Consider the following 55703-nt stretch of genomic DNA (forward strand, 5'->3'; position numbering starts at 1 on the left):
AAAGAAGCGGGCTACGGTTCCATGCTTCGGACCCTGGCCGCTCCGGAAACAAAAGAAGCGCTCGTATTCCTTCTTTCGTTCCTTAAGGGAATGGGAGCAGGCGCGCCAAAGCCGCAGCCTGTGCCAAAGAAGAAAAAAGGAAAAAAGGGCTGGCTTTTAGCTGCAAGCCTGTCGCTTGCCAGCGTTGTTCTTTTATCAAAGCAATCAGATAAAACAGATTCAGAATCTCTTGAATACGACGTTGTTCACCATCAATAAGAAGAAAAAGCAGTGTGTTTAAGCATACAGATTGAACGCACTGCTTTTTTATTACACATTAGGAGGGCTTCAGATGGCTTATTATCCCCCTAAGAAAATTGCCCAGGCGGCCATAGAAGCAGGCAAAACAAAAACAGAGCTTCCGCTTCCTCAAATGCTTGTATTAGGATTTTTAGGAGGCGCCTTTATTTCAATTGGATACCTGTTAGCGATCCGGGTATCGGCTGATGTTCCGCATGAATGGGGATCGTTCGCTTCTTTTTTAGGCGCAGCCGTTTTTCCGCTTGGCCTTATTTTAATCCTCATTGCCGGAGGGGAGCTGCTGACCGGCAATATGATGGCCGTTCCAATGGCATTTCTGGCCAAAAGAGTGACCATTTCAAGGTTACTGCATAACTGGTTTTGGATTACGATCAGCAACTTTATCGGCGCTCTGTTTGTCGCCTATTTTTTCGGCCACGTAGTTGGACTGACAGAAACCGGTCCGTACCTGGACAAAACCGTTTTAACCGCTCATGCTAAAGTAGACACCGCTTTTTGGCCGGCTTTTATCTCCGGCATCGGCTGCAACTGGCTTGTAGGGCTGGCTGTCTGGCTCGCATACGGCGCAGACGATATCGGCGGAAAAATTTTAGCCATCTGGTTTCCGATTATGGGCTTTGTCGCGATCGGATTTCAGCATATTGTCGCCAACATGTTTGTGATTCCAGCAGCGATTTTTGCCGGAGAGTTAACCTGGATGGACTTTCTGCAAAACTTTGTACCGGTATACCTGGGAAATGCCGTCGGTGGTTTCGTTTTTGTGGCCATGGTATATTGGATTGCTTATGTGTCGAGAAGCTCCGTAGCGACCGATAAATAACCCAAAAAACCACTCGCTTCACAAAGAGAGTGGTTTCAATACTGTTGAAATAGGATGTTATCCAGCTGTATCATCCTCAGAATCCGACTGTTTATGGACATTTTCGGTCTGGCTTGATCCCCTATGTGTGTCCGTTCTTAGTCGAAGCATAGAAAAAGCGGCATTCGCGGGGCTCCGCTTTCCAAGGGGCAGGCGGGTAGTTCAACGTTCGCCCCTGCTGTTAGTACAGCCGCCAGTCCGCAGCCCACTGACGCTGTTTTTTTTAAGAGGAGGCTTTCTGGCAAGCTAAAAAAGAAACATGCTACATATACTTTTTGAAAAAACGAATTTCCTCTTGCCCTTCTTTGTTTTTCAACAAAAAACCACTCTCTTCATAAAGAGAGTGGTTTTTTTAATTAATCAAGCAGTCCAACCATTTTTAACCCGTTTAAAATCCCATCTGCATCAACGTTCGTTGTTACGTGCTTGGCAGCGTTGATTGCTTCGGCGTGTCCATCGCCCATTGCTACACTGTTTACCACGGTCTTTAACATTTCCACGTCATTTAAGCCGTCTCCAAACGCATAAATATTTTGGGGTGAAATGCCAAGTTTATCGATCACTTTTTGAATCCCTTTTGCTTTAGAGCCGCCTGCCGGCACGATATCAACAGAAAGAGGATGCCAGCGGACAAAATCAAACTCCGGGAATTCTTTTTCATATTCTTTATCTTCTGGGTCCTGGCAGAACAAAAGGGACTGATACAGGTCGCGCCCTTCATGGTAGTTCGGATCATGCTCAGGAAAGTAATTGATTTTCAATGTACTAATTCCAGTGGTGACATGCTCGTGTTCAGGCGTGTTGGCTTTCATATCTTCATGATCCATAAACACAACAGGATGCTCTCGTTCGACGGCTACATCCGTTAAGCGGAGCAGAGCTTCTTTATTAAGTGGGTTTTTATAGAGCGGTTCTCCTTTGAAAACAACATACTGACCGTTGTAGCTAACGAATGTTTCAATACCCAGCTCCTTGCGCAGGTCTTCGAACATAAATGGCGCACGCCCTGTGGCAATCGCTACTTCATGGCCACGCTCTTGAAGCTCACGGATAGCCTGCCGGGTAGAAGCCGGCAGCTTTTTGTCATGATCGTACAATGTACCGTCTATATCAAAAAAAATAATTTTTTGGCTCATAAAAATCCCCTTCACGTTTTATTTTCCCTTTATATACTAGCAAATGGAAGCAGATCGAACAAATGAAACATTCGTTATATAATGTGTTGTTTTAAAAAATAGCCTGTATTTAAATGGAGTATTCAGCAAAAAAAGTGGCGCGTGTTTTTCAACGGACTGTTGCTTGATCAAATAGTAATTTGTTTTGGGAAAATAACCATTCTGTTGAAATATGATGTTATTCAGTTGAGTTATCCTCAAAACCTAAATGTGTAGTGACCGTTCTTAGCCGAAGCATAGAAAGGGCGGCATTCGCGGGGCTCCGCTTTCCAGGGGGGCAGGCGGTGAGCTTGCCTTCGTCACTTCGCGGCAAAGTCGATCTCACTCACCTGTCCCGCTAGTCCTTTAGGAGTCTCTGCCCCGCGCCTGCCGCCTTTGTGGGTAGGAAAGAAAGCCAGTGAAACCCAGTGTGTTTCTCCCTCTTTGCTGAAAAAAACAGAAAAACTCTTTCAACTTCTTTATTTTTCAGAAGCATAACGGGCGGAGGGCTGCCAGCTTAGACTTCCGCAGGACGAGCGGACAGGCCGGTTCAGCTTTCGTCCCTGCTGTTAGCGCAGCTGCCAGCCCACAGCCTACTGACGCTGTTTTTCAATACTAAGTTTGTTTTGGGAAGACGACGATGTTTGCGGAGCCTGCAGGGTGCATATAATAAAAGAGTATAGAAATAGGTGTGAAGGAGCGAGGCTTAATGAAAATTTCCGAGATGGAAGCCGGCCTTTATTGCACGCGCTGTCATGATGAAACCATTCACCGGGTTGTGTATGTAAATAATAAAATTCAAAGCATCGAATGTGAGGAATGCCACCGGATGACAGGCATGAAGGTCGATGCGAAAAAAGAATTGTATAAAGAAGTGTACAACCGTGTTTCAACAAAGCCTTCACGAATGACACAGGAATATAAACAGGATTTAAGTAAATTTGTTTCCGGTATGCCGCTGCGGGTCATCAGTAAGCCGTACAGACTAATGAAATACGTAAATGAAACAAGAAAAGTACTTAAGCAGTCCAAGTATTTTTAACGCAGGCGGTATGCTTTTTCAAGCAGCCGCTTTTTTTCGTATTCGAAAAAAGACGGCGCACTTAACTGCGGCCGTCTGGTTCGATATGAATATGGGTAAGGCGGATGTCATGCTCCTGCAGCAGTGCTTCCTCTACATATTCAGTGATGTCGTGGCTTTCAATAACGTTCAAATCCGGATCGACAAGAAGAACGACATCTACCAAGGTAATATTTCCGTGAGAACGTGCTTTAATGCTCGGCACGCCACGGACACCTGGTACTTTTTCGACAGTTTTCTGCATACCTTTTAATTTATCAAGGTCAAATGCATCGGTCAGGGCAAGAGAGGCTTCCGAGAAAATGCTCCAGGCTGTTTTTAAAATAATTAACCCAACCACAAACGCAGTAAGTGTATCAAGCCAGCCAAGGCCCAGGCGTGACCCGATAATCCCAATAAAAGCGCCTATGCTGACAAGAGCATCTGAGCGGTTGTCATGTGCCGCAGCCAAAATGGATTGGCTGTTAATTTTTTTTGCAAGGCGTATATTGTATAAATACACTCCATACATAACAAGCGCGGCGCCCAAAGCTGTCCAGGCCGTGAACATATCAGGCGTTTCATGGTTCGCTTGAAACAGTGATTGTCCGGCTGAAATCAGAACTTGAACCGCCACGGATGCCATAATAAAAGCGGCTAAAAGGGAAGCGACCGTTTCTGCACGGAAGTGTCCGTATCGGTGATTTTCGTCCGGTGGCTTGCGGGCAATTCGCAGGCCAATTAAAATGGCGACAGAAGCAATAATATCTGTTGAGTTATTTAAGCCATCTGCTTTTAGAGCTTCAGAGTTACCGATCCAGCCGACGGTCAATTTTACTGCTGACAGGAATAAATAGGCTGCAATGCTGATCCATGCACCGCGTTCTCCCTTTTTTAAATCTTCATATGCTGTTTCCACCTATGGTTCCTCCAGAAAAGTTAGTGTTTATACTATACCAGCCCCCATTTGGGTGGGTCTACGGCAACATGATTGCCACTGTCTCAACAAGTTGCCTGCGTGCTAAAATTGTTCTTTTTGACAAAAAAGAGAGTCAATTGCAAAATAACAGGGAAAAGAATAAAGAATAATAAATAGGTGGTGAAGACAATGGATACATTCAGCAGCCTGCACCCCGCGCTGCAGGCTTTAGCCGGTGGTATCATCAGCTGGGGTATGACAGCGCTCGGCGCAGCCGTTGTGTTTCTCTTTCGCGACATTAAAGAATCCATCATGAAAATGATGCTTGGCTTCGCGGCTGGCGTAATGATCGCCGCTTCTTTCTGGTCACTGCTGGCACCGGCCATTGAATTCAGTGAAGAAAGCGGACAGATTGCCTGGCTTCCGCCGGTCATTGGCTTTTTGCTGGGCGGCCTTTTTATACGCCTGCTTGATGTGGTTGTGCCTCATGTACATATTGGGCGTGAAAAGGGCGAAGGTCCATCTACAAAACTGAAGAAAACGACGCTTTTATTTTTAGCGATTACGCTGCATAATATTCCGGAGGGACTGGCTATTGGCGTTGCGTTTGGCGCAGCTTCTTTACATATGGATGGCGCGACGATAGCGGCTGCTCTTGCCCTGGCTTTTGGGATCGGAATCCAAAATATGCCGGAAGGCGCAGCAGTATCTGTGCCGCTTCGGGGAGAAGGCATGTCAAGGCTGAAGGCTTTTAACTATGGCCAGGCTTCTGCAATCGTTGAACCGATTTCTGCGGTGATCGGTGCTGCCGCTGTCCTGTTTATTCAACCTATTTTGCCCTATGCACTCGCTTTTGCTGCTGGTGCGATGATTTTTGTTGTAGTGGAAGAATTAATTCCAGAATCACAATCTTCGCGCAATACAGACCTTGCTACAATGGGCGTTATGGTTGGCTTTGCCCTTATGATGGTGCTGGACGTGGCACTTGGATAATGAGGAAATCGGAAGGCATAAAAAAACAGCCTCAATTCTTAATGAAGAACTGGGACTGTTTTTTTTCTTTTCAATTCATAAAAAATAATTAAGTTTAAGCCGGGTAAATAAATAGAAGGTTTTCGTTCCGTATTTTCGTCTGTCAATGGTGATTCCTCCTTGTCCGTCCGAGTTCATACGTTTAGTATGAACAAGCAGAGAAGGATTGTCAGCGAGTCTGTTAGAATTCCTTCCAAACAATTTAAACTGCTTCTTCAGCCGCTTCACTTCGCTTATTCGCCAGCCGCCAGTATAAATGATGGTGTTCATCATGTACGGTAACATGAATCCGAAACTCATTGGGGTCAAGGCGTATACGGTGTTCGCGTGCCCATGCCAAAATAGACCGAAACCCGCTTTTTATCCCGGTCGTTTTTCCCTGAAGCTCAAGCAGCGCATAAGAGCCGGCCGGAATCGTTAAACTCGACATACCAGATGGGATAATATCAATATGGCTCACTTCCATGGCGATGCAGTGCGTATACAGCTGTCCAGCTCGTTTCAAGCAAATATCCATTAAGTATCCGTCTGTTTGGGCTGGAATCTGGCTGGCCGTTTCTAAAAATCGTTTTTTCCATTCTGGGCGCATAGCGGCGATTTCTTCTTCTGTACCGCTCATCTCAAAGCCCACTACTGTGACCGCACGTACATCTACAAGTTTCGGATTCATGATCTCAGCTCCTTTTTCCTCTCCTTTTCCCGCTTTTAAATGTTTTCACACCGTTTCCTTTGGGAATAGCAATTGTAAAAACGATGAACAAACGTTATACAAGGAGGTCCTTGTGAAAACGAATGTGTTTATTTCCGGCGGCGGTGTCTCCGGTCTTCTGCTCGGACTGATGCTTGCGCGAAATGGCATCGATGTAACCGTTGCTGAAAAAGATGCTAAACCGTCAGTCAAGTACAAAGGAGAGCTTCTTCAGCCCAAGAGCTTAGAATTGATGAATCGAATCGGCCTTTTGGAAGAAGTGGAAGCGGCTGGATTCCCGATTCGGACAACTTCTATTACAGAGTATGATGGCAGCCGGGTTCTCCAAAAAATAAAATACCATTACGAAAAGATCGACCATTCTTTTAACAAAGCGCTTATGGTGCCTCATGAAGAGCTGAAAGAAATCATCCGAAGGTGTGCAGAAGCATACCCGTCTTTTCACTTTTTAAATCCGGCAAAATTCAACGGATTCCGCGAAGAAGGTATCCCAAAACGAACTGCCCTCGTTACGCATAAACAGCAGGGAGAACTGGAAATAAAAGCGGATTTTTTTATTGGGGCGGAAGGGAGAGTTTCGCCAGTCCGTAAAAGCCTTGGCATTCAGTTGACCGAAACGGAGTATAACCACTACTTTTTAACCGTTACCTTTCCCCGGCCTGAGAGTATAACAGAAGGCGAAATGATTGTGAGAGGCCATTCTTTCCTTGGTCTTTTTCCTCTTCCAGATTAGAGGGTGCGCACAGTGCTCCTCATTAAAAAAACAGAATACAAGGAAATGAAACGAAGCGGTCTTGATTCCTTTTACCGCTGTTATATCGACTTAAAGCCTGAGCTTGACGGATATGTACAGCACATCAAAACATGGAAAGATATTCAGCTTATGATCCCGTCACGTCACAATGCGGATCGCTACATAGAGGGCAATTGCGCGCTTATAGGTGATGCTGTCCATACGGTTCACCCCATGGCGGGAGAAGGGATGAATCTGGCCATTCAAGATGCTTTTACACTTGGAGAGCTGCTTTCCTACATGTATGGAGCCCGCTGCCTGGATGCTGCCCAGCTGAAGCTGTATGAACAGGTACGTAAGCCTCGTGCTGAATTTTTATCGTCTCTTTCTCATTTGTCCGCCCTTGCTTACTCGTATTGGCAGGGACCATGGCCGCGCGTGCGTTCTCACGTACTGAAAAGAATTGAGCGTATACCTGCTCTTCACTATAAGCATATGCTCAATATTTCAGGACTTGGTGTCTGGAAGGAAACACTTCTAGACCGCTTTATTCAAATTGGGCTTTTGCCGGGAAGTATTCTGCCGAAGGTGAACGGAAAAGAGCATCAATATACAGAACAGGATGATTATCCATGGAAAAAGAGGGGGAACTGGAATGATTGCTGAATATCGAAGCATGTGGGAAGCAAGAAACTGGCTCAAGAAAAATGAACCATTTTTGCCAACGTGGCAGGCTTATGTCGGCTACCGGCTTGATTTATTCCGAAAGCTGGCCAGCGGCGCCACGCTAGAATCGCTTGTAGCTGACTACGGCTATGAAGAAACGCTTCTACGTTCATGGGCCGATACCGGCATGGTGCTTGGTCATTTGAAAAAAGAGGGTGACCGGCTGATCCCTTCGAAAAAAATGCTGAAATTTTTTTCTCAAGGAAGTAATGAGGCGGTTGGCGAGCTGCTGAAGGAATTGTTTGAAATGCATATGCCATCCTTAATGAGTTATCCTAAGATGATGGAGTCCAATCAAAAAGGACAGTTTAACGGAGAAGATTTCGGCAAAACAGTAGCAGCGACTTCGGCTTTAATTCAAAAAAGAGCATTTGGCCACGTTCTGTCAGAAATCAACGCTCAAAAGCCGCAATGGGTACTCGATATCGGATGTGGCACAGGCGGCTACCTGATGAATCTGGCTGAGCGAATGAAGCAGGGAACTTTTGTCGGTGTGGACATCAGCAGGGAATGTGTTGACGAAGCCCGTCAACAAGCCGAAACAAAAGGTCTCGCTGAAAAAGTGAAATTTTATTATGCAGATATTAACACATGGGAAGTGCCAGACCAATTTTTTGATGTCATTATGATGAATAACCTCCTTCATTACTATTCTCCAGATGCGCGTAAAGAGCTGCTTGCACGCGTATCCAGGCTGGTTAATCAAAACGGAACGGTTATTATGATCACGCCGCTTTACCTTGAACGAGGAGGGCAGCGGTTTTCAGCCGCTTTTAATTCATTTATGGAAGCACATGAAAATTTATATCCACTGCCTCGAAAGAAGGAACTAATTCGGGATGCAGCATCAGCAGGCCTTGAGCTAAAGTCCATTAAAACGGTCGTGCGTGAAGGAAGCTGGTATTGTATAAATTTTTCAAAAAAATAAGTATAATAGGAGAAACAACTAAAGCGAGGCGGATAAAATGGCGATTGGATATTTAAACGGACAGGTTATTAACTCTGATGATCCGGTGCTGCCAATTGATGAACGCGGACATCAGTTTGGCGATGGAGTGTATGAATATATTCGTGTTTATGGCGGACGTCCATTTATGATGAAGGAGCATTTGGACCGCTTTTTCCGAAGCGCGGAAGCCATCAAGCTGAACCTGGACCAATCACGGGAAGACATTGAGGCTATTACAAAAGACTTGATCGAGCGAAGCGGGCTGGCAGACTGCGACATCTATATGCAGGCAACACGCGGGATTGCACCGCGCAACCATTTGTTTCCGAACGTGCCGGCATCAATTTCAATGACTGTTAAGCCGTTTCGAATGATGGATGAAACGCTACGTGAAGAAGGGGCCGGCATTAAGCTTATGCCCGATGAACGCTGGCAAAACTGCTGGATTAAAACACTTAATCTTCTGCCCAATCTGCTGGCGAAGCAGGAGGCTTTTGAAGCGGGAGCATTCGAAGCAGTGCTTGTCCGTGATAATGTAGTCACGGAAGGATCAAGTTCAAATCTGTTTCTTGTTAAAGATGGAAAACTCATTACGCCGCCGGCGACAAAGCACATTTTACACGGTATCACACGGATGGCTGTGATCGATATCGCAGCCGAGCTTGACATTCCAGTAGAAGAAAAAGCTTTTTCACCCGACGCTGTTTTCGAAGCAGACGAAGTGTTTTTAACAAGCACAGGCATTGAAATTGTGCCCGTCACCTCTGTTGATCGTCAAACGATAAGCGATGGAAAACCAGGGGAAATAACGAAAAAAATTTATGAAGCATTTATGAAGAGAGTATAAAAAAGTCTCCTTAACGGGAGGCTTTTTTTATTTTTGAATAGAATTTTCTGAAAATAATCTATTCAATTTGAAAAGGATATGCCATAATGAAAAATACGTTTTATTAATTGCGTTATTTTAAAAAATATTTTTGGGAGGTAATGCAATATGAACGATCAAAAATTAAAGATTAATGGTTTGCGTTTACAGAAAACCCTTGAGTCGTTTGCGGATTTCGGCCGGACCGAGCGAAACGGGGTCACGCGGCTGGCTTTATCGGAAGAGGACCGGCGAGCGCGTGACTATTTCCGGTCATGCTGCGAGGAGATCGGTCTTGCTGTATCAGTCGATGACATGGGAAACATGTATGGCATGCTTGCGGGACGGGAAAACAAGCCGCCGGTTGTGATGGGCTCACACCTTGATTCGGTAAAAAAAGGCGGGCGCTTTGACGGGGTGCTGGGTGTGGCCGCAGGGCTTGAAGTGATGCGGACACTGGTAGAAAACGGCGTGGAGTCGATCATGCCCATTGCAGTCATGAATATGACCAATGAAGAAGGCGCCCGATTCGAACCGTCGATGATGGCGTCAGGGGTGCTTTCCGGAAAGTTTAACAAAAAGGAAATGCTCGCAAAAAAGGACGCAGACGGCATTACATTCGAGGAAGCATTGCAATCGTCTGGCTACGAGGGCTCCGTTCAAAACAGGCTGAAGGAAGCCTCGGCTTTCTTGGAATTACATATTGAGCAGGGACCCATCCTCGAAAAAGAAAGCTTGTCGATTGGGATTGTTGAATGTGTGCTCGGTATGGTCTGTTATGAAATTGAAGTGACAGGTGAATCGGATCACGCCGGCACGACGCCGATGTCGATGCGTAACGATGCCCTGTTTGCGGCTGTAGATTTAATGAAGGAAGCCAGAGAAAAACTGGCGGCGCTGGGTGATGACCTCGTATATACGATCGGCCGCGTGAATGTGTCGCCGAATATTCATACGGTCATTCCAAACAAGGTTGTTTTTTCATTGGAAGCACGGCATACATCAGCTGAGGTCATTAAAAAAGTAGAAGAAATCATTCAGGAGATGCAGGAGTCTGAACAAAGAGCAGCATGCGAGGTAACACCCCGAAAATTGTGGAGCCGTGATACGGTTTGGTTTGAGCCGGCACTTTGTGATGCATTTGAACAGTCAGCAGCCTCACTCGGTTTTTCTCATAAAAGGATGGTCAGCGGGGCGGGGCATGATGCACAGTTTATGGCTTCCTACATTCCGTCAGCGATGATTTTTGTGCCAAGCGTAAATGGAAAAAGCCATGATGAGGATGAATTAACGTCGTGGGAAGACTGCGAAAGAGGAGTCAATGTGCTATTGGACACTGTGCTTTCACTTATTTGATGAAAAGGACTCGATCACTTATAGTGATCGAGTCCTTTTTTAAAGATTTCCAGAATGATATCGTGCTGTGTTTTACTCATTACGTGCTGTCGGATTTCGTTCAGCTCGGCGACAAGGCCGGCATCCAAATGCAGGTTAATGGTTTTTCCTCTATCAGCTTGCTGAACATCATAACCGCCTTCACGTTTTTTTACCTGTCCTTCGAGCACCGTGATCAAGTCAAAGGAAACACTGTCAGGCACCTGGATGAGGCTGCCCTCGAAAAAAATTTCCTTGGCATCGCTGGAAAAGGAAATGGTAATGGGATGACCACTGTTACGGTTTTCATCTCGAATGAGCCGGGCTTTTTCCTGGCAAGCCGGCGTATTTGGAACGGCAATTTTGGCTTTCATCTTACACCTCTTCTTTTCGCAAATTGGCTTCTTTTACGCCGGTTTTTATCTCAAATGTTGATTCTATCTGAACGGTATAGCGAAATTCTCCTCGTTTCAGCGACGCATCCATAACCATCGCATACTCCGGCCCAAGAAGCACCCGGTCCAGCACATCAAAAGCAGGAGCTAAATACCCTTTTTCGTACAGGAAGCTGTATACGGCTTCTTTCGGATAAAGGAATCGCTTTTTTCCCTGCTTTGTGCGCAGTGCCGGGAAAGCCTGCTTTTCATCCAGCACCTCACCAAGATAGCCTTCATCTGCCCATCGTTTAATCGTTGACATATTTAATTCGCGGCCGGTTTGCTTTTGGATAAGCTCAATGATTTCCTTGGATGAGACGAACCGTCTGCGTTCTTCTTCTTGTTCAGCGACAGCTGCCAGCTGGATGCGAAGCTGTTCAAGCTCGGATTCGTATTCATGGATTCGCTGCTCCAATTCATTCTTTTTCACATCTGTCACTTCTTCCGTTGGTAGTCTCTTTATCCTACACCAAATGAATATCCTTTGTCAGAAAATATATCAAAAATGATGTGTTCTTTTTTTGTTTGCTGTATAAATATTTTAAGATGCAATCAATAAATGATCAATAGACAGAAAACATGCAAGGGGGAATAAATAATGCACATGAATCGAATGAAGAACCGTTCTATTTCACTGTCGGACCTGTCCCAAAATTTTCAAGAGATCGAACCGGATTTAACTGCCAAGGAAGCAATGGATGAAGCGAACCGCTGCTTGTACTGTTATGATGCGCCTTGTATTACTGCTTGTCCCACCTCTATTAACATCCCATCATTTATTAAAAAAATCGCTTCTGGCAATTTAAAAGGATCGGCGAAAGTCATTATGGAAGCCAATCCAGTCGGTGCAAGCTGTGCGCGTGTTTGTCCGACGGAAGAATTGTGCGAGGGTGCCTGTGTCCTGAATGATGCATCACAGCCAATCATGATCGGCAACCTGCAGCGTCATGCCACGAACTGGGCAATACATAATCGCGCACAGCTGTTTAAGGCGGGAGAAAAAAACGGCAAGTCCGTGGCCATTATTGGCGGTGGGCCGGCGGGACTGTCTTCAGCGCGCGAGCTGGCGCGTCTTGGATTTGAGGTCACTATTTTCGAAGCCAAGGATAAAGCGGGCGGCCTCGATACGCACGGTATTGTTTCATTTCGTCTTCCGCAGCGCGTTTCGATGTGGGAGGTCGAGCAGGTAGAAAGCTTAGGTGTCAAGATTCGCACAAACACAATGGTTGGACGGGATATCAGCCCTGATGAACTGTTAGCCGAATATGACGCGGTAGTCCTTGCGATTGGCATGGCAAATGTTCCGCCTCTCGGCATTGGGGGGGAAGACGCAAAAGAAGTATATGATGCAATCGAATTTGTTGAATCCACCAAAACACCTCCTATGGATACTCATTTAATCGGTAAAAAAGTGGTAATCATCGGCGCTGGCAATACAGCGATCGATGCGGCAACCTGTTCAGTACGGCTTGGTGCTGCCAATGTGAAAATGCTGTACCGCCGAACAGAAGAAGAGATGACGGCGTACGAATTTGAATACGAGTTCGCCAAGCAGGAAGGAGTGGAATTTCGCTGGCTCACACAGCCGGTCGGCATTGTGAAAAATGAAGCAGGTGCAGTAAAAGGGGTAATCTGTCTCCGAATGGAGCTTGGTGCTGCTGATGAATCTGGCCGCCGCCGGCCCACACCAGTCCAGGGGTCCGAATTTACGGTAGAAGCCGATGCCGTTGTTTGTGCTATTGGCCAGACGCGTTACCTTTCTCTTATTGAAGCGTTCGGTTTAACACACAAGTGGGGCACGGTCAAAGTGGACCTCGCTACACTTCAAACGTCTAACCCGAAAGTGTACGCAGCAGGCGATGTGATTTTCGGTGACGGGCAAGGAGACGCCATGGTCGTCACAGCGGCAGAGCAGGGGAAACAAGCTGCTTACTCGATTTACAAACAGCTTATTGGCTTAAGCATGGTGCAAACATCTTAAAGGGGGAGATCCATATGGCAGACTTACACGTAAATTTCGCAGGTATTAAAGCACCAAACCCATTCTGGCTTGCATCCGCGCCGCCGACCAATTCCGGTTACCAGGTTCAGCGGGCATTTGAAGCAGGCTGGGGCGGAGCGGTATGGAAAACACTTGGAGATCCAATTATCAATACGTCTTCCCGGTTTGCGGCAATGCATTTTAACGGCCAGCGGGTAGCCGGCTTTAACAACATTGAATTAATTACCGACCGTCCGCTCGAAGTGAATTTAAAAGAAATTTATGAAACGAAAAAACGATTTCCCAATCATGCAGTGATTGCTTCTCTCATGGTGGAACCGAAACAGGAAAAATGGCATGAAATTGTGAAAAAAGCAGAAGCGGCCGGGGTTGACGGGCTTGAGTTGAACTTTGGCTGTCCGCATGGCATGGCGGAACGGGGAATGGGTGCCGCATCCGGGCAGGTGCCAGATCTGGTTCAAAAGCAGACGACGTGGGCAAAGGAAGCAGCCCGTACGCCGGTTATTGTCAAGCTGACACCGAACATTACCGACATTACCGCTACAGCCTGGGCAGCGGTTCAGGGCGGGGCAGATGCTATCAGCATGATTAATACGATTAACAGCCTGGCTGGTGTGGATCTGGATTCATGGAATACCGTACCGAATGTAGCCGGAAAAGGAGCACATGGTGGCTACTGCGGCCCAGCGGTGAAGCCCATTGCCTTGAACATGGTTGCAGAATGTGCGCGTAATCCTGAAATTAATGTGCCAATCTCAGGCATTGGCGGCATTGGCACGTGGAAGGACGCAGCCGAGTTTCTTTTAATGGGCGCGGGCAGCGTGCAGGTGTGTACAGCGGCGATGCACCACGGATTCAGTATTGTAGAAGATATGATCGACGGCTTGAGCAATTATCTCGACAGCAAAGGGCTTGCTTCTGTTGAAGAATTAATTGGCCGGACTGTCCCGCGCTACTCCGACTGGGGCAATCTTGATTTAAATTACAAGGTAGTAGCCCATATTAACCGGAATACGTGCATCAACTGCAACAAATGCCATATTGCCTGTGAAGACACGGCGCATCAGTGTATTGATATGCTGACGTCTGCTGACGGCAATAAATATTTGCAGGTGCGCGAGGAGGACTGTGTCGGCTGCAATCTTTGCTCGATTGTCTGCCCGGTGGACGGTGCAATCGATATGATCGAAATTCCAAATGGTCCGCCAATGACGTGGAATGAACGCCAGATCGCGATTAAACAGCCGATTGTTTAATGAAAAGGAGTGAATGAAAATGAAAAAAATCATTAAAAATGGTGTGATTGTCACAGCAGCAGATCAATATGAAGCAGATTTGCTTATTGAAAACGGCAAAATTACCAAGATTGGTGCCCGGCTTGATGATGAAGCAGATGAAGTGATCGATGCAAAAGGTGCTTACATTTTCCCTGGCGGTATTGATCCGCACACGCATCTTGATATGCCATTTGGCGGAACGGTTACAGCTGATGATTTCGAAACGGGTACAATCGCCGCGGCATTTGGCGGCACAACGACCGTGATTGACTTCTGCCTGACAAACAAAGGAGAGCCGCTGCAAGAAGCAATCCATACGTGGCATGAGAAATCAAAGGATAAAGCGGTTATCGACTATGGCTTCCACCTCATGATTGGAGAAGTAAACGATGCGGTGCTGGCTGAAATTCCAGAGGTCATTGAAAGGGAAGGCATTACGTCCTTTAAGGTATTTATGGCGTATAAAAATGTTTTCCAGGCGGATGACGCAACACTTTTTCGCACGCTGCTGACAGCAAAAGAACACGGCGCTCTCGTCATGGTGCATGCGGAAAACGGCGACGTGATTGATTATCTTGTGACCGATGCACTGGAAAAAGGACATACCGAGCCCATTTATCATGCGCTCACACGCCCTCCGGAAGTAGAAGGGGAAGCGACCGGGCGGGCAGCCGCGCTGACCGGTCTTGCCAATTCCCAGCTGTATGTTGTCCATGTGTCATGTGCTGAAGCGGCACATAAAATTGCAGAAGCACGCCAAAAAGGCTTCCAAGTCTGGGGCGAAACATGTCCGCAATATTTGCTTCTCGACCAGCATGATTTGGAAAAGCCGGACTTTGAAGGCGCTAAATACGTCTGGTCACCGCCGCTCCGTGAAAAATGGAATCAGGATGTGCTGTGGGACGCATTAAAAAACGGCCAGCTGCAGACGATTGGTTCTGATCAGTGCTCGTTTAACTTTAACGGACAGAAAGATCTCGGCAGGGAGGATTTCACCAAAATTCCAAACGGCGGTCCGATCATCGAAGACCGGTTCAGCCTCCTGTTTTCAGAAGGAGTGAAAAAAGGGCGCATTTCCATCAACCAATTCGTGGATCTCGTTTCGACCCGGTCAGCGAAATTGTTTGGCTTGTTTCCGCAAAAAGGGACGATCGCCATCGGCAGTGACGCAGATATCGTCATTTTTGATCCAAACAAAGAACGGGTCATTTCCGCCCAGACGCATCACATGAATGTAGATTACAGTGCGTTTGAAGGAATGAAGGTAACCGGTGAACCGGTTTCCGTGCTCTCACGCGGCGAGTTTGTAGTCCGGGAAGGCGAGTTTACCGGCAAGCCGGGAAGCGGACAATACATTAAGCGAAGCCGATACAGCAGTACACAGGCACGTCAGGCGGTTACTGCTCCATAATCATCCATTGAAAGAGGAGGAATCACGAATGAAAGAGCCCAGCCGTTATTTGAAATCGCCGGATTTATTGCCAATTGCCCATCAGGACCGCAAAATCGGTACGTTTGGTTTTGCACTGATATGGATTGGGATGGCGGTTGTGTTAGCTGCTTTTGCTATTGGGGGAGCAGCAGTTGAACAAATGCCGCTTTCATGGGTGCTTGCCGCTTCTTTTATCGGCTGTGTGCTGATTGGCTCTTTTATTTCAATTATCGCCGATATTGGTATTGAGCATGGATTGTCTTTCCCCGTTTATATGCGGGCTCCGTTTGGAACAATCGGTACACATATACCGTCAGCGATCCGCGGCATTGCGGCATCTATGTGGTTTGGAATCAACACTTATTTTGGGGCGCTGGCGATCAACGGCATTTTAAATGTCCTGTTTGGCTTTGATAACTGGTTCATCTGCTTTTTAGCGTTTGTCGCGGTGCAGGTGGCCAATACGATTATCGGCATCAAATCGATTGAGAAATTTGCAGATTTGGCAGCACCGGTTATCATTTTAATTTCGATTTGGATGTACATTACACTCTCCGACCAGGCAGCTGCAGCGGATAAAAACGTTTGGTCCTGGGTGGAGAATCCGCTCAGCGGCGGCCTGCTGTTTAATGCGTTTATGGTCGTTATTCTGGCCAATATGGGATACTGGTCCACGCTTGCTGCTGATATCTCATCGATTTCCCGCTTTATTCAAGCGCCACAGTTTGAACAAAACTGGTTTAAGCGCAACAAAAGTGTTCTTGTCGGCAGTTTAATTGCCATGCCGATTACACAAACATTCGTCGTTGCTATCGGGGGCGTAGCATTTATTGCAGTCGGCAACTACGATCCGGTGGCCGCTTTGCAGGAAGCATCAAGTGGAATTGTGCTGGCTATTCTTCTGCTACTGATCGTATTTGCCCAGTGGTCTACAAACACAGCGGCCAATCTTGTACCAGCGGCCACCGTTTTTTCAAACATAGGCGGGCCGAAAGTACCTTTTTATGCAGGGGTGCTCGCAGCTGGAATCATTGGCATGGTGACACAGCCGTGGAATTTATTCAACATACTTATGCCATTTCTGCTCATTATGGGCGGTGTGCTTTCCGCCATTGTCGGCATTTTGTTTGCTGACTACTACTTAATCCGTAAGCGCCGCGTGAATGTACCGGACTTATTTGAAATGGATGGGCAGTACCGGTACCATTACGGTGTTAACTGGGCTGGGATTATTTCCTGGATAATAGGCGGGGCACTTGCGATTATATTTTCCACGTATTCGTTTTTTATTGGCTTTGCAGTCGGCGCCGCCGCTTATTATGTATTAGCGAAGTTTTGGTGGTTCCAAACCTACAAGCAGGCTGAACTCGAAGATCCGAGTGATGAGAAATATCTTGGTGTAACAGTTGGTCGTGATTGGGTTATTCTTCCAGAAAGGGAGGCAGCGGCCGATGAAATGGTGCCTGCTGCCAATGAAAAATTGTAAAAGAGGTGGGAGACGATGTCTGATTATAAAGAATTTGTAAAAGAAAAGGAAGCCATCGACGCCCTCATTGACGACGGCTACCGGATCATTGCAGTAAAGGAAACGTTAGAAGGAGATTTTACTGAATTTGAACGGCATCTGGAACGAAAGGAACTACACCTTTTAACAGCAGAAGCGCGTAAATATATAGGGACACTCATTGTGGAAGCGAAAAGGAGGAAGCATATTGATTCGTACGGAGGAACATACGAGCAAGCTGGTACAGCAGGATCGTGACCATCTTTGGCACGCGATGGCGAAATTTAGTGAGGAAACAGCTCCTTTACTGGCTGTCATCGGTGATGGAGCCTGGTTTCAAGCCGCAGATGGAAACCGGTATATGGATGGTGTTTCGGGTCTCTGGTGCTTGAATCTTGGCCATGGCCGACAAGAAATTGCCCAGGCTGTGTATGATCAGTTAATGAACGTTTCGTATTTTCCGCTCACAATGAGCCATGAGCCGGCTGTAGAGCTGGCCGCGAAATTGAGCGGCTTGCTTGGCGCACCGTACACAACGTTTTTTACATGCAGCGGTTCTGAAGCGAATGAGGCGGCTTTTAAAATTGCCCGGCAGTACCATGCTCAAACCGGTCATCCGGAAAAAACGAAAATTATTTCCCGCTACCGGGCGTATCATGGTTCAACACTGGGTGCGCTGAGCGCCACAGCCCAGGCAAATCGAAAGTTGAAATACGGAGCGGGGGCACCAGGGTTTCTTCATATACCACCACCGTATTCTTACCGCCCGTCGTTTCCGGATGACATCGCTGCAGCAGATCACCTGGAAAAAGTGATCGAATGGGAAGGTGCTGATACCATTGCCGCTGTAATTATGGAGCCGTTTGTTTCTGGAGGCGGCGTATTGATTCCATCGCCAGCGTATTTACAGCGGGTCGCCGATATTTGCCAGAAGCATAAGGTGCTGCTTATTGCCGATGAAGTAGTATCCGGTTTTGGCCGCACCGGGAAAATGTTCGGGTTTATGCATTCAAAAGGCGTACAGCCGGATATTGTGACCATGGCAAAAGGCTTAACGGCTGGCTGTATGCCGCTTGGGGCAACGGCGGTTCGAGCTCATCTTTATGATGCATTTAAAGGAGCAGAAGGCGGTACGCATTTCCGGCATGTCTCCACATTTGGAGGACATCCCGCTTCCTGTGCTGCGGCATTGAAAACGATTGAGATTTTGGAAGAGGAACACATTCCAAAGCGTGTCGCCAGGCTAAGTGATGGGATCATGAAAGAACTGTACAAGCTGGAGTCCTGTCCGATCGTCGGAGAGGTGCGCGGGATTGGTTTTCTGTATGGCATTGAAATCGTACAGGATCAGCACACGAAGGAGCCGGCATCAGAGGAAACGATGGTGGCGATCGCCAGCGCATGCAAAGCAAAAGGGCTGATTATTGGCCGGAACGGTGATACGGTACCCGGCTTTCAAAACATTCTCATTATCGCACCACCTCTTTCTTCAACAGAAGAAGATTTACGTTTCTTAATGAATACGGTCAAAACAGCTGTAGAAGAAAGAGTCTCATAATGCCTATTTTTTAAAGCAATAAGCAAGTGCTGTTGTAAATTCATTATCACTGAAAAGTTTGCTGGCTGAGTGCCTTAGTGAATGTGGCTAAGTGCATAGTCCGCAAACTTTTTTTGTAAAGAAACCCATCTATTTTTCAAAGGAAAAATAAAGCATGCAGTGTAACCAGCCCGGCAGTTCCGACAGCGGGAACAATTTTCAACGCCATCAAGCCGCCTTTTACGGAAACAATTGAATCGAGCGGATCTTTTGCAGGTGAGGCCAGAAGATGAATAAAGCGATTCCAGCGTGTTGTTTTTATTGGGAAATCCGGAACGTCTACATCATATTCATCCAGTTTGGAACGCAGATAAGGCTCCTCTTTTAATGGGTCATGATCCATCGAAATCTCCCTCCAATTCTTTTTTTAATTGCCGTATCGCTCTGTGTAGGCGGGATTTAACAGTACCTGCCGGAATATCAAGAATCCGCGCGATTTCCTTTTGGGGCATGTCATGATAATAAAATAGCAACACGACAGCGCGCTCGATGTCGGGCAGTTTTGCTACAGCGTCTCTTACGGTCATCCGATTAATGTGCTGGGATTCCTCTTTTGCCCGCGGCACGAGAAAAGGCAGCAGGCTTTGGAATTTTTTACGACGGTTTAATTTAGTCACCATCAGCCGGTAGGCAATTTGAAAAAGATACGATTTCAGCTTTCCCTTTTCGGGGGCGTAGTTCTGTTTATGATCCTGCAATTTCATAAATGTATCCTGCACGATATCAATGCTTAGCTGCTCATCTCTTGTATAACGGAAAATGAACGAATACAGTGGTTGTTTCAAACGTCCATATAGTTTTTCAAGCGCTTCTTTGTCGCCTTTTTGGTAAGCGGCCATCCATTCTTCTTCATGGTTGTTCAATGTCATCTCCCCAGCGCTCTTTAATTGCCTTCAACGTAATAGATACTCTGCTGATCAAATAAAGGATCGTAACAATCGACCAGGCCTGCGATTGATTTGTGAAAAATTGGACGTACACATTTTCAACTGTTTTACCGCTGGAGATTAAAAAATTTAAAGCCTGGACGCAAATAATCGTATAAACAGCCAGACAAAGCGTCAAGGTATCAAATACATTCCATCTTACATATAAAGTCGTTTTCTTATAATTGATTTTACCATTTTCCCGGACGACGTACTTCCGGTCCATTGGAATCGCAATAGCTAAAATAATTGCCATCAAAACACCTGCCACAATCAGTGAAACAATCCAACCTATATCCATTTTTAACACTCCCTGTTTTTAGTTGTTACTTACTATACAACTGAAGGACCAGTAAGGTTCATTTAAATGTAACTATTTTTTAAATTCAGTTGATCCAATCCATTTTGTGTGAGATTTCCTTCCAGTATTTGAAAAGAAAAAGGGTGAATGTGATAAGCTGAAACCAATTTTACGTGGTGGTATGTGTCTGCTGGAGAAATGAATAGGGAAATGGAGGCTGAGAGAATGAAAAGAAGGGGATATCGCGGAGTGAGCTTTGAGGAAGCGGAGCGTGCAGTAGCTAATCAGCGCTATGAGCGGATGGAAAAGCGGCAGTTCGCCGGCGGCATTCAGGCGCGTTCCATTTTTGGGCCCGGACTTTATTTGATCAGCGACGCGGAGCTAGCCGCCCAGTATGCTTTTTGCCATGCGGAGGTGGACGGAAGCGGACGTGCGGCAGTGCTGAGACAGGATGTCCAGCTTGAGCGCCCATTTTTTATCAACTGCCGGTACAGCGAAATACAGCTTCGGCAAGACGCGCTTGAATGGAAATACAGAGGGCTGGCTCTGCCAAATGTGCGTCCGGCATACATTCACACATGGCTCGGCCGCGTGACAAAAGATTATCTTCTTGCTCACTCGTTTGACAGCATTGTGTATCATGTAGATGATACGGTGATTTATTACGTAGCGTATTTTCAAGAAAAGCAAATCGAGCGTATTTATTTAGAATTTGCTTTTACAATGAATGGTGTGTAAAACAGTTTGTTCAAGCGTAAAAGTCCATTCTTTTGATACAATAAGAAAAAGAATGGGTAAAGGAAGTGGCGCGTATGATCAGACGGACTTTGCTGTTGTTCTTTTTTCTTATCGGCAGTATCGCCGGGCCTGGACAGGCGGCGGCCTTGAATTATGTGGCAATTGGAGATTCCCTTGCTGCCGGTCAAACCCCAAAACGGGAAATCGGTGCAGGATACACCGATATGATTGCACTTGCTATCCGACCGGATGCTTATTCAAAAGCACTGTCTGTTCCCGGCTACACAGTGAGTCAGGTGATCAGCCAGGTAGAGAGTGAGGCAGGAAAAAAAGCGATTCGATCCGCTGATTTAATTACCATCTCAGCCGGTGCAAACGATTTGCTGCCGCTTATTCAAAACGATCCAAAGCGAGGTCTGCTTACTTTTAATGCCGTAACAGCAGCTTTTGCCCTGAACGGAGTAAGAGAAAATTACGCTGTACTGCTTGAAAAAATCAAGGCGCTCAATCCGGATGCAAAGGTATATGCAATGGGTTATTATTTTCCATATCCTCATGTGTTTGACCAGCATAAGCCGGCGGTCAATAAACAGCTGGATATACTCAACCAGATTATCGAGCAGGAAGCAGAGGAGGCCGGAGCGGTGTTCGTTCCCGTAGCCGATCGCTTTGGGCTGGATGGCGTGCAATATTTGCCGAATCCGGGAGATGTGCATCCAAATGGAGCCGGCTATCTTCAAATGGCAAATGCCTTTTTGGATATTTATGCTCCGGGAACAAAGCTGCCTGTCTCAATTTTGGAGAAGCTGCCCGAGCCCGTTTCGCTGGCGGACTTGATAAAACAGCGGCAAAAAGCAAGCGAGCGTGAATCAAAGGCCAGACAGGAAGAAAAAGAAGCAACCGGTCAAACAGCAGCAGTAAAAGGGTGTACGAAGGAAGAAGTGTACGCTGCCATGCTGTAATGATCAGAAAATAGCATAAAAAAACAAAAGCGTTCACGAATATGCGTATTCGTAAACGCTTTTGTTCATTATATTTGTAATTGGCTCATTGTATAAACGAATACGATTGCGATCGTAATGGGCACAATCCAGCGCATCAGTGGAAGCCAGTACGTGTAAGTAGAACCAAGGCGTCCTGCATTTAGCTCGTATTGCTCCTTTACAATAGACCGATCCATCCGCCAGGCAATAAACAGCGCAATCAGCAGGTTCCCAAGCGGCAGCAGAATATTACTGACAAGATAGTCGGTCATGTCAAAAATGTTGCGTCCGAAGTAAGAAATGTCACCGAGTGTACTGAAAGAAAGCGCCGCAGGAATACCTGCCAGAAAAACAATAATACCGGCCAGGAGTGAGGCTTTTTTCCGCGATGCTGCCTCGCCTTTTGTAAAAGCGGCCGTGATAATTTCAAGCAAGCTGAAGGAAGAAGTAAGCGTCGCAAACAAAAACAGCAGTAAAAACATAAATAAAAACAATTCGCCAAAAGGCATTTGTGAAAAAACAGCCGGCAGTACAACGAATAGGAGTCCCGGTCCTTCCGCTGGCTCCAGGCCGAATGCGAAAACGGCCGGGAAGATCGCGAGCCCTGCTAAAATAGAAACAAAAATATTCATAATGGCTACGGAACCAGCAGATGAAGGGATGCTGATGTCTTTGCCCAGGTAAGAGCTGTAAGTGACCATACAAGAGAATCCGACAGCCAGCGAGAAAAACGAATGGCCGAGCGCATACAGCACAGCTTCTGCGTTAATCTTTGAAAAATCCGGCTGCAGAAAAAAGGAAATACCCTCCATCGCCCCGTCCAAAGTCAGGGAACGAATGACTAAAATAATAAAGAAAATAAACAAAAGGGGCATCATATATTTGCTGGCAAACTCGATCCCTTTTTGAACACCTGCAGCAATGACAATTATATTCAACAGCATAAAAAGGGCATGGCCGCCAATCGTCAGCCAGCCATTTTCGGTCATGGCACCAAATAGGGCCCCGGGTTCACCACTGCCAATTACGCCGCCGTAGAGGGCACGAACCGTATAAATGAGCACCCAGCCGCCAACCACACTGTAAAACGACAGCAATAAAAAGCAGCCGACAACACCCATTTTACCTGTAAGTGTCCAAAAAGAAGCTGGTGCCAATTTTTTATATGCACCAACCGCTTCCCGACCGGAACCGCGTCCAATAATAAATTCTGAAATTAACATGGGCAGTCCGATCACAAGCGTAAAAAGAATGAATAAAAGCAAAAAAGCGCCACCGCCGCTTTGGCCGGTTACGTAAGGGAATTTCCAGATTGCGCCTAGTCCGATTGCCGCACCGGCTGAGGACAAAATAAAGCCGATTTTCGACGACCATTGTTCCTGTTTTTCCAATTGTTTTGCCTCCAATAACAAGTCAGTTTGTTATTTTACTATAGCACGAAACAGCGTTAACAGCTGAATATATTTTCAAAGCGGATGGAATCGTTTATAATGAGGAAATTAAATCGAAAAACTGGAGTGTACATAATGACTGCAAACATACATTCACCCGAAAGAATGCCAAATGGACAAAGCCGTCCTGACAATCGGGGCCGTCTTCTTGTAAAATGTCCGGACGGACCGGGAATTGTCGCGGCACTGTCCAAGTTTTTATTTGAGCAGGGTGCAAATATTATTGAATCGAGCCAGTATACAAGCGATCCGGAAGGTGGCACGTTTTTTATTCGTCTGGAATTTGACTGTGAGGGATTGTTCGAAAAAAGGGAAGCGATGGAAAAAGAATTCTCCGTCCTGGCAAATGGGTTCAATATGGAATTCCGCTTTGCATACGGAAGCGAACGCAAGAAAACAGCGATTTTTGTTTCAAAAGAACCGCATGCCCTGCTGGAGCTTTTATGGGAATGGCAAAGTGGTGATCTGCCGACCGACATCGCTTTTGTGGCAGGAAATCACGAAGAAGCACGAGGAATGGTCGAGTCACTTGGAATCCCATTTCATTACATTCCGGCAAACAAAGAGATTCGCCGGCAGGTAGAAGAGGAACAATCACGTTTGATCGAAGAGTATAATGTGGATGTGATCGTTCTGGCACGCTACATGCAGATTTTAACACCGGAATTCGTCGAAAAGTATCCGAACAAAATTATCAATATTCATCACTCGTTTCTTCCGGCGTTTATTGGCGCACGTCCATACGAACGGGCATACAACCGCGGCGTGAAGCTAATCGGTGCAACATCTCACTATGTAACCAATGATTTGGATGAAGGCCCAATCATTGAACAGGACATCGAACGTGTAGACCACCGTGATCACGTGGCAGATCTGAAAAAGATCGGCCGCTCGATTGAACGCCGTGTGCTTGCGCGGGCAGTGAAGTGGCATTTAGAAGACCGAATTATCGTCCACGGCAACAAAACGATTGTGTTCCAATAGGAAAAAAGCTGTCCAATAGGGCAGCTTTTTTACATTTTACCCATCAGTTTTTTTGCTACCCACTCAAAGTGATCGGGGTTTAAGCCGGGTGCGAATTCTTCTGGAAGATCATCTAAGTCAGGAATCGGTGCGCCTTTTGGTGCTCCTTCAATGACCTTCAGCGGCTCATTGTTTTCAGGGTTTGTACCCTTCCAAATTTGGCGGATGCCTTCGTACTCACCGGTATTGTTCCACGTATAAAGAACATTGTTCAGTCCCTGCTCCTCAAACTTTCGTGTTGTATCGAATTTTGAATTCGGAACGTGAGGAATCGGGATCATTTTAGTTACGTCCGCTCCGGTAATCATCTCGATGGCTTTTGCATAAGCCAGAATGTGCGTGCCGCCCCGAACAAGCAGGTAGCCGATCATTTCCCTGGCCGTCGGATGATCTGTCATCTCGTACACGCGCATTTTATGCGTGCGCGCACCGGCTTCAAGGAAAAAGTTGTGCAGCAGGTCCAGCGTCAGATTGCCGCTCGAAAATACATACGTCCCGTTCCATGGCATACCCATAGAATCAACCGGCAGTGATGCCTGGGCACTGGCAATAAAATGCTGTGTATTCCGTTTATTCAAACCGTTTTGAAGCGGTGTACAGTCCGGATCAGCATTAAAGGTCGTGTTTTTCATGAGAAGGTTGATCGTTGTTGAAACAAGTTCTACGTGGCCGACTTCTTCAGCCGTAATACTGGCAACAAGATCATAAAAAGGCTTCAGCTTCTTTTTTTGCCGGAAGTTAAAGGACTGAAACAGATAGTTGTTTAACGTCGACATTTCTCCGAATTTGCCTCCAAGCAATTCCTGTACAGCAGCGGCAGAATTGGCGCAGCCGTATTCTGGAATCGGCAGCTCGACGGCAAGACGGTTCATACGCTTAAACATAAAAAGCCCTCCTTTTTCTTCACCTGTTTACTATATGAAAGGAAAATAGGAAAGGTGCCTATTTCGAAAAAATATTTAGAAGCTATTTTCACGCTGATAGGGCCAATAGAAATGAAAGCGCAGACAGTTTTTCAAACGTGAAATTTGGGAACAAACACGGTAGTATGGACAAAAGAATGAAAAGAAAGGGAGATGTGATGTTTGATTCTTTGCTATTTTATTTAATGATTACACTTGTTGTTGGCATCGCGTCTCAATGGATAGCCTGGCGCTATAGACTTCCTGCGATTGTGGTAATGTCTGTAGCGGGGCTTTTAATCGGCCCGCTGATTGGCTGGTTTAATCCAAAGGATGTGTTTGGCGACCTGTTTGGCCCTATTATCTCTGCTGCAGTTGCAATTATTTTATTTGAAGGCAGCTTAAATCTTGATTTCCGGGAAGTAAAAACGGTTCGACAGCCAATTCGCCGGATTGTGACGCTGGGTGCTTTTATTGCCTGGATCGCCGGCTCTCTGGCTGCCCACTACGTAGCAGGATTGTCTCTGGCCGTTTCATTTGTTATTGGCGGGTTGTTTATTGTAACAGGACCAACTGTCATTCTTCCGCTTCTGCGCCAGGCCAAGCTAAAGCCGCGTACTGCCGCGATTTTAAAATGGGAAGGTATTGTGGTAGACCCATTTGGTGCTCTTCTTGCGCTTTTCGCATTTGAACTGATTAAATTTTTCACTGGAGAAGAAAGCGTATCTACGTTTATTAATTTCTTGTTTGGCTCTGCTTTTGCGGTGATACTTGGCATTGTATTCGGTCTCGGTCTTGGAAAAGCGCTTGAAAAAGGGCGTGTGCCGGAGTACTTAAAGTCGCCAGCCGTATTCGTCGTTGTGATTGCCTGCTTCACCATTGCTGACGAGGCCATGCATGAAACAGGGCTGCTCGCGGTAACAGCAATGGGAATGGTAATGGCGAACATGCATATTTCTTCGATAAGAGACATGCGCCATTTCAAGGAAAATATTTCCATACTATTGATCTCAACCATTTTTATTATGCTGACGGCATCTCTAACAAGAGAAACATTAATGCAAATTTTTGACTTTCGCATTATCGCCTTCGTCCTAATTATGCTGCTTGTTGTCCGTCCGCTATCGATCTGGCTTTCTACAATCGGCACGGACATGACAAGAGGAGAAAAAACGCTTGTTGGCTGGATTGCACCACGCGGGATTGTCGCCCTAACGGTGTCCGGCTATTTTGCCCAGTCGCTTTTTGAGGCCGGATATGAGGATGCGGCCGTCCTGACACCACTTACGTTTGCGCTTGTGTTTTCAACAGTTGTAGCACATGGCTTTTCGATCGGCTGGCTGGCGAGAAAGCTTCATTTAGCTTCGACCGATAGGCCTGGTGTGCTGCTCGTCGGCGGTAATACATTCACAGCCAGGCTCGGTAAAACCCTGCAGGATTTGGATATTCCCGTGCTGGTAGCGGATGACTCCTGGCAGCGGCTCCACGCAGCGCGCCAGGCCAATCTGCCGGTTTATCACGGTGAAATCTTATCGGAAAGTACAGAGTATCACCTGGAGTTAACACCATATGAGTATATGATTGCTGCCACAAGCGATGAAGCATATAATGCACTTGTCTGCTCCACCTTTGTACCAGAAATGGGGCGCGTGAATTTGTATCAAATCGCGGCTGGACCGGAGCGGATAGAAACAGCAAAAGAATTCAACAAAACGGTTGGCGGAAAAGTGCTGTTTGATTCATCTGCCCACTATCAGGCTTTAACAGCCAGGGCCGCCGATTACGTTTTTCGGAAAACAGAGCTGACTGAACGGTTTGGGTATGACAGCTATTTAAAAGAGCTGGATGAAAACTCGCTGCTTTTGTTTTTGGTGAAGCCTTCCGGGAAGTTGGCTTTTTACACACGTGACGCCTCGCCCCGCGGGGAAGCAGGTGACATCGTCGTGAGCTTAATGCCGCCCGTCAAGGAAATGGCCAAAGCAAAAGAAAAAATTGCGGAGCAGCGCCGCAGCCAATAAAATGAAAAAAGCGGCCCTTATCAAGGCCGCTTTTTTCTGACAGTAAATCAGAGAGAGTATGGAATTGTATTTTATACGTTGGCCGCTTGAGGCGGCTTTATGCCTATAATTATAATAAAATTTGAAAGTGCTTTCACCACAAAGAACATAAAACCGTATTTTTTTGACACAAAGCAGCAAATTTTTAACGTGAAGTAGAATTTTTAAAAAGGAGAGAAAATGGGTCATTTTAGCGTAAGAATGAGCTGTATTTGTCCCGCCTGTAACGAAAAGAAGAGCTGCGTTCAAACAGCTCTCCTCGAGGAAAAATATATAGTTAACGTCATGCCGCTTTTTAAGAACATCGTTTTGAGATAGGAGTCTGAAATTTATTTTCCAAAGCGGCTGGACAGACGTTACGAAAGAGAAAGAGAATCTTGTTCGAGCATGGAACCGGTCTGAGCGAGGCGTGTGTGCCAGGATAGGGCTTTTTCAAGCACATGCGGTGTCTGGCCGCCGCGTGACACTGCTTCCCTATAATAGCGTCTCAATTGCTCTTTGTACGCCGGGTGGGCACAATTTTCGATCATAACGATTGCCCGTTCACGCGGGGCAAGGCCGCGCAGGTCGGCGTAGCCTTGCTCCGTCACAATCACATCCACATCATGTTCTGTATGATCAACGTGTGAAACAAACGGAACGATACTGGAAACCGCTCCGTTTTTCGCGGTTGATTTTGTTACAAAAATGGCGGTCCGGCAGTTGCGGGCAAAGTCGCCCGACCCTCCAATGCCATTCATCATCTTTGTACCGGCTACGTGAGTGGAATTGATATTGCCGTAAATGTCGGCTTCTAGCGCTGTATTGATTGACAATAAACCAAGCCGGCGGATCAGTTCTGGGTGGTTAGAGATTTCCTGGGGCCGCAGCAGGAGCTTGTCACGGTATTTTTCCAGATTTGAGTAAACGTCTGTCATTTTTTCTTCTGAAAGTGTAATCGAACAGCCGGAAGCAAAGCGTATTTTTCCATGGTCAAACAAATCGAAAACAGCGTCCTGCAGTACTTCAGAATATACTTCCAGGTTTTCGAATTCCGAGTCAATCAGTCCGTGCATGACGGCATTGGCAACCGAGCCGATACCGGATTGAAGCGGAGCAAGTTCATTCGTGAGCCGTCCTGCTTTTACTTCTTCTCGGAGGAAGGCGATTAAGTGATCCGCCATTTGCGCCGTCTCTGCGTCTGGCGGAACGATAGTAGAGGGGGAATCGAGCGCGTGCGTCAAGACGATTCCTTTTATTTTTGCCGGATCGACCCGAATGCCTATTTCCCCAATGCGTTCATTTACGGACATCAGCCCGATTGGTCCGCGCTTTCCTGGATTGTCCGGATTGAAAATATCATGAAGGCCTTCGAGTTCTGCCGGATGGGCGGTGTTCAGCTCAACAATCACATTTTCCGCCCTTTCAACAAATATAGAGGAGTTACCGACAGAGGTTGCAGGGATAATCAGCCCCTCTTCCGTAATGGCGACCGCTTCTACAATCGCATAGTCAACCTCTCCGAGTACACCGGTGCGAAGACATTCCGCTGTATGGGATAAATGCTGGTCCACAAAAAGCAGGCTTCCTTCATTTATTTCTTTTCGCATGACGGGATCTGCTTGAAAGGGAAGGCGTTTATGAATGATCCCCGCTTCTGCCATCATTTTATCTAAATCAAAGCCGAGAGAAGCGCCGGTAAAAATGTTTACTTTAAATGATTCGGCCCTGGACCGTTCTACGAGGGACATCGGCACCGCCTTTGCATCCCCGGCTCTTGTAAAGCCGCTTAACCCCAATGTCATCCCATCTTCAATCCACGATGCCGCTTCGTCTGCGCTTACAATCCTGCTTCTTAATTTCTCCATGCGAATACGTTCATTCATTATGGTTCGACCCCCCGGTTCGTTTTGATAAGTGTATCAATTGTTGAAAGGGCTTTCATTTTGTTTGTAACGAAAAACCACAAAAAAGACGCGAAGAACAAATTTCGCGTCATGAAGCAAGTTTGTTAATAATTGAGCGATTTACGGAATGCGCTGGTGTACGTCTGAGTCACAGGAATTTTCGTCCGGTCTTTCATAATCAGCAGAAAAGTTGAATGGGAATCAGGCTGGATTTCCTGAATAAAGTTGACGTTCACGATATAGGAGCGATGCACACGGATAAAAGCATCGTCCGGCAGCATAAATTCAATCTCGGTTAAATTTAATTTATGATAGCCGGTGCCTGTCCGGGCCTGCACGCGGGTTTTACGTCCTTCCGACTCTAGATACATCACATCTGAATACGGAATTGGGTACCAGCGGTCTTCCGATTTGATTGTTAACAGGTTGCGGGAAATAGGCGATGGTTTAGCCGGGTGTATCGTTGTAATGGCCCCGGTCAGCACATGGTTATTAAAAATCGGTACACTCATAGCGTAATAAGGAATGCCGTATACATCGCTGTCGATATACGTAGATACCTGATGTTTTTCTTCAATAGCCTGCTGGGTCACACTGCCAGGTTTGATCGGATCACCTGCTCGTATATGCAAATCTATCAGACGGCTCGGCTGATAATAAATAAATTTTTCGTGATTTGATACGGCAACAGACGTATTCGGCGGAAAAAATTCTTTCATCACTTCCATTAATCCGGAAACAGTCAGCTGGTCCATTTGCTCCACCTCTTTATCAAGACTGTAGTACAATAAGTGTACCATAGAAAAAGGAGGAAGCACGGTGGCAAAAGGAAAAACAAATGCGATGCGGCTGCTGGATGCAGCAGATGTTGAGTATCAAATGCATGAGTACGATAATAAAGATGGAAAAATAGATGGAGTATCCGTTGCCCAGAAGATTGGTATAGAATCAGAACGTGTATTTAAAACACTGGTGACGCATGGAGCAGGGGGCCTGTTTGTGTTTGTTGTGCCGGTTGAAGCGGAGCTGGATTTAAAGTCGGCAGCCCGTGCAGCAGGTGAGAAAAAGGTAGATATGCTGCCTGTAAAAGATATTCAAAAATATACCGGCTACATTCGAGGAGGCTGTTCACCGATCGGCATGAAAAAGCTGTACCCAACTTTTATTGACGAGCGGGCAAAAGCCTTTACTTCCATTGTGGTGAGTGCCGGAAGAATTGGGGCACAGATAGAATTGTCTCCTCATAAACTAGCAGAAATCGTAAGCGCTTCCTTTTGTGAAGTTGTGAACAAATCGTGAAAAAAATGTGACCGAATTGTATAGATGAAGATTTTTGTGAGAATGCCGGTTCTTTTTTGAAAAAAAACATCGTATACTAGTCCCATCAAATGAAACAGGAGTTGACCCATAACCATGATGGTCGTTGAAAATCTTCTTGATGTGAAAAGCTATTTTGCCGAAGAAATAAAAGAGAACTATGTTGTACAGTATGAGAAAATGGCCAAGTCAGGCGCATTTTTCGAAGCAGGCGGATGGCATGAACTTGAAGAAGAAATGGCAGAATGTGTAAAAGTGTTATGCCAGACAGGAGACGCGTGCTCCGTTACCCGAATTAAGGAATATCCCGTAAACGCTGAATCCACTGTGGATGCCGTGTTAGCACGTATCCGTGAATCTCACAGCGATATTTTTAAAGGATAATATAAATAAAATTGACCGGCTTCCCTCGTTAGGGAAGCCGGTTTTTTAAAAAAAGCAATATTGATCCCTGCTTATTGATAATGAAAAAAAGCACCGATTTTCTCATCGACCAAAGGGGTTTCATGCAGGCCGCTGTGATTAATGGTTTTATCGTACAAAACGTCGAGCTGATACTGGTTTTCGGGCACAATGGCCTTTAAGCTGAGTGCGCTTTGAAGCAGGGTGACCTGATCACCGGTCCCGGCAATATTTAACACTTGTGTTTCCTTTGGAAATTGAGCATGGTTGGCAGTGATTTGAGCCAGAGCCGGCGAACCGGGCATAAGGTCGTATACTGCTTCACCTTTGTTTTGCTTAAACCATCGGCCGCCGGCTACGCCATTAAAAGGGCTGCCAATCGTAACTAATTGGTCAACGGCCGGATGAAGCGTCGGATCATATAAATCCTGCAGAAACTTTACCGATACAATGCCGCCCATTGAATGGCCGACTACTTTGATATGTTCAATACCGTATTCCTTCCTCATCACCTGCATAGCCGCAGCTACTGCACGTGATGTGTCCTCAAAGGAAGCCCGGTTGTTTTCTATAATTAATTGAATAAGCGCAGGCCGTTCTGTAGAAAAAGGACTTTCCCGGACGAGAAGTCTGCCGGTACGTGTAACATTCATCGTCAATGCCCGTTCTCCCCAGCCTCTTTCTTCAAACCGCGAGATCATGGTATTGAAGGAACGAGCTGTTCCTTTAAAGCCGTGAACAAACAAGACAGGCTCTGTAAACTGGGTGTTGGATATGGCGTGATCACTTTTTTCAAGTGTTAAAAAGCTGACATAAATCAAAAGAGCCGCTGCTAAAAAAAGTCCATATTTCCGCATAAACGGTCACTTCGCTTCCATCAAAAGTAGTACTTTTTATTATATATAATTTCGACAAAAAGATACATAGCGGGATATAATGGAATTAAAAGGGGGAGATGGTCCTGAGAGAATGGGTTGGTCAATGCAGTATATGCGGCAAGGATATTTATTGCCTGGATGGATTTTTAAACGGTGTAAAAGAACAGGGAGATCTGCTTTGCTTTGACTGCGAAGAGCAGGACGAATAAGGAATTATTCGCCCTTTTTGCTTTTTAGATGGTGCTGAAAATGCTCTTCTGCTTCGGCGGCATCATATGTGCTGAAAAGGCGATAATCCTCGGCGTCAAGAACCCGGTAGTGTCCGCTGATGACGTTTTGCTGCAGGCGAATGCCGCTCTGGCTGTCCAGCTCATGCCACCAGAGCCGTCCTCCCATCGTTTTTTCCCGAGCGTTGGGACGTGAGATCGTTTCATGGGCAGCCAGCTCCGCTATTTCAACAGGATCGCCGCCAAGTGCCGATTGAAGAATATCACTGTCCCGGAACAAGGCACAAATAGCGGCAGCTGTTGTCCAGCCGGCAGCAGACCGCTCTTTTTCAATTTGGACAAGTGTTTTTTTAGATAAGCCTATCACTTCAGCCATTTTATCCTGTGTGTAGCCGCGTTCTGTACGGATCAGTTTCAATTTAGCTGAAACGATAGCAGTTATCGCTTCTTTGTTCACCGAACATCACTCCTTATGTGTAATTTTACCCTTGATTCATCTGGATGTAAAAAAAGAAAACCCCTTTTATATCAAAAGAGGTTCAAAGTGTAGACAAAGTCTTTCTCTTTCAAAAAAAAGAGTCGATAAGCGAAGCCTGCCGGACTTCGCGCACCTTAGGGCAGTGCGGAAGCTTCCTCGCCTGCGCCTGCGGGGTCTCCCGACTCACTGTACTTCCCGCAGAAGTCTTCGTCCGGCAGGCTTCACTAAGTGGTATTAAAGATCAATAAATATGGAATAAACATTTTCTCTTTTTTAAACAGAAAGATACGACCTTATTCGCTCTACACCATCTTGTCGCAAGCCACTTGGCGGAGTCCGGTAAGCGCAGACTCCTATGGGACTAGCGGGCAAGTTGAGAACGGTGGAGCCGCTAGGCGTAACTGGCTCAACGCCCGCCCCATGGAAAGCGGAGCTGCCTGGACGCCGGTCTATCCCATTCATGTGCACGGTTATCAATCACTTGTCTACAGTTTGAAAACCTCTTTTGTATCAAAAGAGGTTTTCGTTTTATTCATGGCGTAAAGAGTCTATTGGATCAAGCTTTGCGGCTTTGTTAGCCGGCAGCATGCCGAAGATAACACCAATCGCCATTGAAAAAAGCACCGCCCCGACGACTACCTGCCAGGAAATAAGTGAAGGCCAGCCGGCAAAAGCAGAGACAGCAGATGAAGCACCAGCTCCAAGCAGAATGCCGATAATGCCGCCAATCAGGGTAAGCATCAATGCTTCAATTAAAAACTGCGTTAAAATCTGACGCTGTGTAGCGCCGAGTGCTTTTCGGATACCGATTTCGCGTGTTCGCTCTGTAACGGACACAAGCATAATATTCATAACGCCGATCCCGCCGACCAGCAGAGAAATACCCGCAATGGACCCGATAATCGTTGTCATAATAGAGGTAATCTGGCCGATCCCTTCAGCCATTTCCTCCAGATTCATGACTTTATAAGAATCCTCTGTATCATGAAGATCGTTGAGGAGGGCTGTTGCTTCTTCACCGACCGCCTGAAGGCTGTCTGCATCTACTGCCTGTACATCCACTGACGTATAATCAAGCGCACCGAAGCTATTGCGGTACGTACCTGCTGGAATATAAACATCCATTGTGCCGAACGCAAAAAGGCCGGTTGGTGTTTCGGCAACGCCGATTACTTCAATGGGCTGCCCATTCAGCCAGATGACCTGCCCAACCGCTGAGTTTTTGCCGAACATTTCTTTATTTAATTCTGCACTGATCACGCCGGCACGTGCACCAGACATAAAATCCGTACGCGAGAAGGAACGCCCTTGATCAACATCCAGTTTATTCACATCCAAATAGGCTTCGTTAATGCCGTATACTGTAGTGTCAAAAGTATCTTCCCGGTGCCGGGTGGTCATCGAAGTCATCGTCGAAGCGACAACATTTTTTACATCCGGCAGCCGTTCCAACTGCTCGATGTCCTGCTCATTAAAAAAAGATTCCATATAAATATTCGGATTTCTTTGGATCTCCTCTTCGGTCGGTTCATAGTACACATTAATTGTATTATCGGAGCCGGTCAGCTGGGACTTGAGCATCTGCTCGCCGCCCTGGCCAATCGCCACGACTGTAATAACAGCCGCTACCCCGATGATGATACCGAGCATCGTCAAAATGGACCGCAGTTTATGGGCAAGAACGGATGAGAGCGCCATCCGGATATTTTCTTGTAACGTCATCGAATCGCCTCCTCTGTAATGGAGCCGTCCCGGACAGTGACGACCCTTGATGTGTATTGGGCGATTTCCGGTTCGTGTGTGATGACGACGATTGTAGAACCGCTCTCATGGAGGGCCGTTAATTCTTCCATAATTGAGATACTTGTTTTGGTATCCAGCGCACCGGTCGGTTCGTCCGCTAAAATAAGGGAAGGATTATTGACGATGGCACGGGCAATCGCCACACGCTGCTTCTGCCCGCCAGACAGAGCATTTGGCAGGTGGTGCATTCGCTCTTTTAACCCCACTTTTTCGAGTGCTGCTTCCGCCCGCTCGATCCGCTCACGCTTTGAAATACCTGCGTAAACCATCGGCAATGCGACATTTTCAAGCGCATCCAGCCGGGGAAGAAGCTGGAATTGCTGAAACACAAATCCGATCTGCTTATTGCGAACCTGAGCGAGTTCGTCATTAGAGTAAGTGGAAATCTCTTGTCCATTTAATTCATAAGAGCCGGCTGTCGGCTTATCGAGGCAGCCGATAATGTTCATGAGCGTTGATTTTCCAGAACCGGACGGGCCCATAATGGAGGTGAATTCACCGTCTTCAATGTTTAAATCAATGTTTTTTAAAATAGGAACCGTTTCTTTGCCGAGTGTATAGCTTTTTTCGATGTTACGGAGGCGGATCATTCGACCGTCACATCCATCCCATCCGAAAGGGTATCATCCGGATTTAAAATCACACGGTCCTTTCCGGTTAAACCGCCGGTTACTTCTATTCGGTTACCGGTTTGTATGCCCGTTTTGACGGTTTTCTCGATTGCCTGTCCGTCTTGTACGACAAACACAATGGATTTGTTTTCTTCCTGCCGCACAGCTTCAGCGGGAAGGGAATGGGCGGTTTTTTTATTCGTTTCAATCTCCAGCAGCAGCTTAAAGCCCGGCTTGATCGCAGAAATGCCAGCATCATTTACTTTGATTTCAACCGGATATTGATTAGCAGCATTTCCATCTCCAGCAGCTGCCTGCTCAGGAAGCAAGTCCACTTTTGTTACACTGCCGGCCCAATTTTTATCAGGGATCACATCAGATGTAATGGTGACAGCCTGTCCGGGCTTAACATTTAGCGCGTCATATTCGGACAAAACACCTTTTGCCATAAAAGATCCGGTCTGTCCGACGTGGACGATCGGCTCTGTCGTTTCACTGCCAGCTGGCTGCAGGTCTTTTTGGACACTCAGCACCGTTCCATTGATCTTGCTTGTGACTGTTAAACCTTCTCGCTGCTTCTCCAATGATGTCACTTCCAGATTGTTTCGCTTTCGTTCAAGCTTTGCTGTATCAAGATCTAAATTCAACTGGTCACGTTCAGTACGGATCTGTTCCTCTGCCGCTTTTTTTCCGACTTCTTTTTCTAAATCATCCTGTTTACTGCCAAGCCGGTTCAGCTGTTTGTTTAAGGATTCAATTTGCAGATTCGTTGACTGTCGGGTCAGTTCTGCCTGTTCTTCTTCTAGTGCAATGGTATCGCTTGAATAAGTAACAAGCGGCGCGCCGGCTTTGACTGTATCGCCTTCTTTTACGTGAACCGTTTCTACCTCGCCTTTTTCCGGCTCGCTGTACACTTTTTGTTCGTCTGCAAGTGACAGGGAGCCCGGGATCATCACCGTTGTTTTTAATTCTTCTTCTTTTATTTGGCCCGTTTTTACGATGATTTCGTTTTTTGCCTGTGATCGGTACACACTGGCACCGATAAAAAGGACCAGAAGCACAATGACAAGAGGAATGATGACTTTCTTTTTTTTCAGCATCTTAATAAACCGACCCTGTTACAATGGCTGTTCCGAGCGTGAGAAGGAAAAGCACACCTGCAATAATCCAGCCCGCCCGCTTCGACATGCCTGTTACGATCGGAAGCCCGATTCCTGTCAGAATCACAGACCAGATTGTGAAAATTTCAAAAGCACTCAGGATGCCCCCGGCTGTTCCTTCAAGCCCCAATAGGCCATTTAAGCTGGTTACATTTGGGTCTGTTCCAGCCGCCACAGCAACGCCTAAATTAATGATCTGGCCAATTGTGGTAATGAACATAATGAATAGGGAAAAAGTGACCATTCGTTTGAATGTCGTTTCTCCGCCCGCTAATTTAACAAGTAAAAGCGAGATACCGGCACTGATGATGACCGTAAGAGGAAAAATAAAAATGCTTGATACTGCAGTTGTAATCATCGCAATATTTTGTGCTTGTTCAGCCGAAAGCCCGCTCGATTCCAGAGCACCTACCGATTCCGGGAGAAGGGCGGTCAGCATTGTAGCTGCCGTGAAAAAAAGAAAAACAATTAATCCGGGAATCCAAATCACCGGCCGCTCTCTCATTCTTTTAAATTGTTCAACGGGACCCGTAATAAAACGAAAGAGAGAGGGCTTTGGGCCGGTTGGAACGACAGTTTTTTCAGTCATTGCTTTTAACTCCTTTTACAATAAAATTATGTACAAAGACTCATACGTATTATTTTGCAAAAGGTTTCATATTTTCTATAAAAATGGTAAATAAAAACTGCCCCAAAAGGAGGCAGTTTTATCATTCTGTTAAAATATAATGTTGTCCAACTACATCATTCTCAAAACCTACATGTTTAGTGACCGTTCTTGGCCGAAGCATAGAAGAAGCGGCATTCGCGGGGGCTCCGCTTTCCAAGGGGCAGGCGGTGAGCTCGTCTTCGCCACCTCGCGGCAAAGCCGATCTCACCTGTCCCGCTAGTCCCTTAGGAGTCTACGCCCCGCGCCTGCTGCCTTAGTGGGGAAGAAAGGAAGACAGAGAAACCCAGTGTGTTTCCCTTTCTTTGCTGGAAAGAACAGAAAAAACCTTTCAACCTCTCTTTTTTTCAGAAGCGCAACGGGCGAAGGACTGCCGGCGCAGACTCCCGCGGGACGAGCGGACAGGGTGAAACAGGCAGCGCGAAACGATGGCTGGTTCAGCGTTCGCCCCTGCTGTTAGCGCAGCCGCCAGTCCGGGGACCACCGGCGATGTTTTTCAAAAGGGGAAGGCTTTCGGACAAGCTAAAAAAGAAACATGCTATATACACTTTTGAAAAAATGAAATTCCTCTTAACTCTGTGTTTTTCAACACTAGGAAAAAACTGCCCCAAAAGAAGGCAGTTTTGTCTGTTAATCAATATCTTTTCCCGCAGCTTCACGGATTTCTGTTCGTTTTTGATAAAGGTTAGAAAGAATGGTTTTCACTACGCCGTAAAACGGAATAGCAAGAATAACGCCCCAAATGCCGGCGATATTTCCAGCAGCCAAAATAACAGTAATCACGGTAAGCGGATGGACATCGAGCGCTTTGCCCATGACGTTTGGCGAAATAAAGTTGCTTTCAACCTGCTGGGCAATCAGCATAATAATCGCTACATACAGGGCCATTTGCGGCTCCTGCAGGAGGGCAATAAACATAGCTGGCACAACCGCCAGGTAAGGGCCAAGAAACGGAATGACATTTGTAATCATACCGAAAAGCGCCAATAACAGAGCGTAATCCAGGCCAATAATTAAGTAGCCAATCAACAGCATTATACCAACAAGAAAGCTGACCAAAAGCTGTCCTTGAATATAAGAACGAAGAGTTACGTCCAGATCATGCAGTGTTTTACGAACCCATGTTCTGCGCTCTCCACTAAAAAAGCCGGCTACGAACGGCGCGAATTTTTCGTGATCCTTCAACATGTAAACCAGGAAAAAAGGTGCCAATACAAGAAGAAATAGTCCCTGGAAAAAGTTTTGAAGAAACGTCAGCAGCCAGGAGCCGAAGCCCACAGTCCAATCATTTAAATTGTTAGAAACATTGCTGATCGCACTTTCAACAGATTCCTGCGCTTGAGGTGGAAGGTCATCCCGATGGTTGAGCAGGTAATCCACCCATTTTTCACCTTCCTCAATCATTTGCGGTGTGTTTTTGGCTAAAGAGCCGGCTTGTTCGCTGATTACAGGCGCGATCATCGCATAAATAAGCCAGAATACGGCTACAACCACAACAAGCACAAATGTAATGGAAGCCCAGCGCGGCAGCCCTTTTTTCTCAAGAAAATGAAGAAGCGGCCGTGTTAAGTAAAAAAGCACCCCGCCAATTAAAAGAGGCAGGAAAATCGTGCTGGCGATAATAATAAGAGGGTTAAAGACTTCATGAATTTGCTGAAACATAAAGATAATCAGCATCGCCAGTAAAATACCAATTCCTGTTTGAAACCAAAGTTTGTTTGTCAAAAAAAAGACACTTCCTTTCTAGGCAACATATATCATTACCCGATTATACGAAAAAAAAGCCGGTAGGTTCCGGCTTTTTAAAAATAAAGATGGGCAACTCCTGCAATAATCGGCAAAGAGATCAACGTGCGGATGATAAAAATAAGAAACAAGTCTTTAAAAGAAACGGGAATTTTTGTTCCGAGAAGTAGTCCGCCTACTTCTGACATATAAATAAGCTGCGAGACTGATAAAGCCGCAATTACGAACCGTGTCAGCTCGCTTTGAATGCTTTCACCTAAAATCGCCGGTAGAAACATATCCGCAAACCCGATCATAATCGTTTCAGATGCTTCTTTTGCGAATGGAATGTTTAAAAGCTCAAGCAGCGGAACAAACGGTAGGCCAAGCCATTGAAAAATCGGCGTGGATTCCGCAATCACCAGAGCTGTTGTGCCGATAGCCATGACAATCGGGATAACACCGAGCCACATATCGAGCACATTTTTTACACCGTCGGCAGCTGTTTCGGACAGCTTGTTTTGGCCGGCCCGCTTCACAGCCTGTTCGTATCCGTATGAAAGCGGCGTGTATCCGTCTGGAATCGATTCATCGTCCGCATGACGGGGAGTTTCGTCAATAAAGGTATCGGGCTTTCTGGAGAGCGGCGGAATCCGCGGCATAATGAGTGCACAGGCAATTCCTGCTAAAACAACCGTTAAGTAAAACGGAATAAAATACTCATCCAGGCCGACCTGGCCAAGAACAACAAGACAAAAGGTAATAGAAACGACTGAAAACATCGTTCCGATAATAGCTGCTTCTTTTTTTGTATAAAAACCTTCCTCATACTGCTTACTTGTCAGCAAAACCCCAATCGTTCCATCTCCAAGCCATGAAGCGAGTGCGTCTACCGAAGAGCGGCCCGGCAGTAAAAAAAGCGGGCGCATCACCTTTGTTAAGGAATAACCGACAAATTCAAGCAAGCCAAAATTAAGCAGGAGAGGCAGAAGAAACCCGGCAAATAAAAAGACTGCAAAAAGAACAGGCAGCAGGCTGAACAGAAGTGTACCGCCCGTTGCATCAGACCAAACGGCCTTCGGACCAAGGTGGAAATAAGACATAACCGCAAAAACGGCACCTGCCAGGCGGACAATCAGCCAAAATGGCGAAAGATTAAAAAGAGCCGCTGCAAAAGCAGAACGGTGTAAAAACGCCGGACGAATGAGCTTCACAATAAGTGTTAACAAAGCAGACAGCACGATCAGTCCCATCACAATAGTGGGAATCGCATCTCCAAGGACTTCTTGAAGCCAGGCTGATAAAACCGCGATCGGAATCGTCATACCATCTTCCATCGGCACAGGGGTTATAAACAATAAAATCCCGATTGCAGATGGAATGATAAACTGCAAAAGGGAACCAGGTTTACGCATATATAAATCCTTTCTTTGTATAAAAATTCATTATATGCACATTTTAATTCATTCCTTTTAAAAAATCTATGCTTCAGCACATATTCGTAAAATACAGAATTTTGATTGCGCTTACATGTGCTGTGCAGCTTGAACCCAGTGTTTTTACGGATTCCGAACTATTTTCATGTTAAAATAGGGGGGAATGAAATTAAAACAAGAAGGTGACACGAATGATTACGAGCATCGCAACAGATATGGATGGAACGTTACTAAACGGCAAAATGGAAGTGAGCGAAGAAAACCGTGCTGCTTTGAAAAAAGCGCAGGAGCTTGGGATCGAAGTCATTGTGGCAACAGGGCGCTCTTTCAAAGAAGCCCGTTTTGCCCTAGAAGGAACCGGGATTGAATGTCCAATTATTGCAGTAAACGGTGCGGAAATTCGTGACGCAAAAGGCGAAATTATTCAATTCACAGCGATTGAAGACGATCTGGCGTATGACTTGTACCGGCGTTTAAAAGATGTAGGTGTGTACTTTGAAGTGTACACCAATCAAGCAACCTACACAGACAATGCAGAAAAAGCAGTAGAGCTGTTGGTTGATATTGTTCTGTCTGCACACCCGGAAACGAACGTAGAAGAAATCCGTGAGCAGGCTAAGCTTCGTATTGAGCATGGTCTTGTGAAGCTAGTGAATGATTACGAAGAAATTATTCGTGATACAAGCCAGCACATTTATAAATTTTTTGTGTTTTCAACAGATCACAAGCTGCTTCAGCGAGCAGCAAACCGGCTTGATGGCATCAACGGCGTAGCGGTCAGCTCATCGGGTAATGAAAATCTAGAAATTACGAATGATCAGGCACAAAAAGGCATTACGCTTGAAAAGTACCTTGCCGATAAAGGACTTTCTATGAAAGATGCACTGGCTGTTGGTGATAACTACAATGACCTGTCCATGCTTGAAAAAGCTGGATACTCTTACGCTATGGGCAACGCAGATGCCAATATTAAAAAAGTAGCTCGTTTTGAGACGTCCCGTAATGAAGAAAGTGGAGTGGCAAAGGCGATTGAAGATGCACTAGAAAGAACTGCGGTCAAATGATAAAATAATTCATACAATTCGCAATAAGAAGGAGAATTCGCCTTGTCTAAAGTATCAATAGAGGAAATCGTCGTGGCGAACCAGGTTTTAAAAGACGTGGTCACCAAAACGCCGCTTCAAAAAAATGAACTTTTATCAGCCCGTTACGGCTGTAATGTGTATTTAAAGCGTGAAGATTTACAGATTGTTCGCTCCTTTAAACTGCGCGGTGCGTATAACTTTATCCGGAGTCTGACGGAAGAGGAGCGGGCAAAAGGTGTAGTATGCGCAAGTGCCGGCAACCATGCGCAGGGTGTGGCGTATTCCTGCTTTGCTCTCGGCATCGAAGGAAAGATTTTTATGCCGTCCACGACGCCGCGTCAAAAAGTATCGCAGGTAAAACGGTTCGGCGGCGATAACGTGTCGGTTGTTTTAACAGGAGATACATTCGACGATTCTTACACAGCGGCCATGGCTTATTGTACGGAAGAAGAAAAAATGTTTGTTCATCCGTTCGATGATTACCGGACAATTGCCGGACAGGGAACAGTCGCAGTTGAAATCTTGAACGATATGCAGGAACCCATTGATTATATGTTTTGTTCCATCGGCGGCGGCGGCCTTGCAGCAGGCGTCGGCTCTTACTTAAAGGGGATCAGCCCGTCTACAAAGCTAATCGGTGTTGAACCTGAAGGAGCTGCCGGCATGAAAGCTTCCTTGAACAGCGGACAGGTAACCCGTCTAGAAACGATCGATCCGTTTGTCGACGGTGCAGCCGTTAAACAAGTTGGTGATTTGACAATGGATATTTGCATGGACGTACTTGATGGCATATCCGTTGTTCCAGAAGGCAAAGTATGCACGACGATTCTGCAGCTGTACAACGAAAATGCGGTCGTAGCAGAGCCGGCAGGGGCACTTTCCGTAGCCGCACTTGATTTTTATAAAGATGAGATCAAAGGGAAAAACGTGGTTTGTGTGATTAGCGGCGGCAACAATGATATTGAGCGGATGCAGGAAATCAAAGAACGCTCGCTCATTTATGAAGGATTAAAGCATTACTTTATCGTTACGTTCCCGCAGCGCGCCGGAGCGCTGCGCAAGTTTATGGCTCAGGTGCTAGGTGAGCACGATGACATTACCCGCTTTGAATACACAAAGCGCACCAATCGTGATGAAGGACCGGTTCTGGTCGGCATTGAGCTAAAGCATAAAGAAGACTATGCGCCGCTTGTAAAGCGCATGGAAGAAAACGGCTTCCCGTACATGGAAATCAACAGTGATCCACTGCTGTTTAACCTGCTTATTTAAACGGGCATTAAAAAAGCTGATCTGCAAACGCAGATCAGCTTTTTATGTCGGTTACTTTGTCTTTGTCATCGAATGTATAGGTCCAGAAATACTCATAGTTAAACCGGTCGTGCAGCTCGCTTCCTTCTTCCGCGACACTTGCTTCAAGGTCTTTTAGCATCCAGATCGTCTGCGAAATGTGAGCTTTCATGGCCTCCAGCTTTTTATCATACACGTGTCGGATATCATAGTGAATATCCGCTGCGCCAATTTCCTCTAATGTGTTATTCGCAAACGCTACACAGTGAAGCTTTGGACGCTTGCTCTCTTCAATCGCCCGTACTGCTCGTACAACGGCTCGTGCTGTTGCTTCATGATCTGGATGAACAGAGTAGCCCGGATAAAAAGTGATAATGAGTGAAGGGTCCAGCTCATTGATCAAATCTGTTACAAGGTTCATCATTTTTTGATCGTCTTCAAACTCTAGTGTTTTATCGCGAAGACCCATCATGCGTAAATCCTGAATGCCGATGGCTTCGGCAGCTTTTTGCAGCTCGGCTTTGCGGATATCCGGCAGGGACTCGCGCGTAGCGAATGGAGGATTACCGAGGTTACGGCCCATTTCACCGAGCGTTAAGCAGGCATAGGTAACCGGCGTTTTACGACCGGTATGAATGGCGATTGTTCCCGATACTCCAAATGCCTCATCATCCGGGTGAGGAAAGATGACAAGCACGTGGCGCTCTTGTTCAATTTCCATTGTTTCTGTCATCGTCTTCAGTCCTTTCGTTACTTAAAAGGCGTCGTGCCCAGCTGAAGGGCGACTGCCAGTTTTCCATCAAAATCATGTCCAGCCATCAACAAATGTCCGCTTTCATCAAATCCGTAATGAGTGAGTCCCTCTGCATAGACCCAGCCAATTGCAAGCTTCAGCCCAACACGAAAAGGACCATCGCCTACAATTTTGCCGTGTTCATATGTAAGCTTTGCATTGCGGATATAAGCACCTGCAGAGAAAAACTTTTCGTTAAAATGTGATGCGTAAGCGCCGTTTGTCGTTTCCATATGAAGGTATACTTCCTGGCCGGCAAACTTATTAATAAGCTCCTGTACCTTTTCAGGTAAAATCGGTTCCATGCCCGTTGACCTCCCGTCGAATTTCGTTCTTGCCCTATTGTACTAAAAAATAGTTCGAATGGCGAAAATCCCGCTTTTTCAGTATGATAAAGAAGAAATCTATTAAGTAGGGGTGGTACATATGATTAAAAACATTATTCAAGAACGCCGTTCCATTAAAAAGTTTAATGGCAAGCCTGTAGCGCTGGCCGATGTAACGGCTGTGTTAGAAGCTGCTGTATGGGCACCGAATCATGGCTGCCGTGAGCCGTGGCGCTTTGTTGTTGCGGCGGAAGAAGGGCTCGAGGCCATCCGGAATACATTAAAAGAATGCACGATTCCTAAATGGAACACGCTTTCGGAGGAAGAGCTCAAGAAAAAAACAGCGGGCTTTGCACTTCCAGGAGCTTTTGTTTTTGTGATTGTGCCGGAAGATCCACGCCAAAAAGAACGGCTGGAAGATTTCTCGGCTGCGAGTGCGCTTATTCAAAATGCCCAGCTGCTGGCCTGGGAGCAGGGTATCGGTACATGCTGGAAAACACCGGCCTGGCTGGACGCGCCAAAGTTTCGTGAAGCGCTTGGTGTAAAGCCAGGAGAGCGAATTTTAGCACTGCTTCAGTTCGGTTATTACGATGAGCTGCCACCGGCAAAAGAGCGAACGCCGATTCAGGAAAAAATCACATATTTTAAATAAAAAATCCCGTCCATCTGGACGGGATTTTTTTGTTATTTTTGATTGTAGGCGCCGTGCATCACTGGGCCAACGTACTCGTTTAGCTTCCAGCCGTGTTTGATTGCCGCATTTACGAAATCTTTCGCATTGTGGACGGCTGTTTTGACATCCTGTCCATTTGCCAGGTTTGCTGTAATGGCAGCCGCAAATGTACAGCCTGCTCCGTGGTTGTAAGGCGTTTGGTGTTTTTCGCCTTCTAGCAGCTCAAATTCGTTCCCATCATAGAAGAGGTCAATCGCTTTTTCGCTTTCAAGCTGCTTGCCGCCTTTGACTACAACGTTTTTTGCCCCTAGTGAGTAAATTTTCTGTGCCGCTTCCTTCATCTCGTCAATTGTACGGATCGGGCCGACGCCGGACAGTTGCCATGCTTCAAATAAGTTTGGTGTTACCACCGTTGCAAGCGGAAGAAGAGAGTCACGTGTTGCTTCGGCTGCTTCAGGATTTAATACTTCGTCCTCACCCTTGCAGACCATAACCGGATCGATCACTACTTTTTGGATATTATTCGCTTTAATAGAAGCTGCAGCGGTTTCGATAATTTCAGGAGTAGCAAGCATTCCGGTTTTCAGCGCGTCAATACCGGTTGACATCGCCGTTTTTAATTGAGCTTCGAGTGCATCAATAGCCAGCGGAAATACACCGTGGCTCCAGCCATTTTCAGGGTCCATCGTTACAATCGTTGTCAGGGCAGTCATGCCATAGGTGCCGTGCTCCTGGAAAGTCTTTAAGTCGGCTTGAATTCCGGCACCACCGCTTGTATCTGACCCTGCAATCGTTAATGTCTTTTTCATGATGAAATTCCTCCTTTTTTACACTTCCTTTAGTTTAAGAAACAATGGGCAAATGTACAAGAAAAAACGCCCTTTTTTAAAGGGCGCTGTCATCGTTAGAATCAGCCGTGCTTCGTTGTTCTGTATGTTGATCGGTCGCAACCACTACAATAAGGCCCCGGTCAAGCTGTTCTTCGTACTCGGCTGCTTCGGATTCACCCAGGCCGAGGCTGTGGAGCTTTGCACGTAGCTCATCTCCGCGTTTTTTGAATACGTTGCTGACCGTCCCGGACAAGCCCTGCTCTTTTAAGCCGATTTCACCGCTGTTGGTTGCATCGGTTAACTGCTTGGACTCTTTTTTATCGTAAGCAAACACATAAATGTTTTCTTTAGACAGCCCGTCCTGTGAAAAAGCTGTTACAATACTGGCCGCTTCTGTATGATTTCGAACAATTTTCGCGGTATACAAAGAAAAACCTCCTCGTATTTTCCCGTTTGCTCTTTTATACCCGCCCGCTTTATTTTTAAACAGCCGCTTCTTCCTTTATAATGAAGGAGGAGGTGAGCCGCATGAGTAAAAAAATCTTAACAAATGACTGGGCGCCGCTTCTTGAAGGTGAGTTCGATAAGCCTTATTATCAAGAATTGCGGTCATTTTTAAAGGAAGAATACCGTACACAGGTGATTCATCCAGATATGGACGATATTTTTAATGCACTTCATTTTACACCGTACGAGCATGTAAAAGTGGTGATCCTGGGCCAGGATCCGTATCATGGGCCGAACCAGGCGCACGGCTTGAGCTTTTCAGTTCAGCCAGGCATTAAACCACCGCCATCCTTGAAAAACATGTACAAGGAACTTAAGGAAGATGTTGGATGCGACATACCGAATCATGGGTATTTGAAACAGTGGGCAGATGAAGGTGTTTTGCTGTTAAACACCGTTTTAACAGTTCGAGATGGAAAAGCTCATTCACATCGCAACAAAGGTTGGGAGACGTTTACTGATCAGGTGATCAAGCTGATCAGTGAACGAGAAAAGCCGGTTGTGTTTTTATTGTGGGGAAAACCTGCTCAAAGCAAAAAAGCACTGATCGATACAAGCCGGCATGTAATCATCGAATCGCCCCATCCAAGCCCTTTGTCTGCCTCGCGCGGTTTTTTTGGCAGCCGGCCATTTTCCAAAGCGAATGATGCACTGGCGTCTATGGGGGAGAGCCCCATCAACTGGTGTTTAAACAAACAGGTTTGATTGTAACGTGTAAAAAAGCAAGCCAGCTGACGTTTCACGTGAAACGAAAAGCAGGGAAGGGGCGTGTTGAAAGCGGAACCGAATTGTATGAAATGCCGGCATTTTTTTGTCACGTGGGATGCGCAGGCACCCCGTGGCTGCCGTGCATATGGATTTAAAACGAAACAGCTGCCGTCCGTGGTCGTTAAACGGTCATCGGGCCATCCATGTTTTCAATTTTCGTCGAAAGCAGGTGATAAAAAATGAATGTATCTCATGAGAAAGTGCTGCAGAAAATGGAGCAGGAAATAGCTGCTGCAAGAAATGCCGGCCCGGGAGGAATGGAACGGCACATTTACGTTATTAAGTCGATGTGCGATTTGCTTATCGGTGCCGGGGTGGACATGCCCGCACCTGTACAGGCTGCCACACCAGCTGTCATGATGCCGCCGGCCCAGCCGCCTGTGCAGGTAGCAGGGCAGAAGGAGCGGATTGCCACAGAAGACGGCTCAAACGGAGATTCAATTTTTGATTTTTAAAGGAGTAGAATCATGAAATTATTTATTATTTTAGGGGCTATTCATGCTTTTCTGGCCGTTGCCCTTGGTGCGTTCGGCTCGCATGGGTTAGAAGGACGGGTGGAAGCAAAGTATTTAGACATCTGGAAAACAGCCGTTCAATACCAGATGTTTCATGCGCTCGGCTTACTAATTGTTGGCTTTTTAATCGGTCAGTTTTCAGGCAGCTCTATCCTTAATTGGTCCGGCTGGCTTATGTTCGCGGGCATTATCCTGTTTTCAGGCAGCTTGTTTGTTTTAGTGCTGACCGGTATTGGTAAGCTTGGTGCGATTACACCAATCGGCGGGCTGGCTTTTCTGGCAGCCTGGGTGCTGCTTATTGTGGCAGCCGTTAAAAATATGTAGTGGAAAGAGCGGCTTTCTTGCCGCTCTTTTTTAACCGTTATACGGATAGTCGTATGCAATTTCGCCGTCAAAGGTAGCATAATCCAGGTAAAGAAGTGGAATTAAGTAGCGTTGTCCGCCTGATGGATGGCTTAGGATCAAGTGGTCACGTCCAGCCGCTTCAATTCGGCCGCGGAATACTTTCGCATTCCATTCTTTGTTGTTCTCAAAAGTTGTATACACAGTCACCATTTTACCGCGGTTTAAACGGAAAATATTTTCAATATAAGATTCCTCTACTTGCGGAACGCCAGGACCAGGAGTTACGCTAGGAGGCATTCCCTGCCCCATGCCAGGAGGCATTCCCTGTGGACCGCCCTGGCCCATATTTCCCGGATTCATGCTTCCCTGGTTCATATTTCCTTGAGCTGGCATGTATTGAAATGGATTCATGCAAAAAACGCCTCCTTTTTAGTAAACCGATGGACAAACGGAACGAAGCGGACTAAAAAAGCAATGGGATTTAAATCGGCCGGTGTTCGGCTGGTTATACCACTGAGTCGGGCATCCGCCGGCTGGCTCAAAAAACCAAAGAGCATTGGAAGCTGGATGATAGCGGCCGCCTCTTAATACTTTTCGTGCCAGGTCGATGTCTTGCTGGCGGGCCCCCTGATAAAAATAGCTTTTCTGTGTAGCTTCAAAGCCGCCAGGAGACTGAAAAACCATTTGACGAATCGTACGGATATCCCTGAAATCAAGACAGTCAGCCCGTGTCCGATTTACGCCGACATTGCCAACCATCAGCATACCAAGCGAGCCTTCGCCTTCGGCCTCTGCGCGCATAAGGCGCGCCAAAAGCCTTACATCTTCTTCCGTATGAGCGACAACAGCCACTTCAACACCTCCCGATTTACTTTATGCAAAATGTCCAAAGTCGGTGCAAGGTCCGCACCCGAATGGGATGCTCCTCACAAAACATACCGTACGAGAATGACAGATGTGTCGACAAAAATGGCATACAAAAAACGATGCCTAAAAGACATCGTTTCGGACTGTAGACAAATGATTGATAACGGTCACATGAATCGAATAAATTAGCGGCGTCCGGGCAGCTCCGCTTTCCATGGGGCAGACGCCGAGCCCGACTGCGCCTGGCGACTTCACCGGTCTCGGCTGTCCGCTCGTCCCATAGGAGTCTGCACTGCCCTCCCGCCGCCAAGTGGCTTGCATCAAGAATGTATAGAGCTAAAAAGGTCATATTTTTTCTTTTAAAAGAGAGAAAATATCTATCCAGTCCTTAGCTCTTTGATCTTCAACACTACTTATCGCCTCTTGTTTTTGAAAGAGAAAGACATCGCTTTAAAGGGTTAATTTACATGCATCATTTGAGTGAATTTTTCGTCTGTCAGCAAATGACCGACAAAGAAAGAACCGAATTCACCATAGCGGGCGCTTACTTCATCAAAGCGCATTTCATAAATCAGCTTTTTAAACTGGAGCACGTCATCCGCATAAAGAGTAACGCCCCATTCGTAATCATCAAATCCGACTGAACCGGTAATGATCTGTTTCACAAGCCCGGCATACTGGCGGCCGATCATGCCGTGGCTGCGCATTAAGTTGCCGCGATCCTTCATCGGCAGCATGTACCAGTTGTCCTCGCCCTGGCGGCGCTTATCCATTGGATAGAAGCATACATAATCCGTTTTCGGAAGCTCTGGATACAGGCGCGCACGAATTTGCGGATTTTCATATGGATTTTCATCAGATGACAAGTAATTGCTTAGTTCAACGACCGATACATAGGAATAAGCTGGAATTGTAAATTCAGCGATTTTCAGCTTATTAAATTCTGTTTCAATCACATTTAATTCTGCCATTGTCGGACGCAAAATCATCAGCATAAAATCAGCTTTCTGGCCAATGATACTGTAAAAGGAATGGCTACCGGATTTTAATTCCTGTGTTTCTTCCAGCTTATACAAAAATTTACGGAACTCAGCCAGAGCACCCTCCCGTTCGTTGCTCGACAATGTTTTCCAGGATGCCCAGTCAATCGAGCGGAAATCATGGAGGCAATACCAGCCATCAAGCGTTTTTGCTGCTTCACTCATGTTCTTCATCTCCTATGTAGTGTAGTCCCATTTACTATATCATAAAAAGCTTGAACGACTCTCGCCGGAAGGCTACAGTAAAAGAAGAACATTTTGTGAAGGAGAATCGTTATGGATCAATCAGAATCACTTCTGCGCCGGCCGTTATGGCGGTTTATCGATCAGTCCGCCTATGGGCCTGGATTCAACCCTATTCATTCATTTGCCACGGATGACGCGCTGGCAACAGCAATCGGCGCTGGACAAAGTCCGTCAACGGTACGCGCCTGGGTACACCATGATACAGTTGTGCTTGGCATTCAGGATACAAAGCTTCCTTACTTAAAAGAAGGGGTGCGGGTATTAGAGGATGAAGGGTACCGGGTCATTGTCCGTAACTCCGGGGGACTTGCAGTGCTTTTGGATGAAGGGATATTGAACTTGTCGCTCGTGATGCCGGACACGGAAAAAGGCATTGATATTGACCGAGGCTATGAAGCGATGTATGCGCTCGTTCGCCACATGTTTCCGGAAGCTGATATTGACGCTTATGAAATTGTCGGCTCCTATTGCCCCGGAAGCTATGATCTTAGCATTGGCGGCCGAAAATTTGCCGGTATTTCACAGCGCCGCTTGAAAAAAGGGGTAGCTGTTCAAATCTATTTATGCGTAAACGGCAGCGGGTCGGAGCGTGCCGCAGCCATTCGTGCTTTTTACGAAACGGCTAAAAGGGGAGAAAAAACAAAATGGGCCTACCCGGATATTCAGCCTGAAGTGATGGCCTCACTTGCCGAGCTGACGGGAAGACCGCTTTCGATCCAAGATGTTATTATTCGCTTTTTGACCTCACTGAAAGAAATCGGCGGTCCTCTTGAGAGCGGTTCAATGACTGCGCTTGAAGCCGATATTTTTGATGGTTATTTGCAGCGTGTAATAGAGCGAAACGACCGGGCGCTTGCGTAGTATTACTCAGCTACTTTTTCGAGATTTCCGTTTTGTTCCATTTTAAATGTTACTGCAGAACCTTCTTCGTCATCAAGAGCAACGAATTTGCGGGCACGGTTCATAATCTTCATCAGTGTTTCATAGTCTTCCTGCATCATTTCGGATGATTGCTCAATCTTATCAAGACGGTATTGAAGTTGTTCATTCTCACTGCGAAGCCGTTCATTTTCGGCTTTCACGGCATCAATAGAATCGAGGCTTTGCAGATAGCCGATCACATCCGTCATTGTGATCGTTACACGGCCTTCAGCCGGTGGAGCATACAGCGCTTTTTTCTCGATCGTACGGCTGCGCTGTTTACGCTGCTTTTTGGCCAGGCTGAGTGCTTTTTCATACTGAGTGCGGACAACCGCATTCCAGCGAAAGCCACAAGCAGCGGACGTGCGGTTGAGCAAGTCGCCTACTTCTTCAAATGCGTTTAATTGTGTACTTCCTTCACGTACGTGACGAAGAACCGTTTCAGCGAGCAGCAAATCATTTTCTTCTGACCAGGCATCTTGACGAACTTTCATCTTATCATCTCTCCTTATGAAAATAGTGTCTATGAACAGGTTTGCCAGATATAATGTGTTTTATACGCGGCAAGCTTGCAAACATACTTTTTTCCATGTAAAATATCGGGATGAATAAACGGAAAGGAAGAGTTAATATGGCGAATGAATTTCGCGTATGCGATGATTGCCAGGCAGTCAATCTGAAAACATTGATTCCAAAGCTCGAAAAATTGGATCCAGATGCATCCATTGATGTAAAATGCCAATCTTATTGTGGTCCTGGCCGAAAAAAAACGTTTGCTTTCGTTAATAATCGTCCAGTGGCGGCATTAACTGAAGATGAATTGATGGATAAAATTCAAAAAAAGTTAAAATCATAATGTGAATCACCTTTTCTCTTGAAAAAAGGTGATTTTTTTCTATGTGCTAGCAGTATATGCATTTGTCAATGCGAATTTTCCCATAATAATTGATTTTTCCGTTATAATGAACAAAAAAAGAGATGGGGAGGCGCGCATGTGAGCTACGCAAAGCAGAAATTAAAAGAAGAGAAAGTGTTTAAAGACCCGGTCCATCGCTATGTTCACGTGCGGGATGTAGTCATTTGGGACTTGATTGGCACAAAAGAGTTTCAGCGGCTGCGCCGCATCCGCCAGCTTGGTACAACATACTTTACGTTTCACGGAGCGGAGCACAGCCGGTTTAACCACTCTCTCGGTGTCTATGAAATTGTCCGCCGGATTGTCGATGACGTTTTTCGGAGCAGGCCGGACTGGAATCCGGAGGAACGACTGGTCAGCCTTTGTGCAGCGCTTTTGCATGATGTTGGACATGGGCCGTTTTCCCATTCGTTTGAAAAAGTGTTTGGCCTTGACCACGAAGAATACACAAAACGCATCGTACTCGGAGATACAGATATTAATCGAGTGCTGCTGCGGGTTAGTGAGGACTTTCCGGAAAAAGTAGCCGCAGTCATCAACAAAACGTATCCAAATAAACTTGTAGTCAGCTTGATTTCAAGCCAGATCGACGCGGACCGGATGGATTATCTTCAGCGTGATGCCTACTATACAGGGGTGAGCTACGGGCACTTTGATATGGAGCGTATCCTGCGGGTGATTCGTCCGCGCGAGGAGCAGGCAGTTTTTAAATTAAGCGGTATGCATGCGGTAGAGGATTATATTATGAGCCGCTACCAGATGTACTGGCAGATTTATTTTCACCCGGTTACACGCAGTGCCGAGGTGCTTCTGTCTAAAACTCTACAGCGGGCCAAGCAGCTGTTCAAAGAAGGGTATGCGTTCCGTCAAAAGCCTGTTCATTTTAGTTCTTTGTTTGACGGAGACTGCTCGCTTGACGAATATGTAAATTTAGATGAATCGGTGATTATGTTTTATTTCCACGTCTGGCAGGATGAAGACGATGCCATTTTACAGGATTTGTGCAGCCGGTTTATGAATCGAAATTTATTTAAATACGTAGAATTTGATCCGGAAGCCGAGCAGGAAAAATATGCGGAGTTAGAAGAGCTGTTTCAAAAAGCGGGCATTGATCCGGAGTATTATCTTGTTCATGATTCATCCTCCGACCTGCCGTACGATTTTTATCGGCCGGGCATTGAAACAGAACGGCAGCCGATTTATTTATTGATGAAGGATGATCAAACCCTTCAGGAGTTATCAGGGCGTTCTGATATTGTTGAAGCTATTTCCGGCAAGCGCCGTACGGATCACAAGCTTTACTTCCCGATAGACCTACTGCGTGATGAATCATCTAACCGAACGGCTAAACGAAAGATCAAAAGTATATTAGAATTATATCGAAAGTAAAGGGGATACGTATTTGGATCAATTTCTAGCATTTCAACTCGAACAGCTGCCGTTCGTCATTATTACGCTGCTTGTTGCGTTCACTGTGCATGAATTTGCTCATGCGTATACGGCGTACAAGTTTGGAGATGATACGGCCAAAAATCAAGGACGCCTTACATTAAATCCGGTTCACCATTTAGATCCAATCGGGACCATTTTTATTTTGATCGCTGGGTTCGGCTGGGCACGGCCGGTGCCGGTGAACCGCCGCAATTTTAAAAATCCGAAGCTGGCGGGTGTGCTCGTCTCGCTTGCGGGACCGCTCAGTAACTTTTTAGTTGCGTTTATCGCGACAGGCCTTTTATACGGGATTGGCGCCAATGCAAATAACTTTGCTTTTCAGCTATTGTATATGATGATGTACTTGAATGTACTTTTGTTTGTGTTTAATCTGCTCCCGTTTCCGCCGCTTGATGGCTATCGGATTTTAGAGGATCTGGCACCGCCTAATTTGCGGGTAAAACTGACACAGTATGAACAGTACGGTGTACTGCTGTTTTTAATTTTAGTGATCACGCCACTTGGTGATTACACAGTCCGACCATTTTTAAATGGAGTGACCTCTGCCGTGTTAGCGGGCTTTAATACCATTTTCAGTGCATTTTTGTAAGGAGGAATAGAACCGATGGAGCAAAAAAAGAAAGTCGGCTTTAATATTATCAAAAATGACCCGACTGACGGGCATAAGGGCTTTGGAAAAGGCGCACTTAGCTTAGAACAGGTGTCGCCAGTCATCATCGACGTGGAAGACGATTCCGCTCATATTGACATTGGTGCGATGCACGCTCGCAGCGCAGTGGAAAAAGGCATTAAATTTTTAAAAACGAAGGAAGAAGTACCTGATGCAAAGCCATACTGGCTCGTCTGGGTCACAGTGGACCGGAAAGAAGAAGGGCCTTATTATGCAGGGGTGACTGCTTGCGAAATGACGGTCAATCGTGATATACGCCGCGGATACAAGTCGCTTCCGGAGCACGTAAACCGGATGGACAAATCACTTAAGCGCCATATTATCGTGGATGTAATGGATGACCGATCCAAAGCCATTTTACGTGATTTTCTCGTCAGCCATAACGAAGATATGTGGAATCTTTCTTCGGATGAGCTGAAGAATGGGTTAGCCGTATCAGAAGCGTAAACAAAATAAAATTCATAAAAAAAGCCCGGGGAAATCCCCGGGCTTTTGCGTTACCGAAACCAGTCAGGCAGCTCAGGATAAAGCATATCCTCTGTATGTTCTTCGTCCTGAGGGCATTTTGTTGTTGGTTCGGTTCCGCGCTCAAACAGCAGCTTGTGGCCGCCGCTGCAGGCCGTTCCTGTTTTAACATCTACTTCTGCTTCGACCAGTCCGCTCGGCCACTCAAATTCCTGCGGGCGCCGTCCCTGGTGCGCCTCTTCCATAAACTGTGCCCAAATTACTTTCGCACGTGAACGGTCCTCGGTTTTCGTAATTTCGGCTCCATTGTCATAACCGGTCCACACAACAGAAACAAGAGAAGGAGTAAAGCCCGCCATCCAGTAGTCGTAAGGCGTAGAGCCGGATTTGCCGGCATACGTTCGCGTAAGAGAAGAAGCCATCACAGCGCCGGTCGGTGTGGCATAATCACTCATCTTTTTATCAAACATACCCATCATCAGCCTTGTCAGTATGGCTATTTTTTTTTCATCAAATCGCTGCTCCGGCTGCTTTTTATATTGATAGAGCACCTTTCCATCCATATCCTCTACCCTTGTAATAAATACGGGCTTTGCAAATGAGCCACCGGACGCAATCGTTGCATAAGCGTTGCCTGTTTCAAGAACGGTCATGCCTGACGTGCCAAGGGCAAGAGAAGGAACTGCTTCGAGCTTAGAGGTAACGCCAAACTGCTTCATCGTTTGAACGAGCGTTTCAGGCTCAAGCAGCAGATTCGTTTTTACCGCATAAATATTATCGGAAACAGCAAGTGCTTCCGCCATTGTAACAGCCCGCTCTGCATACTGGCTGTTGAAATTTTTCGGTGAATAATCCCCTTCGAAAGTAGTCCGTTCACTTTTTCTTTTCGATACTGGCGTTAATCCGTGCCCGAGTGCTTCATAATACAAAAAAGGCTTCATTAAAGACCCGGGCTGTCTGTAAGCCTGCACAGCGCGGTTAAATGGACTTTCACGATAGTTGCGCCCGCCGGAGAGAGCGGTCACATAGTGCGTAGCCGGATCAATAGAAACAAGGGCTGATTGAATGGCAGCACCGCTCACAATCCCGTCTGCAATGGCTTTGTCCGCTGCCTTCTGATGCCGCGGCTGAAGTGTAGTGTAGACCTTCAAGCCGCTTTGCTCCCGAAAGCCGAGTGCTTCAAGCTCTCCCCGTACCGCATCAATAAAGTAGGGCGCACTGTTTTCGTCGTCCGCAAAAGCGCCGGTAATACTTGGAGCGTCTGCGACTGCTTTTTCGTATTCATGTTTAGACAAATGCATTTCGGACAAAATAAGCCGGCGGCGCTGTTCGGATTTTTCTCGCGAAACAAGCGGAGAGTAAATCGACGGCCCTTTTGGGATACCGACTAAAAGGGCTGCTTCCGAAGCAGTTAAGGAGGCAGATGATTTTCCGTAGTAAAATTGGGAGGCGGCTTCAATACCATATGCCCCGTGGCCAAAATAAACGGTGTTCAGGTAGCCTTCTAAAATTTCATCCTTCGAATAAAACGCTTCAAGCCGAAGCGCCTGCCACGCTTCTTTCGCTTTGCGTGTCCATGTTTTGTCATGCGTTAAAAAAACATTCCGCGCATATTGCTGTGTAATCGTGCTGGCCCCCTGCACCTTTGCTCCTGCTTTGATATCCGCTAAAGCGGCACCGGCAATCCGTTTTGGGTCCAGGCCAAAGTGATGATAAAATTGTTTGTCTTCAATAGAAACAACTGCATCAATAACGAGGGGAGAGATATCTTCAAGCTTTATCCAGTACCGTTTTTCTCCTGCATGTGTTTCGGCTGCTTTTGTTCCATCAGCCGCATAAAAAAGGGTCGAACGCGGAACTGTGACATCCGGGGGGCCGGCTGCATACAACGCATAAAAAAATACAATAACAGCCCCGATGATCGAAACAAGTATCGCTATGAGCCACTTTTTCATGCTGCACCACCTCTTTTTTCCTTTAGTATGAAAAAAATGGCGAATTTTTAAACGTCTTCATATAAATTCACTATGCTTTTTCGTCAAATTGTTCTATACTTTTTTTTTGGGGCCTGCAGGATGCAGGTCACAAGGGCGCTGC

At 46.3% G+C, this 55703-nt stretch carries 64 protein-coding genes (1 of these 64 only partly in view); 34 read left to right on the plus strand and 30 right to left on the minus strand.

Translation table 11 applies throughout. From position 1 onward, the window contains the following. Together VP97_RS03935 and VP97_RS03940 are read left to right on the plus strand one after the other, a co-directional pair. Positions 1–258, plus strand: partial view of a helical membrane plugin domain-containing protein gene (locus tag VP97_RS03935; protein ID WP_050180375.1) — the final stretch only. The gene continues 360 nt to the left of window position 1, outside the view; only the last 258 of its 618 coding nucleotides appear in the window; its start codon lies beyond the left edge, outside the window; it ends in the stop codon at positions 256–258. Between the two features lie 73 nt (positions 259–331). Then, the gene (locus VP97_RS03940; RefSeq protein WP_050180376.1) at positions 332–1120 is read left to right on the plus strand and encodes a formate/nitrite transporter family protein; all 789 of its coding nucleotides are present in this window, start codon (positions 332–334) and stop codon (positions 1118–1120) included. 395 nt (positions 1121–1515) lie between these two features. On the opposite strand, the gene VP97_RS03945 is transcribed toward VP97_RS03940, so the two are convergent. Next, the gene (locus tag VP97_RS03945) at positions 1516–2295 is read right to left on the minus strand and encodes a Cof-type HAD-IIB family hydrolase (RefSeq protein WP_050180377.1); all 780 of its coding nucleotides are present in this window, start codon (positions 2293–2295) and stop codon (positions 1516–1518) included. Positions 2296–3022: 727 nt separating this feature from the next. Between VP97_RS03945 and VP97_RS03950 the strand changes: the two genes are divergently transcribed. Next, complete coding sequence (locus tag VP97_RS03950; RefSeq protein WP_050180378.1) at positions 3023–3355, plus strand: hypothetical protein; 333 nt, start codon at positions 3023–3025, stop codon at positions 3353–3355. A 61-nt stretch (positions 3356–3416) separates the two neighbouring features. Here VP97_RS03950 and VP97_RS03955 read toward each other — a convergent pair whose 3' ends face one another. After that, complete coding sequence (locus tag VP97_RS03955) at positions 3417–4292, minus strand: cation diffusion facilitator family transporter (RefSeq protein ID WP_050180379.1); 876 nt, start codon at positions 4290–4292, stop codon at positions 3417–3419. A gap of 189 nt (positions 4293–4481) precedes the next feature. Between VP97_RS03955 and VP97_RS03960 the strand changes: the two genes are divergently transcribed. Continuing rightward, entirely contained in the window at positions 4482–5285 is an 804-nt protein-coding gene (locus VP97_RS03960; RefSeq protein ID WP_050180380.1) for a ZIP family metal transporter, read from the plus strand. A gap of 241 nt (positions 5286–5526) precedes the next feature. On the opposite strand, the gene VP97_RS03965 is transcribed toward VP97_RS03960, so the two are convergent. Then, on the minus strand, positions 5527–5994 hold the full coding sequence (locus VP97_RS03965) for a GyrI-like domain-containing protein (RefSeq protein ID WP_050180381.1): 468 nt from the start codon (positions 5992–5994) through the stop codon (positions 5527–5529). Between the two features lie 112 nt (positions 5995–6106). On the opposite strand from VP97_RS03965, the gene VP97_RS24435 reads away from it, so the two are divergent. The 5 genes from VP97_RS24435 (at position 6107) to VP97_RS03990 (ending at position 10662) form a co-directional block, all read left to right on the plus strand. Beyond that, positions 6107–6766 (plus strand): FAD-dependent oxidoreductase, encoded by a 660-nt coding sequence (locus VP97_RS24435; protein WP_050180382.1) that lies wholly within the window; start codon positions 6107–6109, stop codon positions 6764–6766. 12 nt (positions 6767–6778) lie between these two features. Next, positions 6779–7432 (plus strand): FAD-dependent oxidoreductase, encoded by a 654-nt coding sequence (locus VP97_RS24440; RefSeq protein ID WP_050180383.1) that lies wholly within the window; start codon positions 6779–6781, stop codon positions 7430–7432. Then, the gene (locus tag VP97_RS03980) at positions 7422–8420 is read left to right on the plus strand and encodes a class I SAM-dependent methyltransferase (protein ID WP_050180384.1); all 999 of its coding nucleotides are present in this window, start codon (positions 7422–7424) and stop codon (positions 8418–8420) included. The genes VP97_RS24440 and VP97_RS03980 overlap by 11 nt, the downstream gene beginning before the upstream one ends. A 37-nt stretch (positions 8421–8457) precedes the next feature. After that, complete coding sequence (gene dat, locus VP97_RS03985) at positions 8458–9288, plus strand: D-amino-acid transaminase (protein WP_050180385.1); 831 nt, start codon at positions 8458–8460, stop codon at positions 9286–9288. Positions 9289–9435: 147 nt separating this feature from the next. After that, complete coding sequence (locus VP97_RS03990) at positions 9436–10662, plus strand: Zn-dependent hydrolase (RefSeq protein ID WP_050180386.1); 1227 nt, start codon at positions 9436–9438, stop codon at positions 10660–10662. A 14-nt stretch (positions 10663–10676) separates the two neighbouring features. On the opposite strand, the gene VP97_RS03995 is transcribed toward VP97_RS03990, so the two are convergent. Both VP97_RS03995 and VP97_RS04000 read right to left on the minus strand, forming a co-directional pair. Then, positions 10677–11054, minus strand: coding sequence for a hypothetical protein (locus tag VP97_RS03995; RefSeq protein WP_050180387.1), 378 nt, complete (start codon positions 11052–11054; stop codon positions 10677–10679). 1 nt (position 11055) lies between these two features. After that, a complete protein-coding gene (locus tag VP97_RS04000) occupies positions 11056–11547 on the minus strand; it encodes a hypothetical protein (protein WP_050180388.1) in 492 nt (163 codons plus the stop codon). Between the two features lie 174 nt (positions 11548–11721). Between VP97_RS04000 and VP97_RS04005 the strand changes: the two genes are divergently transcribed. The 6 genes from VP97_RS04005 to VP97_RS04030 are packed head-to-tail and all read left to right on the plus strand — an operon-like array spanning position 11722 to position 18890. Beyond that, a complete protein-coding gene (locus VP97_RS04005) occupies positions 11722–13098 on the plus strand; it encodes an NAD(P)-dependent oxidoreductase (RefSeq protein WP_050180454.1) in 1377 nt (458 codons plus the stop codon). 14 nt (positions 13099–13112) lie between these two features. Further along, the gene (preA, locus tag VP97_RS04010) at positions 13113–14375 is read left to right on the plus strand and encodes an NAD-dependent dihydropyrimidine dehydrogenase subunit PreA (RefSeq protein WP_050180389.1); all 1263 of its coding nucleotides are present in this window, start codon (positions 13113–13115) and stop codon (positions 14373–14375) included. Between the two features lie 19 nt (positions 14376–14394). Then, the gene (hydA, locus tag VP97_RS04015) at positions 14395–15807 is read left to right on the plus strand and encodes a dihydropyrimidinase (RefSeq protein WP_050180390.1); all 1413 of its coding nucleotides are present in this window, start codon (positions 14395–14397) and stop codon (positions 15805–15807) included. 28 nt (positions 15808–15835) lie between these two features. Further along, positions 15836–17314, plus strand: a complete 1479-nt coding sequence (locus VP97_RS04020) for an NCS1 family transporter (RefSeq protein ID WP_050180391.1) — start codon at positions 15836–15838, stop codon at positions 17312–17314. A 15-nt stretch (positions 17315–17329) separates the two neighbouring features. Continuing rightward, positions 17330–17590 carry a hypothetical protein gene (locus VP97_RS04025; protein ID WP_050180392.1) on the plus strand — a complete coding sequence of 87 codons (261 nt, stop codon included), beginning with the start codon at positions 17330–17332 and terminating at the stop codon, positions 17588–17590. After that, the gene (locus tag VP97_RS04030) at positions 17544–18890 is read left to right on the plus strand and encodes an aminotransferase (protein WP_050180455.1); all 1347 of its coding nucleotides are present in this window, start codon (positions 17544–17546) and stop codon (positions 18888–18890) included. The genes VP97_RS04025 and VP97_RS04030 overlap by 47 nt, the downstream gene beginning before the upstream one ends. A gap of 136 nt (positions 18891–19026) precedes the next feature. Here the strand turns inward: VP97_RS04030 and VP97_RS04035 are convergent, their stop codons facing one another. The 3 genes from VP97_RS04035 to VP97_RS04045 are packed head-to-tail and all read right to left on the minus strand — an operon-like array spanning position 19027 to position 20156. Next, positions 19027–19272 carry a hypothetical protein gene (locus tag VP97_RS04035; RefSeq protein ID WP_050180393.1) on the minus strand — a complete coding sequence of 82 codons (246 nt, stop codon included), beginning with the start codon at positions 19270–19272 and terminating at the stop codon, positions 19027–19029. Continuing rightward, the gene (locus VP97_RS04040; protein ID WP_156153406.1) at positions 19262–19768 is read right to left on the minus strand and encodes an RNA polymerase sigma factor; all 507 of its coding nucleotides are present in this window, start codon (positions 19766–19768) and stop codon (positions 19262–19264) included. The genes VP97_RS04035 and VP97_RS04040 overlap by 11 nt, the downstream gene beginning before the upstream one ends. A gap of 10 nt (positions 19769–19778) precedes the next feature. After that, complete coding sequence (locus VP97_RS04045) at positions 19779–20156, minus strand: hypothetical protein (protein WP_050180395.1); 378 nt, start codon at positions 20154–20156, stop codon at positions 19779–19781. Between the two features lie 225 nt (positions 20157–20381). Between VP97_RS04045 and VP97_RS04050 the strand changes: the two genes are divergently transcribed. Both VP97_RS04050 and VP97_RS04055 read left to right on the plus strand, forming a co-directional pair. Then, on the plus strand, positions 20382–20894 hold the full coding sequence (locus tag VP97_RS04050; protein WP_050180396.1) for a hypothetical protein: 513 nt from the start codon (positions 20382–20384) through the stop codon (positions 20892–20894). Positions 20895–20968: 74 nt separating this feature from the next. Continuing rightward, positions 20969–21856, plus strand: a complete 888-nt coding sequence (locus tag VP97_RS04055) for an SGNH/GDSL hydrolase family protein (RefSeq protein ID WP_050180397.1) — start codon at positions 20969–20971, stop codon at positions 21854–21856. 68 nt (positions 21857–21924) lie between these two features. On the opposite strand, the gene VP97_RS04060 is transcribed toward VP97_RS04055, so the two are convergent. Continuing rightward, complete coding sequence (locus VP97_RS04060) at positions 21925–23268, minus strand: sodium-dependent transporter (protein ID WP_050180398.1); 1344 nt, start codon at positions 23266–23268, stop codon at positions 21925–21927. A gap of 165 nt (positions 23269–23433) precedes the next feature. Here VP97_RS04060 and purU point away from each other — a divergent pair, with 165 nt between their 5' ends. Next, a complete protein-coding gene (gene purU / locus VP97_RS04065; RefSeq protein ID WP_245629833.1) occupies positions 23434–24312 on the plus strand; it encodes a formyltetrahydrofolate deformylase in 879 nt (292 codons plus the stop codon). A 29-nt stretch (positions 24313–24341) separates the two neighbouring features. Here purU and VP97_RS04070 read toward each other — a convergent pair whose 3' ends face one another. Then, entirely contained in the window at positions 24342–25235 is an 894-nt protein-coding gene (locus VP97_RS04070; RefSeq protein ID WP_050180400.1) for a manganese catalase family protein, read from the minus strand. Positions 25236–25432: 197 nt separating this feature from the next. Here VP97_RS04070 and VP97_RS04075 point away from each other — a divergent pair, with 197 nt between their 5' ends. Then, on the plus strand, positions 25433–27271 hold the full coding sequence (locus tag VP97_RS04075; RefSeq protein ID WP_050180401.1) for a cation:proton antiporter: 1839 nt from the start codon (positions 25433–25435) through the stop codon (positions 27269–27271). Between the two features lie 395 nt (positions 27272–27666). Here the strand turns inward: VP97_RS04075 and scpC are convergent, their stop codons facing one another. Together scpC and VP97_RS04085 are read right to left on the minus strand one after the other, a co-directional pair. Next, on the minus strand, positions 27667–29175 hold the full coding sequence (scpC, locus tag VP97_RS04080) for a succinyl-CoA:acetate CoA-transferase ScpC (protein WP_050180402.1): 1509 nt from the start codon (positions 29173–29175) through the stop codon (positions 27667–27669). 125 nt (positions 29176–29300) lie between these two features. Next, on the minus strand, positions 29301–29951 hold the full coding sequence (locus tag VP97_RS04085) for a LytTR family DNA-binding domain-containing protein (RefSeq protein ID WP_050180403.1): 651 nt from the start codon (positions 29949–29951) through the stop codon (positions 29301–29303). A 64-nt stretch (positions 29952–30015) separates the two neighbouring features. Here VP97_RS04085 and ybaK point away from each other — a divergent pair, with 64 nt between their 5' ends. Continuing rightward, on the plus strand, positions 30016–30495 hold the full coding sequence (ybaK, locus tag VP97_RS04090; protein ID WP_050180404.1) for a Cys-tRNA(Pro) deacylase: 480 nt from the start codon (positions 30016–30018) through the stop codon (positions 30493–30495). Between the two features lie 114 nt (positions 30496–30609). Continuing rightward, complete coding sequence (locus tag VP97_RS04095) at positions 30610–30897, plus strand: hypothetical protein (protein ID WP_050180405.1); 288 nt, start codon at positions 30610–30612, stop codon at positions 30895–30897. 71 nt (positions 30898–30968) lie between these two features. Here the strand turns inward: VP97_RS04095 and VP97_RS04100 are convergent, their stop codons facing one another. Next, positions 30969–31772, minus strand: a complete 804-nt coding sequence (locus VP97_RS04100; protein WP_050180406.1) for an alpha/beta fold hydrolase — start codon at positions 31770–31772, stop codon at positions 30969–30971. Positions 31773–31870: 98 nt separating this feature from the next. Here VP97_RS04100 and VP97_RS24695 point away from each other — a divergent pair, with 98 nt between their 5' ends. Continuing rightward, positions 31871–32002, plus strand: coding sequence for a hypothetical protein (locus tag VP97_RS24695; RefSeq protein ID WP_281175074.1), 132 nt, complete (start codon positions 31871–31873; stop codon positions 32000–32002). A 4-nt stretch (positions 32003–32006) separates the two neighbouring features. Here the strand turns inward: VP97_RS24695 and VP97_RS04105 are convergent, their stop codons facing one another. From VP97_RS04105 to VP97_RS04135, 7 genes are all read right to left on the minus strand, one after another. After that, the gene (locus tag VP97_RS04105; protein ID WP_050180407.1) at positions 32007–32477 is read right to left on the minus strand and encodes a helix-turn-helix transcriptional regulator; all 471 of its coding nucleotides are present in this window, start codon (positions 32475–32477) and stop codon (positions 32007–32009) included. 549 nt (positions 32478–33026) lie between these two features. Further along, the gene (locus VP97_RS04110) at positions 33027–34220 is read right to left on the minus strand and encodes an ABC transporter permease (protein ID WP_050180408.1); all 1194 of its coding nucleotides are present in this window, start codon (positions 34218–34220) and stop codon (positions 33027–33029) included. Further along, entirely contained in the window at positions 34217–34891 is a 675-nt protein-coding gene (locus VP97_RS04115; protein WP_050180409.1) for an ABC transporter ATP-binding protein, read from the minus strand. Before VP97_RS04115 ends, VP97_RS04110 begins: the two co-directional genes overlap by 4 nt. Then, positions 34888–36012, minus strand: coding sequence for an efflux RND transporter periplasmic adaptor subunit (locus VP97_RS04120; protein ID WP_050180410.1), 1125 nt, complete (start codon positions 36010–36012; stop codon positions 34888–34890). The genes VP97_RS04115 and VP97_RS04120 overlap by 4 nt, the downstream gene beginning before the upstream one ends. 1 nt (position 36013) lies before the next feature. Next, positions 36014–36661 carry a YknW family membrane protein gene (gene yknW / locus VP97_RS04125; protein WP_050180411.1) on the minus strand — a complete coding sequence of 216 codons (648 nt, stop codon included), beginning with the start codon at positions 36659–36661 and terminating at the stop codon, positions 36014–36016. A 708-nt stretch (positions 36662–37369) separates the two neighbouring features. After that, the gene (locus VP97_RS04130) at positions 37370–38464 is read right to left on the minus strand and encodes an AI-2E family transporter (RefSeq protein ID WP_050180412.1); all 1095 of its coding nucleotides are present in this window, start codon (positions 38462–38464) and stop codon (positions 37370–37372) included. A gap of 77 nt (positions 38465–38541) precedes the next feature. Continuing rightward, positions 38542–39879 carry a YjiH family protein gene (locus VP97_RS04135; RefSeq protein WP_050180413.1) on the minus strand — a complete coding sequence of 446 codons (1338 nt, stop codon included), beginning with the start codon at positions 39877–39879 and terminating at the stop codon, positions 38542–38544. Positions 39880–40091: 212 nt separating this feature from the next. Here VP97_RS04135 and VP97_RS04140 point away from each other — a divergent pair, with 212 nt between their 5' ends. Next, on the plus strand, positions 40092–40964 hold the full coding sequence (locus tag VP97_RS04140; RefSeq protein WP_050180414.1) for a Cof-type HAD-IIB family hydrolase: 873 nt from the start codon (positions 40092–40094) through the stop codon (positions 40962–40964). A 42-nt stretch (positions 40965–41006) separates the two neighbouring features. Continuing rightward, the gene (ilvA, locus tag VP97_RS04145) at positions 41007–42254 is read left to right on the plus strand and encodes a threonine ammonia-lyase IlvA (protein WP_050180415.1); all 1248 of its coding nucleotides are present in this window, start codon (positions 41007–41009) and stop codon (positions 42252–42254) included. 34 nt (positions 42255–42288) lie between these two features. On the opposite strand, the gene bshB2 is transcribed toward ilvA, so the two are convergent. Further along, a complete protein-coding gene (gene bshB2 / locus VP97_RS04150) occupies positions 42289–42987 on the minus strand; it encodes a bacillithiol biosynthesis deacetylase BshB2 (protein ID WP_050180456.1) in 699 nt (232 codons plus the stop codon). A 35-nt stretch (positions 42988–43022) separates the two neighbouring features. After that, on the minus strand, positions 43023–43370 hold the full coding sequence (locus VP97_RS04155; protein ID WP_050180416.1) for a YojF family protein: 348 nt from the start codon (positions 43368–43370) through the stop codon (positions 43023–43025). Positions 43371–43491: 121 nt separating this feature from the next. Between VP97_RS04155 and VP97_RS04160 the strand changes: the two genes are divergently transcribed. Next, on the plus strand, positions 43492–44043 hold the full coding sequence (locus VP97_RS04160; RefSeq protein WP_050180417.1) for a nitroreductase family protein: 552 nt from the start codon (positions 43492–43494) through the stop codon (positions 44041–44043). Positions 44044–44075: 32 nt separating this feature from the next. Here the strand turns inward: VP97_RS04160 and pdxK are convergent, their stop codons facing one another. Both pdxK and VP97_RS04170 read right to left on the minus strand, forming a co-directional pair. After that, positions 44076–44873 (minus strand): pyridoxine/pyridoxal/pyridoxamine kinase, encoded by a 798-nt coding sequence (gene pdxK / locus VP97_RS04165; protein ID WP_050180418.1) that lies wholly within the window; start codon positions 44871–44873, stop codon positions 44076–44078. 76 nt (positions 44874–44949) lie between these two features. Continuing rightward, a complete protein-coding gene (locus tag VP97_RS04170; RefSeq protein WP_050180419.1) occupies positions 44950–45321 on the minus strand; it encodes a YflT domain-containing protein in 372 nt (123 codons plus the stop codon). 101 nt (positions 45322–45422) lie between these two features. Here VP97_RS04170 and VP97_RS04175 point away from each other — a divergent pair, with 101 nt between their 5' ends. The 4 genes from VP97_RS04175 (at position 45423) to VP97_RS04190 (ending at position 47008) form a co-directional block, all read left to right on the plus strand. Continuing rightward, positions 45423–46106, plus strand: a complete 684-nt coding sequence (locus VP97_RS04175) for a uracil-DNA glycosylase (RefSeq protein WP_050180420.1) — start codon at positions 45423–45425, stop codon at positions 46104–46106. Positions 46107–46193: 87 nt separating this feature from the next. Then, positions 46194–46352 (plus strand): hypothetical protein, encoded by a 159-nt coding sequence (locus tag VP97_RS04180; RefSeq protein WP_050180457.1) that lies wholly within the window; start codon positions 46194–46196, stop codon positions 46350–46352. Further along, a complete protein-coding gene (locus tag VP97_RS04185; protein WP_050180421.1) occupies positions 46349–46624 on the plus strand; it encodes a YwdI family protein in 276 nt (91 codons plus the stop codon). Before VP97_RS04180 ends, VP97_RS04185 begins: the two co-directional genes overlap by 4 nt. A 12-nt stretch (positions 46625–46636) precedes the next feature. Continuing rightward, positions 46637–47008, plus strand: coding sequence for a DUF423 domain-containing protein (locus tag VP97_RS04190; RefSeq protein WP_050180422.1), 372 nt, complete (start codon positions 46637–46639; stop codon positions 47006–47008). Positions 47009–47038: 30 nt separating this feature from the next. Here VP97_RS04190 and gerQ read toward each other — a convergent pair whose 3' ends face one another. The 4 genes from gerQ to hemQ form a co-directional block, all read right to left on the minus strand. Beyond that, the gene (gene gerQ / locus VP97_RS24445) at positions 47039–47440 is read right to left on the minus strand and encodes a spore coat protein GerQ (RefSeq protein ID WP_245629829.1); all 402 of its coding nucleotides are present in this window, start codon (positions 47438–47440) and stop codon (positions 47039–47041) included. Between the two features lie 18 nt (positions 47441–47458). Continuing rightward, positions 47459–47881 (minus strand): cell wall hydrolase, encoded by a 423-nt coding sequence (locus tag VP97_RS04200; RefSeq protein WP_050180423.1) that lies wholly within the window; start codon positions 47879–47881, stop codon positions 47459–47461. A gap of 138 nt (positions 47882–48019) precedes the next feature. After that, positions 48020–48220, minus strand: a complete 201-nt coding sequence (locus VP97_RS23670) for a hypothetical protein (protein WP_156153404.1) — start codon at positions 48218–48220, stop codon at positions 48020–48022. A 134-nt stretch (positions 48221–48354) separates the two neighbouring features. Then, on the minus strand, positions 48355–49101 hold the full coding sequence (gene hemQ / locus VP97_RS04205) for a hydrogen peroxide-dependent heme synthase (RefSeq protein ID WP_050180424.1): 747 nt from the start codon (positions 49099–49101) through the stop codon (positions 48355–48357). A 111-nt stretch (positions 49102–49212) separates the two neighbouring features. On the opposite strand from hemQ, the gene lipL reads away from it, so the two are divergent. Beyond that, positions 49213–50043: an octanoyl-[GcvH]:protein N-octanoyltransferase gene (gene lipL, locus VP97_RS04210; protein WP_050180425.1), complete on the plus strand. Its 831-nt coding sequence runs from the start codon at positions 49213–49215 to the stop codon at positions 50041–50043. A gap of 2 nt (positions 50044–50045) precedes the next feature. Here the strand turns inward: lipL and VP97_RS04215 are convergent, their stop codons facing one another. Beyond that, positions 50046–50597, minus strand: coding sequence for an RsfA family transcriptional regulator (locus VP97_RS04215; protein WP_050180426.1), 552 nt, complete (start codon positions 50595–50597; stop codon positions 50046–50048). A gap of 137 nt (positions 50598–50734) precedes the next feature. On the opposite strand from VP97_RS04215, the gene VP97_RS04220 reads away from it, so the two are divergent. The 4 genes from VP97_RS04220 (at position 50735) to VP97_RS24180 (ending at position 53588) form a co-directional block, all read left to right on the plus strand. After that, the gene (locus VP97_RS04220; RefSeq protein ID WP_050180427.1) at positions 50735–50959 is read left to right on the plus strand and encodes a YuzB family protein; all 225 of its coding nucleotides are present in this window, start codon (positions 50735–50737) and stop codon (positions 50957–50959) included. Positions 50960–51097: 138 nt separating this feature from the next. Beyond that, positions 51098–52408 (plus strand): HD domain-containing protein, encoded by a 1311-nt coding sequence (locus VP97_RS04225; protein ID WP_050180428.1) that lies wholly within the window; start codon positions 51098–51100, stop codon positions 52406–52408. A gap of 13 nt (positions 52409–52421) precedes the next feature. Next, the gene (locus VP97_RS04230) at positions 52422–53060 is read left to right on the plus strand and encodes a site-2 protease family protein (RefSeq protein WP_050180429.1); all 639 of its coding nucleotides are present in this window, start codon (positions 52422–52424) and stop codon (positions 53058–53060) included. A gap of 15 nt (positions 53061–53075) precedes the next feature. Further along, entirely contained in the window at positions 53076–53588 is a 513-nt protein-coding gene (locus tag VP97_RS24180; protein ID WP_050180430.1) for a YwhD family protein, read from the plus strand. Positions 53589–53638: 50 nt separating this feature from the next. On the opposite strand, the gene VP97_RS04240 is transcribed toward VP97_RS24180, so the two are convergent. Further along, entirely contained in the window at positions 53639–55561 is a 1923-nt protein-coding gene (locus VP97_RS04240) for a transglycosylase domain-containing protein (RefSeq protein ID WP_050180431.1), read from the minus strand. Between the last annotated feature and the right edge of the window lie 142 nt (positions 55562–55703).

It is taken from the genome of Domibacillus robiginosus, from assembly GCF_000966195.1.
Lineage (GTDB): Bacteria > Bacillota > Bacilli > Bacillales > Domibacillaceae > Domibacillus > Domibacillus robiginosus.

Excerpts from the sequence above, each read along its gene's own strand:
- VP97_RS03940 (WP_050180376.1), top strand. The coding sequence starts at position 332 with ATGGCTTATTATCCCCCTAAGAAAATTGCCCAGGCGGCCATAGAAGCA.
- VP97_RS03945 (WP_050180377.1), bottom strand. The coding sequence starts at position 2,295 with ATGAGCCAAAAAATTATTTTTTTTGATATAGACGGTACATTGTACGAT.
- VP97_RS03950 (WP_050180378.1), top strand. The coding sequence starts at position 3,023 with ATGAAAATTTCCGAGATGGAAGCCGGCCTTTATTGCACGCGCTGTCAT.
- VP97_RS03960 (WP_050180380.1), top strand. The coding sequence starts at position 4,482 with ATGGATACATTCAGCAGCCTGCACCCCGCGCTGCAGGCTTTAGCCGGT.
- VP97_RS03965 (WP_050180381.1), bottom strand. The coding sequence starts at position 5,994 with ATGAATCCGAAACTTGTAGATGTACGTGCGGTCACAGTAGTGGGCTTT.
- VP97_RS03980 (WP_050180384.1), top strand. The coding sequence starts at position 7,422 with ATGATTGCTGAATATCGAAGCATGTGGGAAGCAAGAAACTGGCTCAAG.
- dat (WP_050180385.1), top strand. The coding sequence starts at position 8,458 with ATGGCGATTGGATATTTAAACGGACAGGTTATTAACTCTGATGATCCG.
- VP97_RS03990 (WP_050180386.1), top strand. The coding sequence starts at position 9,436 with ATGAACGATCAAAAATTAAAGATTAATGGTTTGCGTTTACAGAAAACC.
- VP97_RS03995 (WP_050180387.1), bottom strand. The coding sequence starts at position 11,054 with ATGAAAGCCAAAATTGCCGTTCCAAATACGCCGGCTTGCCAGGAAAAA.
- VP97_RS04005 (WP_050180454.1), top strand. The coding sequence starts at position 11,722 with ATGAATCGAATGAAGAACCGTTCTATTTCACTGTCGGACCTGTCCCAA.
- preA (WP_050180389.1), top strand. The coding sequence starts at position 13,113 with ATGGCAGACTTACACGTAAATTTCGCAGGTATTAAAGCACCAAACCCA.
- hydA (WP_050180390.1), top strand. The coding sequence starts at position 14,395 with ATGAAAAAAATCATTAAAAATGGTGTGATTGTCACAGCAGCAGATCAA.
- VP97_RS04020 (WP_050180391.1), top strand. The coding sequence starts at position 15,836 with ATGAAAGAGCCCAGCCGTTATTTGAAATCGCCGGATTTATTGCCAATT.
- VP97_RS04025 (WP_050180392.1), top strand. The coding sequence starts at position 17,330 with ATGTCTGATTATAAAGAATTTGTAAAAGAAAAGGAAGCCATCGACGCC.
- VP97_RS04035 (WP_050180393.1), bottom strand. The coding sequence starts at position 19,272 with ATGGATCATGACCCATTAAAAGAGGAGCCTTATCTGCGTTCCAAACTG.
- VP97_RS04040 (WP_156153406.1), bottom strand. The coding sequence starts at position 19,768 with ATGGCCGCTTACCAAAAAGGCGACAAAGAAGCGCTTGAAAAACTATAT.
- VP97_RS04045 (WP_050180395.1), bottom strand. The coding sequence starts at position 20,156 with ATGGATATAGGTTGGATTGTTTCACTGATTGTGGCAGGTGTTTTGATG.
- VP97_RS04050 (WP_050180396.1), top strand. The coding sequence starts at position 20,382 with ATGAAAAGAAGGGGATATCGCGGAGTGAGCTTTGAGGAAGCGGAGCGT.
- VP97_RS04055 (WP_050180397.1), top strand. The coding sequence starts at position 20,969 with ATGATCAGACGGACTTTGCTGTTGTTCTTTTTTCTTATCGGCAGTATC.
- purU (WP_245629833.1), top strand. The coding sequence starts at position 23,434 with ATGCCAAATGGACAAAGCCGTCCTGACAATCGGGGCCGTCTTCTTGTA.
- VP97_RS04070 (WP_050180400.1), bottom strand. The coding sequence starts at position 25,235 with ATGTTTAAGCGTATGAACCGTCTTGCCGTCGAGCTGCCGATTCCAGAA.
- VP97_RS04075 (WP_050180401.1), top strand. The coding sequence starts at position 25,433 with ATGTTTGATTCTTTGCTATTTTATTTAATGATTACACTTGTTGTTGGC.
- scpC (WP_050180402.1), bottom strand. The coding sequence starts at position 29,175 with ATGAATGAACGTATTCGCATGGAGAAATTAAGAAGCAGGATTGTAAGC.
- VP97_RS04085 (WP_050180403.1), bottom strand. The coding sequence starts at position 29,951 with ATGGACCAGCTGACTGTTTCCGGATTAATGGAAGTGATGAAAGAATTT.
- VP97_RS04095 (WP_050180405.1), top strand. The coding sequence starts at position 30,610 with ATGATGGTCGTTGAAAATCTTCTTGATGTGAAAAGCTATTTTGCCGAA.
- VP97_RS04100 (WP_050180406.1), bottom strand. The coding sequence starts at position 31,772 with ATGCGGAAATATGGACTTTTTTTAGCAGCGGCTCTTTTGATTTATGTC.
- VP97_RS24695 (WP_281175074.1), top strand. The coding sequence starts at position 31,871 with ATGGTCCTGAGAGAATGGGTTGGTCAATGCAGTATATGCGGCAAGGAT.
- VP97_RS04110 (WP_050180408.1), bottom strand. The coding sequence starts at position 34,220 with ATGACGTTACAAGAAAATATCCGGATGGCGCTCTCATCCGTTCTTGCC.
- VP97_RS04115 (WP_050180409.1), bottom strand. The coding sequence starts at position 34,891 with ATGATCCGCCTCCGTAACATCGAAAAAAGCTATACACTCGGCAAAGAA.
- VP97_RS04120 (WP_050180410.1), bottom strand. The coding sequence starts at position 36,012 with ATGCTGAAAAAAAAGAAAGTCATCATTCCTCTTGTCATTGTGCTTCTG.
- yknW (WP_050180411.1), bottom strand. The coding sequence starts at position 36,661 with ATGACTGAAAAAACTGTCGTTCCAACCGGCCCAAAGCCCTCTCTCTTT.
- VP97_RS04135 (WP_050180413.1), bottom strand. The coding sequence starts at position 39,879 with ATGCGTAAACCTGGTTCCCTTTTGCAGTTTATCATTCCATCTGCAATC.
- VP97_RS04140 (WP_050180414.1), top strand. The coding sequence starts at position 40,092 with ATGATTACGAGCATCGCAACAGATATGGATGGAACGTTACTAAACGGC.
- VP97_RS04155 (WP_050180416.1), bottom strand. The coding sequence starts at position 43,370 with ATGGAACCGATTTTACCTGAAAAGGTACAGGAGCTTATTAATAAGTTT.
- VP97_RS04160 (WP_050180417.1), top strand. The coding sequence starts at position 43,492 with ATGATTAAAAACATTATTCAAGAACGCCGTTCCATTAAAAAGTTTAAT.
- pdxK (WP_050180418.1), bottom strand. The coding sequence starts at position 44,873 with ATGAAAAAGACATTAACGATTGCAGGGTCAGATACAAGCGGTGGTGCC.
- VP97_RS04175 (WP_050180420.1), top strand. The coding sequence starts at position 45,423 with ATGAGTAAAAAAATCTTAACAAATGACTGGGCGCCGCTTCTTGAAGGT.
- VP97_RS04180 (WP_050180457.1), top strand. The coding sequence starts at position 46,194 with ATGAAATGCCGGCATTTTTTTGTCACGTGGGATGCGCAGGCACCCCGT.
- VP97_RS04185 (WP_050180421.1), top strand. The coding sequence starts at position 46,349 with ATGAATGTATCTCATGAGAAAGTGCTGCAGAAAATGGAGCAGGAAATA.
- VP97_RS04190 (WP_050180422.1), top strand. The coding sequence starts at position 46,637 with ATGAAATTATTTATTATTTTAGGGGCTATTCATGCTTTTCTGGCCGTT.
- gerQ (WP_245629829.1), bottom strand. The coding sequence starts at position 47,440 with ATGAATCCATTTCAATACATGCCAGCTCAAGGAAATATGAACCAGGGA.
- hemQ (WP_050180424.1), bottom strand. The coding sequence starts at position 49,101 with ATGAGTGAAGCAGCAAAAACGCTTGATGGCTGGTATTGCCTCCATGAT.
- lipL (WP_050180425.1), top strand. The coding sequence starts at position 49,213 with ATGGATCAATCAGAATCACTTCTGCGCCGGCCGTTATGGCGGTTTATC.
- VP97_RS04215 (WP_050180426.1), bottom strand. The coding sequence starts at position 50,597 with ATGAAAGTTCGTCAAGATGCCTGGTCAGAAGAAAATGATTTGCTGCTC.
- VP97_RS04220 (WP_050180427.1), top strand. The coding sequence starts at position 50,735 with ATGGCGAATGAATTTCGCGTATGCGATGATTGCCAGGCAGTCAATCTG.
- VP97_RS24180 (WP_050180430.1), top strand. The coding sequence starts at position 53,076 with ATGGAGCAAAAAAAGAAAGTCGGCTTTAATATTATCAAAAATGACCCG.
- VP97_RS04240 (WP_050180431.1), bottom strand. The coding sequence starts at position 55,561 with ATGAAAAAGTGGCTCATAGCGATACTTGTTTCGATCATCGGGGCTGTT.